Origin of the sequence: Enterococcus sp. B2E4 (assembly GCF_030499455.1) — a bacterium.
GTDB lineage: Bacteria > Bacillota > Bacilli > Lactobacillales > Enterococcaceae > Enterococcus_D > Enterococcus_D casseliflavus.
Genome location: NZ_JAUKPK010000001.1, coordinates 115,343 through 173,013, shown reverse-complemented (window position 1 = coordinate 173,013; position 57,671 = coordinate 115,343). Strand labels below are relative to the sequence as shown.

At 42.3% G+C, this 57,671-nt stretch carries 53 protein-coding genes (2 of these 53 running past the window's edge); 47 read left to right on the top strand and 6 right to left on the bottom strand.

The annotated features are described in order from the left end of the window. From Q1X33_RS00845 to Q1X33_RS00750, 20 genes are all read left to right on the top strand, one after another. Positions 1-423, top strand: the 3' end of a protein-coding gene (locus Q1X33_RS00845; protein ID WP_005225769.1) for a Xaa-Pro peptidase family protein. Its footprint begins 642 nt before the window's first position; the window shows 423 of its 1,065 coding nt (coding positions 643-1,065); its start codon lies beyond the left edge, outside the window; it ends in the stop codon at positions 421-423. A gap of 209 nt (positions 424-632) precedes the next feature. After that, positions 633-1,058 carry an Asp23/Gls24 family envelope stress response protein gene (locus Q1X33_RS00840; protein WP_005225770.1) on the top strand — a complete coding sequence of 142 codons (426 nt, stop codon included), beginning with the start codon at positions 633-635 and terminating at the stop codon, positions 1,056-1,058. Then, positions 1,051-1,515 (top strand): transcription antitermination factor NusB, encoded by a 465-nt coding sequence (nusB, locus tag Q1X33_RS00835; RefSeq protein ID WP_005225771.1) that lies wholly within the window; start codon positions 1,051-1,053, stop codon positions 1,513-1,515. Before Q1X33_RS00840 ends, nusB begins: the two co-directional genes overlap by 8 nt. A 293-nt stretch (positions 1,516-1,808) precedes the next feature. Continuing rightward, the gene (locus tag Q1X33_RS00830) at positions 1,809-2,660 is read left to right on the top strand and encodes a bifunctional methylenetetrahydrofolate dehydrogenase/methenyltetrahydrofolate cyclohydrolase (RefSeq protein ID WP_005225772.1); all 852 of its coding nucleotides are present in this window, start codon (positions 1,809-1,811) and stop codon (positions 2,658-2,660) included. After that, positions 2,661-4,013 (top strand): exodeoxyribonuclease VII large subunit, encoded by a 1,353-nt coding sequence (gene xseA, locus Q1X33_RS00825; protein WP_005225773.1) that lies wholly within the window; start codon positions 2,661-2,663, stop codon positions 4,011-4,013. Beyond that, on the top strand, positions 3,994-4,215 hold the full coding sequence (locus tag Q1X33_RS00820) for an exodeoxyribonuclease VII small subunit (RefSeq protein ID WP_005225774.1): 222 nt from the start codon (positions 3,994-3,996) through the stop codon (positions 4,213-4,215). The genes xseA and Q1X33_RS00820 overlap by 20 nt, the downstream gene beginning before the upstream one ends. Further along, positions 4,212-5,108, top strand: a complete 897-nt coding sequence (locus tag Q1X33_RS00815; protein ID WP_301969456.1) for a polyprenyl synthetase family protein — start codon at positions 4,212-4,214, stop codon at positions 5,106-5,108. The genes Q1X33_RS00820 and Q1X33_RS00815 overlap by 4 nt, the downstream gene beginning before the upstream one ends. After that, complete coding sequence (locus Q1X33_RS00810) at positions 5,105-5,926, top strand: TlyA family RNA methyltransferase (RefSeq protein ID WP_005225776.1); 822 nt, start codon at positions 5,105-5,107, stop codon at positions 5,924-5,926. The genes Q1X33_RS00815 and Q1X33_RS00810 overlap by 4 nt, the downstream gene beginning before the upstream one ends. A 97-nt stretch (positions 5,927-6,023) precedes the next feature. Continuing rightward, positions 6,024-6,473: an arginine repressor gene (argR, locus tag Q1X33_RS00805; RefSeq protein WP_005225777.1), complete on the top strand. Its 450-nt coding sequence runs from the start codon at positions 6,024-6,026 to the stop codon at positions 6,471-6,473. A 15-nt stretch (positions 6,474-6,488) separates the two neighbouring features. Then, on the top strand, positions 6,489-8,162 hold the full coding sequence (recN, locus tag Q1X33_RS00800; protein ID WP_005225778.1) for a DNA repair protein RecN: 1,674 nt from the start codon (positions 6,489-6,491) through the stop codon (positions 8,160-8,162). A gap of 95 nt (positions 8,163-8,257) precedes the next feature. After that, on the top strand, positions 8,258-8,989 hold the full coding sequence (locus tag Q1X33_RS00795; protein ID WP_171805158.1) for an alpha/beta hydrolase: 732 nt from the start codon (positions 8,258-8,260) through the stop codon (positions 8,987-8,989). 400 nt (positions 8,990-9,389) lie between these two features. Continuing rightward, positions 9,390-10,244: a phosphate ABC transporter substrate-binding protein PstS gene (locus Q1X33_RS00790; RefSeq protein WP_034868500.1), complete on the top strand. Its 855-nt coding sequence runs from the start codon at positions 9,390-9,392 to the stop codon at positions 10,242-10,244. A 97-nt stretch (positions 10,245-10,341) separates the two neighbouring features. Beyond that, positions 10,342-11,262, top strand: a complete 921-nt coding sequence (gene pstC / locus Q1X33_RS00785; protein ID WP_005225781.1) for a phosphate ABC transporter permease subunit PstC — start codon at positions 10,342-10,344, stop codon at positions 11,260-11,262. Then, positions 11,262-12,146, top strand: a complete 885-nt coding sequence (pstA, locus tag Q1X33_RS00780) for a phosphate ABC transporter permease PstA (RefSeq protein ID WP_005225782.1) — start codon at positions 11,262-11,264, stop codon at positions 12,144-12,146. Before pstC ends, pstA begins: the two co-directional genes overlap by 1 nt. Before the next feature lie 13 nt (positions 12,147-12,159). Further along, positions 12,160-12,966 (top strand): phosphate ABC transporter ATP-binding protein PstB, encoded by an 807-nt coding sequence (pstB, locus tag Q1X33_RS00775; RefSeq protein ID WP_005225783.1) that lies wholly within the window; start codon positions 12,160-12,162, stop codon positions 12,964-12,966. A 31-nt stretch (positions 12,967-12,997) separates the two neighbouring features. After that, positions 12,998-13,756, top strand: coding sequence for a phosphate ABC transporter ATP-binding protein PstB (gene pstB / locus Q1X33_RS00770; RefSeq protein WP_005225784.1), 759 nt, complete (start codon positions 12,998-13,000; stop codon positions 13,754-13,756). An 11-nt stretch (positions 13,757-13,767) separates the two neighbouring features. Further along, a complete protein-coding gene (gene phoU / locus Q1X33_RS00765) occupies positions 13,768-14,445 on the top strand; it encodes a phosphate signaling complex protein PhoU (RefSeq protein WP_005225785.1) in 678 nt (225 codons plus the stop codon). 528 nt (positions 14,446-14,973) lie between these two features. After that, the gene (gene liaX, locus Q1X33_RS00760; RefSeq protein WP_034868502.1) at positions 14,974-16,536 is read left to right on the top strand and encodes a daptomycin-sensing surface protein LiaX; all 1,563 of its coding nucleotides are present in this window, start codon (positions 14,974-14,976) and stop codon (positions 16,534-16,536) included. Between the two features lie 49 nt (positions 16,537-16,585). Further along, positions 16,586-16,894, top strand: coding sequence for a PspC domain-containing protein (locus Q1X33_RS00755; protein WP_005225787.1), 309 nt, complete (start codon positions 16,586-16,588; stop codon positions 16,892-16,894). Beyond that, on the top strand, positions 16,894-17,253 hold the full coding sequence (locus Q1X33_RS00750) for a phage holin family protein (RefSeq protein ID WP_005225788.1): 360 nt from the start codon (positions 16,894-16,896) through the stop codon (positions 17,251-17,253). Before Q1X33_RS00755 ends, Q1X33_RS00750 begins: the two co-directional genes overlap by 1 nt. Before the next feature lie 63 nt (positions 17,254-17,316). Here the strand turns inward: Q1X33_RS00750 and Q1X33_RS00745 are convergent, their stop codons facing one another. Further along, a complete protein-coding gene (locus Q1X33_RS00745) occupies positions 17,317-19,017 on the bottom strand; it encodes a M3 family oligoendopeptidase (RefSeq protein ID WP_005225789.1) in 1,701 nt (566 codons plus the stop codon). A 157-nt stretch (positions 19,018-19,174) separates the two neighbouring features. On the opposite strand from Q1X33_RS00745, the gene hprK reads away from it, so the two are divergent. The 6 genes from hprK (at position 19,175) to Q1X33_RS00715 (ending at position 24,275) form a co-directional block, all read left to right on the top strand. Then, entirely contained in the window at positions 19,175-20,110 is a 936-nt protein-coding gene (gene hprK, locus Q1X33_RS00740) for an HPr(Ser) kinase/phosphatase (protein ID WP_005225790.1), read from the top strand. 14 nt (positions 20,111-20,124) lie between these two features. Further along, complete coding sequence (gene lgt, locus Q1X33_RS00735; protein WP_005225791.1) at positions 20,125-20,955, top strand: prolipoprotein diacylglyceryl transferase; 831 nt, start codon at positions 20,125-20,127, stop codon at positions 20,953-20,955. A 75-nt stretch (positions 20,956-21,030) separates the two neighbouring features. Then, a complete protein-coding gene (locus tag Q1X33_RS00730; protein WP_301969455.1) occupies positions 21,031-22,059 on the top strand; it encodes an NAD(P)H-dependent glycerol-3-phosphate dehydrogenase in 1,029 nt (342 codons plus the stop codon). A gap of 17 nt (positions 22,060-22,076) precedes the next feature. Then, positions 22,077-22,994, top strand: a complete 918-nt coding sequence (galU, locus tag Q1X33_RS00725) for a UTP--glucose-1-phosphate uridylyltransferase GalU (RefSeq protein WP_005225793.1) — start codon at positions 22,077-22,079, stop codon at positions 22,992-22,994. A 160-nt stretch (positions 22,995-23,154) separates the two neighbouring features. Beyond that, entirely contained in the window at positions 23,155-23,580 is a 426-nt protein-coding gene (locus Q1X33_RS00720) for a DUF948 domain-containing protein (RefSeq protein WP_005225794.1), read from the top strand. 14 nt (positions 23,581-23,594) lie between these two features. Beyond that, the gene (locus Q1X33_RS00715) at positions 23,595-24,275 is read left to right on the top strand and encodes a YtxH domain-containing protein (RefSeq protein WP_016610287.1); all 681 of its coding nucleotides are present in this window, start codon (positions 23,595-23,597) and stop codon (positions 24,273-24,275) included. 80 nt (positions 24,276-24,355) lie between these two features. On the opposite strand, the gene Q1X33_RS00710 is transcribed toward Q1X33_RS00715, so the two are convergent. Together Q1X33_RS00710 and Q1X33_RS00705 are read right to left on the bottom strand one after the other, a co-directional pair. Continuing rightward, a complete protein-coding gene (locus tag Q1X33_RS00710) occupies positions 24,356-25,234 on the bottom strand; it encodes an NAD-dependent epimerase/dehydratase family protein (protein ID WP_005225796.1) in 879 nt (292 codons plus the stop codon). Positions 25,235-25,288: 54 nt separating this feature from the next. Continuing rightward, positions 25,289-26,389, bottom strand: a complete 1,101-nt coding sequence (locus Q1X33_RS00705) for a Xaa-Pro peptidase family protein (RefSeq protein WP_005225797.1) — start codon at positions 26,387-26,389, stop codon at positions 25,289-25,291. A gap of 194 nt (positions 26,390-26,583) precedes the next feature. Here Q1X33_RS00705 and ccpA point away from each other — a divergent pair, with 194 nt between their 5' ends. Next, positions 26,584-27,582, top strand: coding sequence for a catabolite control protein A (gene ccpA / locus Q1X33_RS00700; protein WP_005225798.1), 999 nt, complete (start codon positions 26,584-26,586; stop codon positions 27,580-27,582). 142 nt (positions 27,583-27,724) lie between these two features. On the opposite strand, the gene Q1X33_RS00695 is transcribed toward ccpA, so the two are convergent. Beyond that, positions 27,725-30,169, bottom strand: coding sequence for a transglycosylase domain-containing protein (locus tag Q1X33_RS00695; RefSeq protein WP_301969454.1), 2,445 nt, complete (start codon positions 30,167-30,169; stop codon positions 27,725-27,727). A gap of 262 nt (positions 30,170-30,431) precedes the next feature. Here Q1X33_RS00695 and tyrS point away from each other — a divergent pair, with 262 nt between their 5' ends. The 4 genes from tyrS to Q1X33_RS00675 all read left to right on the top strand — a co-directional run bounded on the left by tyrS (position 30,432) and on the right by Q1X33_RS00675 (position 34,089). Continuing rightward, a complete protein-coding gene (tyrS, locus tag Q1X33_RS00690; RefSeq protein ID WP_005225800.1) occupies positions 30,432-31,694 on the top strand; it encodes a tyrosine--tRNA ligase in 1,263 nt (420 codons plus the stop codon). A 69-nt stretch (positions 31,695-31,763) separates the two neighbouring features. Continuing rightward, positions 31,764-32,675, top strand: coding sequence for an AEC family transporter (locus Q1X33_RS00685; RefSeq protein WP_301969453.1), 912 nt, complete (start codon positions 31,764-31,766; stop codon positions 32,673-32,675). 88 nt (positions 32,676-32,763) lie between these two features. After that, on the top strand, positions 32,764-33,657 hold the full coding sequence (locus Q1X33_RS00680; RefSeq protein ID WP_005225802.1) for a deoxyribonuclease IV: 894 nt from the start codon (positions 32,764-32,766) through the stop codon (positions 33,655-33,657). Between the two features lie 45 nt (positions 33,658-33,702). Then, on the top strand, positions 33,703-34,089 hold the full coding sequence (locus tag Q1X33_RS00675; protein ID WP_005225803.1) for a cytidine deaminase: 387 nt from the start codon (positions 33,703-33,705) through the stop codon (positions 34,087-34,089). Positions 34,090-34,223: 134 nt separating this feature from the next. Here the strand turns inward: Q1X33_RS00675 and Q1X33_RS00670 are convergent, their stop codons facing one another. Further along, positions 34,224-34,841, bottom strand: a complete 618-nt coding sequence (locus Q1X33_RS00670) for an FMN-dependent NADH-azoreductase (protein ID WP_005225804.1) — start codon at positions 34,839-34,841, stop codon at positions 34,224-34,226. Between the two features lie 162 nt (positions 34,842-35,003). Here Q1X33_RS00670 and Q1X33_RS00665 point away from each other — a divergent pair, with 162 nt between their 5' ends. From Q1X33_RS00665 to Q1X33_RS00600, 14 genes are all read left to right on the top strand, one after another. Continuing rightward, positions 35,004-35,699, top strand: a complete 696-nt coding sequence (locus tag Q1X33_RS00665) for a response regulator transcription factor (protein ID WP_005225805.1) — start codon at positions 35,004-35,006, stop codon at positions 35,697-35,699. Further along, positions 35,696-36,643: a HAMP domain-containing sensor histidine kinase gene (locus Q1X33_RS00660; RefSeq protein WP_005225806.1), complete on the top strand. Its 948-nt coding sequence runs from the start codon at positions 35,696-35,698 to the stop codon at positions 36,641-36,643. The genes Q1X33_RS00665 and Q1X33_RS00660 overlap by 4 nt, the downstream gene beginning before the upstream one ends. 89 nt (positions 36,644-36,732) lie before the next feature. After that, entirely contained in the window at positions 36,733-37,509 is a 777-nt protein-coding gene (locus Q1X33_RS00655) for an ABC transporter ATP-binding protein (RefSeq protein ID WP_015509524.1), read from the top strand. Then, complete coding sequence (locus Q1X33_RS00650; RefSeq protein WP_301969452.1) at positions 37,481-39,571, top strand: ABC transporter permease; 2,091 nt, start codon at positions 37,481-37,483, stop codon at positions 39,569-39,571. The genes Q1X33_RS00655 and Q1X33_RS00650 overlap by 29 nt, the downstream gene beginning before the upstream one ends. Before the next feature lie 305 nt (positions 39,572-39,876). Beyond that, positions 39,877-41,283 carry an Ig-like domain-containing protein gene (locus Q1X33_RS00645; RefSeq protein ID WP_005225811.1) on the top strand — a complete coding sequence of 469 codons (1,407 nt, stop codon included), beginning with the start codon at positions 39,877-39,879 and terminating at the stop codon, positions 41,281-41,283. Between the two features lie 182 nt (positions 41,284-41,465). Further along, complete coding sequence (locus Q1X33_RS00640) at positions 41,466-42,518, top strand: LPXTG cell wall anchor domain-containing protein (protein WP_034868507.1); 1,053 nt, start codon at positions 41,466-41,468, stop codon at positions 42,516-42,518. Between the two features lie 297 nt (positions 42,519-42,815). Beyond that, positions 42,816-44,339 carry a helix-turn-helix domain-containing protein gene (locus tag Q1X33_RS00635; protein WP_005225813.1) on the top strand — a complete coding sequence of 508 codons (1,524 nt, stop codon included), beginning with the start codon at positions 42,816-42,818 and terminating at the stop codon, positions 44,337-44,339. Between the two features lie 240 nt (positions 44,340-44,579). Then, positions 44,580-45,488, top strand: coding sequence for an ABC transporter ATP-binding protein (locus tag Q1X33_RS00630; RefSeq protein WP_034868509.1), 909 nt, complete (start codon positions 44,580-44,582; stop codon positions 45,486-45,488). 2 nt (positions 45,489-45,490) lie between these two features. Continuing rightward, on the top strand, positions 45,491-46,294 hold the full coding sequence (locus tag Q1X33_RS00625) for an ABC transporter permease (protein ID WP_005225815.1): 804 nt from the start codon (positions 45,491-45,493) through the stop codon (positions 46,292-46,294). A gap of 107 nt (positions 46,295-46,401) precedes the next feature. Beyond that, positions 46,402-46,623 (top strand): YneF family protein, encoded by a 222-nt coding sequence (locus Q1X33_RS00620; protein ID WP_005225816.1) that lies wholly within the window; start codon positions 46,402-46,404, stop codon positions 46,621-46,623. Positions 46,624-46,823: 200 nt separating this feature from the next. Continuing rightward, positions 46,824-48,572, top strand: a complete 1,749-nt coding sequence (locus Q1X33_RS00615; protein ID WP_194185277.1) for an ABC transporter ATP-binding protein — start codon at positions 46,824-46,826, stop codon at positions 48,570-48,572. Then, positions 48,572-50,347, top strand: a complete 1,776-nt coding sequence (locus tag Q1X33_RS00610) for an ABC transporter ATP-binding protein (RefSeq protein WP_005225818.1) — start codon at positions 48,572-48,574, stop codon at positions 50,345-50,347. Before Q1X33_RS00615 ends, Q1X33_RS00610 begins: the two co-directional genes overlap by 1 nt. A gap of 305 nt (positions 50,348-50,652) precedes the next feature. Then, a complete protein-coding gene (licT, locus tag Q1X33_RS00605) occupies positions 50,653-51,495 on the top strand; it encodes a BglG family transcription antiterminator LicT (RefSeq protein ID WP_005225819.1) in 843 nt (280 codons plus the stop codon). 201 nt (positions 51,496-51,696) lie between these two features. Continuing rightward, entirely contained in the window at positions 51,697-53,616 is a 1,920-nt protein-coding gene (locus Q1X33_RS00600; RefSeq protein WP_081116556.1) for a beta-glucoside-specific PTS transporter subunit IIABC, read from the top strand. Positions 53,617-53,694: 78 nt separating this feature from the next. Here the strand turns inward: Q1X33_RS00600 and Q1X33_RS00595 are convergent, their stop codons facing one another. Continuing rightward, entirely contained in the window at positions 53,695-54,615 is a 921-nt protein-coding gene (locus Q1X33_RS00595) for a MurR/RpiR family transcriptional regulator (RefSeq protein WP_010748037.1), read from the bottom strand. A gap of 260 nt (positions 54,616-54,875) precedes the next feature. Here Q1X33_RS00595 and Q1X33_RS00590 point away from each other — a divergent pair, with 260 nt between their 5' ends. Together Q1X33_RS00590 and Q1X33_RS00585 are read left to right on the top strand one after the other, a co-directional pair. After that, positions 54,876-56,267: a 6-phospho-beta-glucosidase gene (locus Q1X33_RS00590; protein ID WP_005225822.1), complete on the top strand. Its 1,392-nt coding sequence runs from the start codon at positions 54,876-54,878 to the stop codon at positions 56,265-56,267. 20 nt (positions 56,268-56,287) lie between these two features. Continuing rightward, positions 56,288-57,671 carry the 5' portion of a 6-phospho-beta-glucosidase gene (locus Q1X33_RS00585; RefSeq protein WP_005225823.1) on the top strand. Its footprint extends 50 nt past the window's final position, so the window shows 1,384 of its 1,434 coding nt (coding positions 1-1,384); its start codon is at positions 56,288-56,290; its stop codon lies beyond the right edge, outside the window.

Sequence of the window (57,671 nt, the reverse complement as noted above, 5' to 3'; positions counted from 1 at the left end):
GGCTGTTACTATCAAGGCTATGTGTCTGATATGACTAGAACCTTTGCAGTAGGAGATCCTGGCGATAAATTGAAGGAAATCTATCAAATCGTACTTGAAGCGCAAGAAAAAGTCTTGGCCGCAGCAAAACCTGGAATGACCGGAATTGAACTAGATGCGATCGCTCGGGATCACATTGCTTCCTTTGGCTACGGAGATGCCTTTGGTCATTCAACAGGTCATGGGATTGGTTTAGAGATCCACGAAGGACCAAATGTATCCTTCCGCGCTGATAAAGCATTTGTTGTCGGAAACGTCATTACAGATGAACCAGGGATCTATCTTCCAGGAATTGGCGGCGTTCGTATCGAAGATGATCTTTTGATCACCGAAACTGGTAATAAAGTGTTGACACATTCACCGAAAGAATTGATCATTCTCTGATTCATCGACCTTGTTTTTCAGAAAATTCATTGAGAATAGTGGGTTATTATAGATTCTCAGTGCAGAAAATGATAAACTTAGAGCGAGAAGAAACACTGTGCCATGGATGTTATTGATTGAATCAAGCGTTGGTTTGCTTCAAACGGAAAAAACGAGCGGTTTTTTTACAAACAATACGGTACAGCTGTTTAGAATGGAGGCAAAAACGTATGAATGAAGATAAAAACCTTGTATTAAATGCAAGTCCTGAATTAGGCGAGATCGTCATCGCACCAGAAGTGATCGAGATCATTATTGGGATCGCTGCTTCTAAAGTGGAAGGTGTCTATGGGATGCGAGGAACACTGGCAAACAGTGTCACTGAATTATTAGGTCGCGCAGCTCATGGCAAAGGGGTCTACTTAACGATCGATGAAACAGGGATCAAAGTGGACATCTATTGCTATATCACTTATGGGATGTCAGTGCCTAAAGTGGCAATGGAGATCCAAGAACGGGTCAAACAGCAAGTCTTATTTATGACAGATGTGCAACTGGCTGAAGTAAATGTTCATGTTGTGGCAGTCGTGCCAGAAAAAGTAGATTTACCAGACATCGAAGAATTATTTGGAAACGACGAGGAAGAAAATGAGTAAAGAATTATCACGGCATGAAATACGGAAAATGGCGTTACAAGCTTTATTTCCACTAGACTTTAATAAAGATTTAACGAAACAAGATGCCATCATGCATGCCATCGAGTTGGAACACCATGAATTGATCGATGAAGAACAAGAGCATTTTGTGCCTGTTTATTTAGATCAGTTAGTGGCAGGTGTCTGTCATTACAAAGAAGCCCTGGATGAAGTCATTCAAAGTCATTTAAAATCTGGTTGGAAAATCCAGCGTTTATCAAAAATGGACGTGACGATTTTACGAATTGCTTTGTATGAAATGATCTATGTGGATAATGTGCCGAATCGTGTGGCTTTGAATGAAGCGATCGAATTAGCGAAAACCTTTAGTGACGATCAGTCCAGAAAGTTTGTCAACGGTATTTTATCAACAGTCAATCAAGAGCTAGAAACAAAAACCAACCAAGTAAGTGAGTAATTTTCAGCCCTAACACGATCGATCAAAAGAGATCAGCTTTTTTTCGATCGAGTCAGAAACCGAACGATTTATGAGCAACCGCCTTGTTTTGACGGTCCTGCTTGATCGTTCGGTTTTTTTGCACGCACTTTGTCGGTTTACCCTCGTTTTTTCCGAAAAAAGGGAGCCTTAGACGGTGTTTTTCTTTTCAGAAAATGCTATGATAGAAAACATGAAGAAGCATATCGACAAACGATTGGTGCGTTTCTTTTTACAAAATAAGTCCGTATAATCAGGTTGGAGGAGTTGTCAGAATGGGTACATTAATCAATGGAAAAGAATTGGCTGAAAAAATGCAAGCAGCGTTTCTTTCAGAGGCAGCAACACTAAAAGAGCAGGGTGTGACACCGGGATTAGTTGTTTTGCTTGTTGGAGAAGACAAAGCGAGTCAGACTTATGTGAAAAATAAAGAACTAGCTGCGGCGAAAATCGGTATCAATTCCCGTGTTGCCCGCTACCCTGAATCCATTACTGAGGCAGAATTATTAGCAGAAATCGAACAGTTCAATAACGATGATGCCTTTCATGGAATTTTGGTTCAACTTCCTTTGCCAAAACATATCAATGAAGAAAAAGTACTGTTAGCCATCAAACCAGAAAAAGATGTCGACGGCTTTCATCCAATCAATTTAGGAAAATTATTCGCAGGTGTACCTGACCGAATTCCTTGTACCCCTTATGGCATTATGAAAATGTTTGCTGCGTATGGGATCGAATTGGAAGGGAAAAATGCCTTAGTGATCGGTCGCAGCAACATTGTCGGAAAACCAATGGCGCACTTGCTCTTGGGGGCAAATGCCACCGTGACTATTGCTCATTCAAAAACCAAAAATCTGCCCGAGTTGGCAAAACAAGCGGACATTTTAGTCGTGGCGATCGGCCGCGGTCATTTTGTCACAAAAGACTTCGTAAAAGAAGGGGCTGTGGTGATTGATGTTGGGATGAATCGTGATGCCAACGGCAAGTTGATCGGCGATGTGAAATTTGATGAAGTCGAACCGATCGCTAGCTATATCACACCGGTACCTAGAGGTGTAGGTCCAATGACGATCACGATGTTGATGGCCCAAACGATCGAGGCAGCAAAGGAGACAATGAAAAACTAAATGGCGCAAGAATATTTAACGGTAACCGCATTAACAAAATATATCAAGCGTAAGTTTGACGTCGATCCGTATCTAGAGCGGGTTTATTTGACGGGGGAGATCTCCAATTTTCGTCGTCGCCCCAATCACCAATACTTTAGTTTGAAGGATGATGGTGCAAAAATTTCGACCGTCATGTTCAAAGGCGCTTTTGACAAGTTGCGCTTTCAACCAGAAGAGGGCATGAAAGTCATGGCGGTTGGGCGTATCACTCTGTATGAGGCAAGCGGAAATTACCAGATGGTGATCGATCATATGGAACCAGACGGTGTCGGCGCTCTTTATCAAGCCTATGAACAATTAAAGCAGAAATTGGCAGCAGAAGGTTTATTTTCTGCACCGAAGCAGTCCTTGCCGAAATACCCGAAACGCATCGCAGTTTTGACCAGTCCTAGTGGGGCGGTGATCAGAGATATCATCACGACGACACAGCGGCGTTACCCCATTGCTCAGATCGTTTTGTATCCAACCGTGGTACAAGGCAATAAAGCTGCGGATGATGTGGTGAAAAATATCCAACGAGTCGAAGCCGATGGGACCTTTGATACTATGATCATCGGACGTGGGGGTGGATCGATCGAGGACCTCTGGCCTTTCAATGAAGAACGAGTGGCAAGAGCCATTTTTGATGCAAAAACCCCCATTATTTCTTCAGTGGGGCATGAAACCGATACGACGATTGCCGATTTAGTGGCGGATGTGCGTGCGGCAACTCCGACCGCCGCTGCCGAATTAGCGGTGCCAGTGCTGTCGGAGGAGATTTTGCGGATCGAAGAAAGACAAGCCCGATTAGAGCAAGCATTTATGCACCAGATCCAGTACAAACAAGAACGCTATCAGCGAGTGATTGGATCGTATGTTTTTCGACAACCAGAGCGCTTGTATGAGGCACAGTCGATCAAACTCGATCAGTTGCAGCAGCGGATGCAGCAAGGCTTGCAAACCTTGCTTTATGACAAGGATCGCCAGGCACAGCAATTGATTTCACGGTTGGCCCAACAACAACCAAAAGCGCGATTACAAGCCAGCAATCAAGAGGTCAGCTATCTTTCTCAACGCTTAACGAAAGCCATGAAAGATATTTATGCGGCAAAAGAAAATCAATTTGCAAATGCAGTCCAATCCCTTGATTTGCTAAGCCCACTAAAAATCATGGGACGCGGCTACAGCTATACCACGAAAAATGAGCAGGTGATCAAATCGATTGATGCGATCGAGCCAGAAGACCAGCTGATGATCCATTACCAAGATGGCCAAGCACTGGTCGAAGTTATTAGTACAGAAGGAGTTAATCATGGCAAATCCAACATTTGAAGAATCATTACAAGAATTAGAACAAATCGTAACCCGTTTGGAACAAGGCGATGTTCCATTGGAAGAAGCGTTAGATGCTTTTCAAAAAGGCATGGTTTTGAGCAAGCAATGCAAGGACACCTTGAGTAAAGCGGAAAAATCCTTAACAAAAATGATGACTGAATCCAATGAAGAAGTCCCCTTTGAAGAGGAAAGCCAATGAGTGCTTTGAAGGAATTTACGAAAGAACACGCCCCATTGATCGAAGAAGTTATGGAACGTTTTGTCAAAGAACACACCTCTGATCGACGACTATTTGAAAGCATGCAGTATTCGATCCAAGCTGGCGGCAAACGCATTCGCCCGCTTTTATTGGCAGCAACAGTCGCCGCTTTTCACAAACCCATCAATACCGCGGTGTACCAGTGTGCAGCAGCCCTAGAAATGGTGCATACGTATTCGCTGATCCATGATGATCTGCCAGCAATGGACAACGATGATCTGCGTCGAGGCAAACCCACCAACCATAAGGTTTTTGGTGAAGCTTTAGCGATTTTAGCTGGAGATGGTCTTTTGACGGCTGCGTTTCAATTAGTCGCTATGGCGGAAATCGAAGCCAATCAAAAAGTCTTGCTGCTGCAGCAGTTGAGTAAAGCAGCGGGCACACAAGGGATGGTCGCCGGCCAAGCAGCTGATATTCAAGGGGAGAACCAAGCCCTTCGTCTTGAGGAGCTCATGTCGATCCATGAACGAAAGACTGGAGAATTGATCCGCTTTGCGGTGATTGCTGGTGGTGTCTTAGCCGACCAGACGGAAGAGGTTCTGCATGAATTGGATCGCTTTGCCCAGCATATTGGGTTAGCCTTTCAAATTCGCGACGATCTGTTAGATGCCACTAGTACGACCGAAGAGCTAGGCAAAGTTGTTCGCCGAGATGACGAGTTGGCGAAAATTACCTATCCTGCTTTACTTGGCTTAGCAGGCGCGCAGCAAGCTTTGACTGAAGAATTGGGCAAAGCCAAAGAAATTCTGGCACAATTAAGCCAATACGGTCAATTTACGCAGGATGTTTTATTGGCATTTGTGGAACGATTTGAGATTCGAGGGAACGCATGAAGAAAGAACGAGTAGATGTTTTAGCTGTCCAGCAAGGCCTCTTTGAGACCCGCGAGCAAGCCAAACGAGGAGTGATGGCTGGATTGGTGTACAAAGAAAAAAACAATGAGCGCCTAGATAAGCCTGGAGAAAAAATTGCCGCAGATACACTGCTGCAGATCAAAGGGAAGAAGCTGCCTTATGTTTCTCGTGGTGGTCTCAAGTTAGAAAAAGCACTCAAAGTTTTTGATTTTGACGTAACCGATAAAATCATGTTAGATATCGGCGCTTCCACCGGTGGCTTTACTGATGCGGCGCTGCAAAATGGCGCCAAAAAAAGCTATGCACTGGATGTCGGTTACAATCAGTTAGCATGGAAGCTGCGGCAAGATGAGCGAGTGATCGTAATGGAACGGGTCAACTTCCGTTATGCAAAACCAACAGACTTTCTGGATGGTCTTCCTGAAGCCGCTACGATCGATGTTTCTTTTATTTCACTTAAACTGATCTTACCTCCCCTTTACGATATTTTGGTAGCGGATGGCGAAGTGATGGCGCTGATCAAACCACAATTTGAAGCGGGCAAAGAAGCGGTCGGAAAAAATGGGATCGTTCGTGACCCCAAAACCCATGAACGAGTGTTGGAGGAAGTACTGGCATTCGCTAAGAAAACAAAATTCGATGTATTAAACCTAAGTTTTTCACCAATCACTGGTGGCGAAGGGAATATCGAGTTTATCGTACATTTAAAGAAAAGCCTGCAAGAAGGCACCGCAGCAGGGATCGATATCCCGAAAGTTGTTGCATCAGCACATGAGACCTTTCATCAACCAAAATAAAGAATGGAAGAGAGTGGACATTTTACTTGTCGGCTCTCTTTCTTTCTTGCGCAAAATAGGATAAAATTAGTAGGAATTCATTCAGGAGGAACAAGAGATGAGAAAAAAAGAACGGCATCGCTTGATTACACGATTGTTAAGTGAACAAGATATTCAGAAACAAGAAGATTTTGTCGAGTTGTTAAAAGATCGCGGCGTCTCAGTCACACAAGCAACCATATCAAGGGATATCAAGGAATTGAAGTTAGTGAAAGTTCCTTCCCAAAAAGGCGGCTATCGCTATAGTATTCCACAAGAGACAACGGAAGACGTGAGTGGTAAACTAGATAAAATCCTAAAAACGGCGTTTGTTTCTGTCGATCGAATGGACAAATTTGTGATCCTGCGCACACTGCCTGGCAATGCTTCGGCTTTGGCGAATTTGATCGATAAGCGTTATGCCAAAGAGTTATTTGGCACGCTAAACGATGATGACAACGTCTTGATGATCACTAGAACAGAAGCAGATACCGAGAACCTATTCAAGGATTTCCAACGTTACGTATAAAAGAGGAGGCAAGGGATGCTTTTAGAATTGTCGATCCAAAATTTTGCGATTATCTCCAACCTGCACCTGTCTTTTCATGAGGGGATGACGGCTCTAACAGGTGAAACAGGTGCTGGGAAATCAATCATTATCGATGCGATGGGCTTACTAGCAGGTGGCAGAGGATCCAGTGACTATTTGCGTCAAGGCGCAGAAAAATGCCGTTTGGAAGGGATTTTTGAATGGCCGAATCAGCAGGAGTTCAAAGAGCTGACCGCAGATCTGGGTATTGATGAAGAGGAAGTTCTGATCGTACAACGGGATATCTCTCAATCGGGTAAAACTATTTGTCGTGTTAATGGTCGAACTGTTACCTTGTCGGTTTTGCGCCAAATCGGCTTGTTTTTAGTTGATATCCAAGGACAAAATGAGCATCAAGAGCTGCTGCAGCCAGAAAAACATTTGGCGTTGATGGATGGTTTTGGAGATGATGCCTTTAAAGCGGAACTTGCAAATTACCGTCAAGCCTATCAAGCCTATCGCTCCTTAGAAAAACATGTGCGGACCATTCAAGAAAATGAACAGCTCTATGTGCAGCGAATGGACATGCTGCGTTTTCAACAAGAAGAGATCGCCCAAGCGGAATTGATGGAAAATGAAGAAGAGCAGCTGATCGATGAACGAGAAAAACTGACCAATTATCAAAAAATCGTGGATGCTCTAGGGCAAAGCTATGGCGCTCTATCCGCCGAAGAAGTAAATAGCCTAGATGGAGTCAGTGTGGCATTATCAGAGATCCAGTCGATCGCCCATCTTGATCCTGCGTACGAAAAAATCAGTGAAGCGATCCAAAGTGCGTACTACCTGCTACAAGATGCAGCCACTGATATTTCGCGGCAAGTCGACAACCTTGAATTAGATGAAGGCCGACTGGAAGAAGTCATTTCACGGCTGGAAACGATTCGTCAATTGAAGCGCAAATACGGGGAGTCAATTCCTGTGATTCTTGCTTATTATGATGAGATCAGTAAAGAAATCAGCGAATCAGCCTATACGGAAGGTCAGTTGGAGCAATTAGAAGAAGAGCTTGCCCAAAAAGCTGAAGCAGTTTGGCAGCTGGCGGAAGCCTTGCACGTCAAACGACGTGAATTGGCTCATCGTTTAGAAAAAGAAATCGTTCAAGAGTTAAAAGAGCTGTATATGGAGCACGCGCAATTTGAAGTACGGTTTGCATCTGGCTCAAAACAATTAAGCAGCAGCGGCTTTGATACCGTGGAGTTTTATTTGACCACCAACCCCGGTGAAGGCATGAAACCGTTAGTGCGAGTTGCTTCTGGAGGAGAGCTTTCTCGGATCTTATTAGCGCTTAAATCGATTTTCTCCCGCAAGCAAGGAATCACTAGTATTGTCTTTGATGAGGTGGATACTGGGGTCAGTGGCCGAGTAGCTCAGGCGATCGCCGAAAAAATCGCCAAGATCGCTGCGAATTCGCAAGTCTTGTGTATCACCCACTTGCCGCAAGTAGCGGCTGTGGCGGACAATCAATATTTTATCGAAAAAGCAATTCAAGAAGGTCGGACAGAAACCCATGTCCGTAAATTATCAGAAGAAGAACGAGTGGCTGAGATCGCCCGTATGCTCTCAGGTGCAGAAATCACCGATTTAACAATTGAACATGCACGAGAACTATTGGCGCTGGCTCACCGATAAAAATTGGAAACACTTATAAAAAGATTCAGGAGATGATGGACCCGCAAGTTTCGTCTGCCATCCTTTCCTGATCTTCTTTTTTGCAGGAGGACATGATGAGAAAAAGAACAAAAGTCTTGATCGGTGTATTGATCACCGTTGTTATTTTAATTATTGCCGGTTGGGTCGGTTGGCAACAACTGCATTACCCAGCAGTGGATGCTGCAGTTACAGCTGCGAAAGAGGCAGATGATGAGGGAAATGTCCTCTATTTTGCTGGAGATGAAGAAAAGCCTTTGGTTATTTTCTATCCTGGTGCGCTTGTCGATGCCGAAAGCTATAGTGTATGGGCAGCAGGTTTAGCGGAAAAAGGCTATCCTGTCGCGATCGTTAAAATGCCCTTTAACATGGCTGTTTTAGCAGGCAATCGTGCAGAAGAGGTCTTGGAAGAAATTCCCCATAGCTCCTATGTCATTGGCGGTCATTCATTAGGTGGCGTCATGGCAAGCCGTTTTGCAGCGAATCAGTTGGCTGAAAACGACAACGAGTTAAAAGGCGTCTTTTTCTTTGCTAGTTACCCAGATGAAAAAGGATCCTTAGCTGATCAATCGATTGCTGTGTTGTCACTCTCAGGCAGTCAAGACCAAGTAGTGAATCAAGAAAATTGGCAAGCTGCCCGCAGCCTCCTTCCAGAAACTACGACGTTTGAAACGATCGAAGGCGGCAATCATGCTGGCTTTGGTACCTATGGGTTACAAAAAGGAGAAGCAGCAGCGGATCTACCAAATGAAGCACAGCAAGAAGCCATCATTGAGCAGATGGCGGCATGGTTAAGTGAATTAGAATAAAAAAAGACGGCAGAAGATGCATAGGAATGCTTCTTTCTGCCGTTTCGATTCAACAGACATTTTGGGGAAATGTTGATGAAATCGTGAAAACGCTGAACATAACAACATATTGTACTTGATTGGGGAAGCAAGATTAATAATTATGTTCTTTTTAAAATACGTTTCCTCTCACAGTATAGCACAGCATACCTTCTGGATGCACGTAATTTAATTAAGAAATCTTGTCATTTTATTTACAAAATAGTTATTTTGTAAAAGAAAAAAAGCGTTTTAAATAAAGGGGCAGACTCAGCTTAAGAAAAAAAAGCAAATAATAATTTTCATTGATTTCAACTAATGGTAAAATGAAAATAATTGATTTTTACAATCAATGACTTTCGAAAGTACAAGGAGCGTTATGATGAAAAAATTAAAACTTCTAAGTCCTATCATCGGATTGGTTATTTTACTCTCAGGATGTGCAAGCTGGGCAGATCGAGGAGAATCGATCACAGCAGTCGGGTCTTCTGCCTTGCAGCCACTCGTAGAAACCGTTGCGGAAGAATTTCAAAACTCAAATCCTGGGCGATTTATCAATGTCCAAGGAGGCGGGAGCGGCACTGGGTTAAGTCAAGTCCAAGCAGGCGCAGTCGATATTGGGAATTCTGATTTGTTTGCAGAAGAAAAGCCAGGGATCGATGCGGATGCACTCGTTGACCACCGAGTGGCAACGGTGGGTATCACACCGATCGTCAACAAAGGCGTTGGGATCACGGATATTTCAACAGAGGACTTAAAAAATATCTTCTTAGGAAATATTACAAATTGGCGTGACGTTGGCGGAAATGATCTGCCCATCGTTTTGTTGAATCGGGCGACTGGAAGCGGCACGAGAAGTACGTTTGAAAAATGGATCATGGATGGCGAAACAGCGATTCCTTCCCAAGAGCAAGATTCTAGTGGGATGGTCCGTTCGATCGTTTCAGATACACCAGGGGCCATCAGTTATGTTGCATTTTCTTATGTGACAGATGAAGTCAACGTCCTTTCGATCGATGGGGTTCAACCAACAATTGAAAATGTAACGACCAATGATTGGAAAGTTTGGGCTTACGAGCATATGTATACAAAAGGAGAACCAACGGGATTGACCGCTGAATTTCTCGAATATATGCTTTCTGATGAAGTACAAGAGCATATCGTTGGGGATCTGGGTTATATTCCAATTTCCATCATGCAGGTGGAAAGAGATTGGGAAGGCAACATCGTCGAGTAATCTTTACACAAAATTTACACAAGCTTTAACAGAAATTGATGTTGAACCGATAAACTAATGGTTATGAGTTTAGTTTGATTTTTGAGGAGGAACCCTCGTGGAAAATGTAAAAGAAGTGTTAACAAAAAAATCCAAGCGCGCAAGAATGGAACAAAGAGGAAAGCTGGTTAGCTTTCTATGTATTGCGTTGATTGTATTGGTTGTGATCTCCATTTTTTATTTCGTTGCTAGCCGTGGATTAGCGACATTCTTTGTAGACAAAGTCAATGTTTTCGACTTTTTGTTTGGTACGCAATGGAATCCAAGTGCTGTTGGTCCTGATGGCCAACCATTAGTAGGTGCTTTACCGATGATCCTTGGTTCGTTCTTCGTAACCTTCCTATCAGCGATCGTCGCAACACCATTTGCGATCGGTGCAGCAGTCTTTATGGTGGAGATCTCCCCTCGTAACGGAGAGAAGATTTTGCAGCCCGTCATCGAACTATTAGTCGGTATTCCTTCTGTAGTTTATGGTTTTATCGGTTTGTCTGTCATTGTACCAGCAGTCCGTTCTGTTTTTGGCGGTACAGGGTTTGGGATCTTGGCGGGGACCTTTGTCCTATTTATCATGATTTTGCCGACAGTGACTACGATGACTGTCGATGCGTTACGGGCAGTCCCTCGGCACTACCGTGAGGCATCCTTAGCTTTAGGTGCAACACGCTGGCAAACGATCTATAAAGTTGTTTTACGAGCAGCTGTCCCTGGGATTTTAACGGCAGTTGTTTTCGGAATGGCTCGCGCATTTGGGGAAGCATTGGCGATCCAAATGGTTATCGGTAATGCGGCATTGATGCCGACGAGCTTAGTGACACCTGCATCAACATTGACATCGATCTTAACCATGGGTATTGGGAATACGATCATGGGAACAGTCCAAAACAACGTTCTATGGTCATTAGCCTTGATTCTCTTATTGATGTCCTTACTATTTAACATTGTCATTCGCTTTATTGGGAAGAAAGGAGCATTGAAATAATGAATGCAAAACGTTCAGATAAAATTGCTACCGGCGTCTTGTATGCTGTTGCTGGAGTCATTGTTTTGATTTTGGCTTCCTTACTATTGTACATTTTGGTACGTGGTATTCCCCATATCAATTGGGAGTTTCTGACTTCTTCTTCAAAAGCGTATCAAGAAGGTGGCGGGATCGGCATCCAATTGTTCAATTCCCTATACTTGCTTTTAGTGACAATGATCATTAGTTTTCCGATTTCTTTAGGAGCGGGGATCTACTTATCAGAATATGCGAAGAAAAACTGGTTGACGGATATCATTCGGACATCGATCGAAATCTTGAGTTCACTGCCTTCTGTGGTTGTCGGTCTTTTTGGTTTCTTGGTCTTTGTTATCCAGTTTGGTTATGGCTTTTCGATCATTTCAGGTGCCTTGGCATTGACTTTCTTCAATTTGCCACTATTGACTAGAAATGTGGAAGAATCTCTACAAGCGATTCATTATACGCAGCGTGAAGCGGGCTTGTCTTTAGGCTTATCCCGTTGGGAAACTGTCACACGCATTATTGTTCCAGAAGCAACACCAGGGATTTTGACTGGGGTCATTCTAAGTTCTGGTCGGATTTTTGGTGAAGCGGCAGCGCTGATCTACACTGCAGGACAAAGTGCACCGGCCCTTGATTTTACAAACTGGAATCCATTGAGTGTTTCCAGCCCGATCGGTCTTTTCCGACAAGCGGAGACGCTGGCAGTCCATATTTGGAAAATCAATACAGAAGGTACGATGCCTGATGGCGCTCAAGTTTCAGCCGGGGCTTCGGCGGTATTGATCATTGCCGTCTTGCTATTTAACTTTGGCGCCCGTGCAGCTGGCAAACGGTTGTACAAGAAAATGACGTCAGCATAAGGAGAATGACAGTATGAACGATTACAATTGGGACGATCGAAATATCATTACCTTCGATAAACCAGAAGATGTGGCGCTTTATACCACTGACTTGCATGTATGGTATGGATCAAATGAAGCCATCAAAGGCATTGATCTACAATTTGAAAAAAATAAAATCACCGCATTGATCGGACCTTCCGGTTGCGGTAAATCAACGTATCTGCGTTCTTTGAATCGAATGAATGACGGGATCGCAAACACGAGAGTCACAGGAAACATCATGTATAAAGGAGTCGACGTCAATACAAAAGAAGTCGATGTCTTCGAAATGCGCAAGCGTATCGGCATGGTTTTCCAACGACCAAACCCTTTCAGTAAATCGATCTATGACAACATCGCCTTTGCTTTGCGACGTCATGGAGAAAGAAACAAAAAGAAATTGGATGAAGCAGTCGAAACCAGCTTGAAACAAGCCGCACTTTGGGATCAAGTAAAGGACAGCTTAGACAAAAGTGCTTTGGCATTGTCCGGTGGACAGCAGCAACGTCTGTGTATCGCTCGAGCAATTGCGATGAAACCAGATATTTTGCTTCTAGATGAACCAGCTAGTGCCCTTGATCCAATCTCAACAGGGACAGTGGAAGAAACTCTTATCAACTTGAAAAACGACTATTCAATCATCATCGTGACCCATAATATGCAGCAAGCTGCTCGGATCAGCGATTATACTGCCTTTTTCTACTTAGGAAATGCGATCGAGTACGATGAGACCCGTAAGATATTTACTCGTCCAAAAATTAAAGCAACAGAAGATTACGTATCCGGTCATTTTGGCTGAGCCGATTCGATCAGTAAACGGAGGCAAAACAATGGCAGAAGAAATTATTACATCGAAAGATCTGCATTTATACTACGGAAAAAAAGAAGCATTAAAAGGAATCGACCTTTCCATCAAAAAAGGCGAGATCACTGCAATGATCGGACCTTCAGGATGTGGGAAATCGACCTACTTGCGTTCTCTTAATCGAATGAATGATTTGATCCCTGGTGTGACAATTACAGGAAGTGTTGTCTATAAAGGGAAAGACATTTATAGTCCAAAGCAAGACATCGTTGATTTGCGCAAAGAAATCGGGATGGTTTTTCAACAACCGAATCCTTTTCCCTTTTCAATTTACGAAAATGTGATTTATGGGTTAAAATTAAAAGGAGTCACGGACAAGGAGATTCTTGATAAGACGGTAGAAGAAAGCCTGAAAGCAGCTTCTGTCTGGGAAGATGTCAAAGACAAACTTCACCAAAGTGCGCTTTCTTTATCAGGTGGACAACAGCAGCGGGTTTGTATCGCTCGGGTATTGGCTGTCGATCCAGAAATCATTTTGCTGGATGAACCAACCAGTGCGTTAGACCCCATTTCATCAGGGAAAATCGAGAATACCCTTCTAGCACTGAAAGAACGCTACACCATGATCATCGTGACTCACAACATGTCACAAGCTTCAAGAATCTCAGATAAAACCGCGTTCTTTTTGGACGGCAACTTGATCGAGTTCAATGACACGAAAAAAGTGTTCCTAAGTCCAAGCAAAAAAGAAACAGAAGATTATATCTCAGGAAGATTTGGTTAGGAGGAAAAGGGATGTTGCGTACACAATTTGAAGAAGAATTATTAAATTTACACAATCAATTTTATGAAATGGGGATGCTAGTCAGCAGTGCCATTCATAAATCTGTGCGAGCATATGTCAGACATGACAAAGAAATTGCGCAGGAAGTAATTGAAAATGATTTGGCGATCAACAATATGGAAGTTCGTTTAGAAAAAAAGAGCTTTGAGATGATTGCTTTGCAACAACCAGTAACGACCGATCTACGAATGATCATTACTGTAATGAAAGCCAGCTCTGACTTGGAGCGGATGGGGGACCATGCGGTATCCATTGCGAAGTCAACGATTCGGGTCAAAGGCGAAACGCGGATCGCCGAAATCGAAAAAGAAATCTCAGATATGTCGGATTACGTCAAAAAAATGGTTGATAATGTCTTAGTGGCGTATGTAAAAACCGATCAAGATGATGCCCGCATGATCGCTCAAATGGACGATCGGGTCAATGAATATTACAAAGACATTTATTACAAAACGATCGAGAGTATGAAAGAAAATCCAGAAACAGTTGTCAGTGGGACCGATTATTTATCCGTTGCTCAATACTTGGAACGAATCGGTGACTACGTAACGAATATTTGTGAATGGATCGTGTATCTTGCTACTGGGAAAATCAGTGAATTGAATACAAACCGTACGGAAATGATTTAAGAAACCAGCTTGGGTTCTTGATCATGTATCTCTTTTAAAAGAGATGGGACGGACCGTCGAAAGCAGTTGTCCTTTAAGGAGTAACTTCTCTCGGCGGTCTTTTTGATTTGGAAGAATCGCTTCAATCGATGACGTGAACAGGATAGGCAGAATAGAAAATGGCTCCTCCATAAAGATGGCCAATGGAAATCGATTCTATCGTCCCTGAAATTTACTAGTTGAGCCGTCTATTCTTTTCGTCGCCGACCTGCAGTGAAAGGAGCAATCGCTCATTTACTCTAGCAGACCTATTCCTCAAGAGTTCTACTAGCTGAAACTTTTGTTTCTATTGGTTTTTCGTGGTACTGTTAATAATAGGAAGATCGTTTTGAGCCTAGTGTAATGAAGAAAAAGTGTCGGTTTTGCTTGCCAATCTGCAGATTGAGAAAAACTTGGTACTTAAGACCTATGACACTTTTGCAAAAACAAGGCATAATAGGTTCGTAAGCTAAACTTGCAATCACACATTTGCTGAAGGAGGCAATTTCCATGAACGAAAGAGAACGTATATTGGATCTAGTAAAAAAAGGTGTGCTTTCTACAGAAGAAGCCTTGGATTTACTAGAAGGTATGGCAAAAGCCAAAGACGAAAAACAAATTAACAAAGCTGCTGCTGAGGTAACCGCGGATAAGAATGCGACAAGCCCATTTGATGATACTGAAAACGACGATGAGATGTTCACGTTTGACGGCGAAGAAAAACTTCGTCAAAACGAAGCGCAAGACAAAGAAAATCTTGAAAAGATTCTCGATGGTTTAGCAACGGAAGCCAACCAAGCATCTGCTGAGTTGGACGAAATCAATGCTGAAATTCTTGGCGTCAAAGAAGAATTAAAAGAAGCACAAGAAACACTGATGCAATTGAACACCAAAGAAGAGTTGGATCATTTGTCAGAAGATGAATTGGCTACGCGTCATGAAACAGAAGCGACCATTACTGCATTGGAAGAAACCTTAGATGGGTTATCTGAAGAAAAAGCAGAATTGGAAGCAAAATTAAAAAATATTCGCAAAGACCAATGGTCTCAAACAAAAGAAAAAATTTCTCAAAAATTAGATATTCCAGAGGATTGGAAAGAGCAAGCGACTGACACCTTTAACCAAGTAAGTGAAAAAATGGTCGATGCCAGCACACACTTCGGACACTTCTTGAAGAAAACAGTTCGGGCAGTGACAGAGTCAGTCAATGACAACATGGAATGGAAAGACATCAACTTGAAAGTTCCTGGTGTTGCAGCGACAAAATTTGAGCACACATTCAGCTATGATGAAACGGCAGCGACATTGATCGATGTGAAATTGGCAAACGGCAATGTTTCCTTCCAATTATGGGATGAACCAGGGGTCAAAGTAGATGCCAAAATCAAACTATATGGTAAAATGGATGCGGCGGAGCCTTTCGATGCTTTTGAAGCAAGAAGCCAAATCAATGTCGATGATGAACGCATCTCTTTCCAAATTCCCAACAAACGCATTCGTGCCGATCTCGTTTTCTACTTGCCAAAACGTACCTATGATCATGTGGCAGTGAAATTGCTGAACGGCAATGTTACATTCAATGAATTGGATGCGAAAGATGTCTATACAAAATCAACAAACGGCAATATCGATTTCCGCAAAGTAAACGCATCGATGTTAGAGATTGAAGGCGTGAATGGAACGATCACTGTTCAAGAGGGTGAGATTTTAGATGCCATTATTGAAACGGTGAACGGCGACGTTACGTTGACAGCAACGCCACAAAATACCGGTATTTCTTTAGTTAACGGCAACATCCGTGTGACCTACAAAGAAGAAACGGTCCAAAAATTAAACGCCAGCTCTGTAAATGGGAATGTCAAAGTAGCATTACCGACAGGAATCGGTTTTGAAGGGATCGCAAAAACAAGTTTAGGTAGCATCAACAATCGTTTAAGCGAGATGGAAGTTGTGCGTGAGAAAAAAGAACGCCTAAACCAACTATTGCAATTCCGTCGGGTTGCCGATAAAGTCGCTCAAATCGATCTATCCACAACAACAGGAAATGTCTTTATCAAAGATACAGACAAATAAGAATCGCTGGGTTTACACTCATTAAAGAAAAGAAGGAAGGTGTAGATAAATGAACAAAAAATTAACAAAATCAGCCAATAACGTTGTCATTACAGGTACTCTAGGGGGTCTGGCAGAATACTTGCGAATTGATCCAACCATCGTTCGCGTGATCTATGTCTTTCTATCTTTAGTGACTGCTGGGTTCCCTGGAATCACTTTATATATCATCATGGCGGTCTTGATCCCTTCTGGTCGCAAGAGCACCTCAGGATATGGCCACGACAATCACTACTACAAACAAAACAAATACAATGAAGCAAATCGTCCCCGTAAAGAAGCGGAAAAGGTGGAGGATGAGGACTGGAGTGACTTCTAGTGTCTTATTTTCAACGGCTTATCATGAATACACTGACGTTTGTCACATTGGCGGTTTTATTACCAAATATGATCCATGTTCAAAGCATTATGACTGCAGTGATCGCCAGTTTCGTACTGTCGATCCTGAATGCTTTGATTAAACCAATTCTGATCGTCATTTCATTTCCATTGACTTTACTGACGCTTGGTTTCTTCACTTTTGTGATCAATGCGCTCATGCTGAATTTGACTTCATATTTTGTGGGGTCAGCCAACTTTGGCTTCTCCTCGTTTGGGGCAGCGCTATTAGTGGCACTGATCATGTCAGTGATCAATATGATCGTGACCGAACACCATATCGAAAAATATTCACGTTAAAAAGACGTTTCACGTTTTCTCCCACTAGCTATGAAGCTAGTGGAGAAACGGAAACGTCTTTTTTTAGTTTAACTGTTCTTCTTTGATAGCAGCAAGGTACGTATCTACTGCCTGTAACGTCTCATCAAGCGCCCCTTTTTCAAAAGGTGAACGCAAATGAGCAAGAGACAGGATCTCAAGGAATGTTTTCGTGCCGCCGACTTCGCAGATGGCCAAATAATCTTGCCAAGCGGTTTCGTCTTTAGCCACGATGAATCGATACCAAAATTGGAACGCACACACTTGCGCCAATGTATAATCGATATAATAGAAAGGTGATTCAAAAATATGCCCTTGTCTAAACCAATACAAGCCACGATCAAGGTCTGGATATTCTGAATAATCCCGTTCTGGGCAATACTGGCGCTCTAATTCCCGCCAACGGGCTTTGCGCTGTGCTGGTGACCACTCAGGATGCTCATAAACATCTTGTTGGAAGTGATCCACTAAAACGCCATAAGGCAAAAATTGCAGGCTGCTAGCAAGATGCGCAAATTTGTATTTTTCTGTTTCTTCTTCAAAAAAGGCATCCATCCATGGCCAGGCGATAAACTCCATCGACATTGAATGGATCTCGCAAGACTCATAATTGGGAAAGAGAATTTCCGGTTCTTTGATCCAACGAGAGCGAAAGGCTTGAAACGCGTGGCCAGCTTCGTGGGTCAAAACATCGACATCGCCAGAAGTGCCATTAAAGTTGGCAAAGATAAATGGCGATTGATAGTCTTGGATAAACGTACAATAGCCGCCAGATTGTTTGCCTTTTTTGCTTAGTAGATCAAGTAGGTCATGCTCGACCATAAAATCAAAAAATTCGCCAGTTTCAGGGGATAGTTCCTGATACATCACACGGGCTTTTTCTACTAGTTCTTCAGGAGTTCCTTTAGGCTCTGCGTTACCACTAGGATAAACAAGCGGCAGGTCGGTAAAGGTTGCCTGAGTCAATTGATTACGCTGCGCCTGTCTTTGGTACAGTTTTTGGGTAATTGGGACGACTTTTTCTAAAATTTCCCGACGATAGGTTTCGATCATTGAACGATCATAGTCCCAACGATTCATTTGGGTATCCGCAAAGGCAACATAATTTTCAAAGCCGAGCTTGTGAGCGATCTCGGTACGAACCTTGACCATCTCGTCATAAATTTGATCAAAACGGTCTTCATTTTCCGTGAAGAAAGCCGTTTGTTTTTCAAACGCTTCTTTTCGAACACCGCGATCTTTGTTTTCGGTAAATGGTCGCAGTTGTGCGAGGGTATAGGTTTCTCCTTGGAAGTCGATTTGGGCAGAAGCGACCAATTTGCTGTAATCAGAAGCCAATTGGTTTTCTTTTTGAAATAATTCGATCAAGGCCTCATCAAAAAGCTTCACACGGCTTTCGGCAAATAAAAAAAGTGTTTCTGGATATTCGGCTTTTAATTCATCTAAGACAGGTGAAGCCAGGAGTGCTTGATAGAATTGAAAATCCAGAGCTTCAAAATGAGGCTGGTATTCATTCCAAAAGGTGTCTTCTGCTTCATAAAAGGCATCGTTGGTATCGATCGAATAGCGGATCGAAGCCAAGTTCATTGCGGTATCGATCGTTCCTCTTAGTTCGTTCAAAGCATCAAGAGCTTGCTTCGCCTCCGTGAAGGTATCGGCTGACTGAAGGTTTGCTAATGCTTTTTTGAATGTTTCTTGATAAACTGGAAAATCAGGGCGTTGATACTTGTATGCTGAAAATTTCATTAAAAATCCCTCCTTAGTAAAATAATAACACAAACGAAAAAGAATGAGGACTTCTATTGGCGAAGGTAGTAACTTTACTGATAGAATGATAAAATAGAACCAGAGTGTCGTTTACAAGAAACAGCGGCAAGAATCATTGAGAAAAGAGGGAAAACCTATGGCAGAAACCGTCAAAGTCAGCGAGCTGGCGGAGGCTTTAAATTTAGAGATAGTTGAAGGAACTGAAAACAGTTTAGAAAGAGAAATCATTACCGGCGATATTTCCCGACCTGGTTTGGAATTGACGGGTTATTTTAATTACTATTCCCATGATCGTCTGCAATTATTCGGCAGCAAAGAGATCACCTTTGCGGAACGAATGATGCCAGAAGAACGCTTGATGGTGATGCGCAAAATGTGTGCCGAGGATACCCCAGGGTTTATCGTTTCTCGCGGCTTGGAAGTACCAGCAGAAATGATTCAAGCCTGCAAAGAACATGAGATCACAATTTTGCGTTCGCCCATCTCAACCTCACGTCTGCAAGGAGAGCTTTCTAGTTTCCTCGATGGGCGCTTAGCCACAAGAACCAGTGTCCATGGGGTATTAGTGGATGTCTATGGACTAGGCGTTTTGATTCAAGGCGATAGCGGAATTGGGAAAAGCGAAACAGCCTTAGAGTTGATCAAACGTGGGCATCGGTTGATCGCTGACGATCGGGTGGATGTGTATAAGCAAGATGAATTGACTTTGGTAGGGGAACCGCCGAAAATCTTGCAGCACTTGATCGAGATCCGCGGAATCGGGATCATCGATGTCATGAATCTTTTTGGTGCCAGTGCCGTACGAGGGTATATGCAGGTTCAAGTAGCGGTGTATTTAGAAGCTTGGGCGAAAGACAAAAAGTATGATCGACTAGGAACCGATGATACGACGGTTGAAATTGGTGGCGTCGATGTACCACAAATCAAGATCCCGGTAAAAACTGGTCGAAATGTTGCGATCATTATCGAAGTCGCTGCCATGAATTTCCGAGCGAAAACGATGGGCTACGATGCAACGAAGACCTTTGAAAATCGATTGACGCAATTGATCGAAGAAAATTCTGGAAACTAGAGAGGATAAGATAGATGTTAGGTTTAGTAAATCGAGTCGCATTTGAACTATTTGGTTTGCCGATTTATTGGTATGCGATCATTATCGTATCAGGCGTGATCATTGCTATGTGGTTAAGCACGAGAGAGGCGGTTCGTGTCGGGCTCAAGCCAGATGATGTGACTGATTTTATGTTGATTGGATTGCCAGTAGCGATCATTGGTGCGCGGCTTTATTATATTCTATTTGACTTGCAATACTACATTGATGACCCAAGTCAAATTTTCAATATTCGCTCTGGTGGGATCGCCATCTACGGCGCACTGATCGCCGGGGGGATCTGGCTATACTTTTTCTGCCAACGAAATTTTATTTCTCCCTGGACCTTCTTAGACATCGCCGCACCAAGTGTCTTATTGGCACAAGGCATCGGGCGTTGGGGCAACTTTATGAACCATGAAGCATTTGGCGCTGAAGTCAGCCGCTCCTTCTTAGAAAGTTTGTATATACCGAAATTTATTATCGATAATATGTATATTGATGAAGCATATCGGCAGCCGACCTTTCTTTATGAATCGGTTTGGAACGTGATTGGATTTATCGTTTTGATCTTCTTGCGTAAGAAAACTGGGTTATTAAAAGAAGGCGAAGTCTTCTTGAGCTACTTGATTTGGTATGGATTCGGGCGCTTCTTTATTGAAGGAATGCGTACCGATAGTTTATACTTATTTGGTGGAATCCGTGTGTCACAGGCACTTTCCGCTTTATTATTCTTCGGAGCGATCGCTTTACTGATCTGGCGCAGGAAAAAACAAGCGTTAAAGGATTACAACCGCAGCTTTGGTAAGAACCAAACGATTATCTAAACAGTTATTTTATCGAAATTATGGTAAAATGATGAAGTGCATGAATTTGCGAAAAGGATAGAGGAGGTTTCCATAGTGAAACAGAAAATCGCCGTCTTAGGTCCCGGATCATGGGGGACTGCTTTGGCACAAGTCTTGTCTGAAAATGGACATGAAGTGACTATTTGGGGGAACAATCCCGCCCAAATCGATGAAATCAATACGTATCATACGAATCGGCATTATTTGCCAGATCTGAAGCTTCCTGAAAATATTCTAGGCTGTAAAGATTTAGAAGAGGCGATCCAAGGGGCAGATGCCGTCTTGTTTGTCGTACCAACTAAAGCGATTCGTGCCGTGGCACAAGAATTCACTAAGAAAACAACTGGCAAGCCAGTCATTATCCATGCCTCAAAAGGGTTAGAACAAGGCAGTCATAAACGAATCTCAGAAGTACTTGCCGAAGAGATCCCAGCTGATAAACGGCAAGAAATCGTTGTCTTGTCAGGACCATCTCATGCGGAAGAAGTCGCTGTCCATGATATCACCACGATCACGGCAGCTTCAGAAAATGAAGCGGCTGCTAAGTATGTACAAGAGCTATTTATGAATGATTACTTTAGAATCTACACGAATAACGATGTGATCGGTGTCGAAACTGGCGCCGCTTTGAAAAACATCATCGCCATTGGTGCCGGTGCTATCGCAGGACTTGGCTTTGGGGATGATGCGAAGGCAGCGATCATGACCCGTGGGTTAGCAGAAATCAGTCGTCTTGGTGTGGCAATGGGTGCCAATCCTTTAACCTTTATCGGATTGAGTGGGGTTGGCGATTTGATCGTCACTTGTACCAGTGTCCATTCACGAAATTGGCGTGCAGGAAACCTATTAGGAAAAGGCCATAGCTTAGATGAAGTATTAGACAATATGGGGATGATCGTTGAAGGAGTTTCAACCACAAAAGCTGCCCGCGAATTAGCAGAAGCTTTGTTGGTGGAAATGCCAATCACAGAAACGATTTATTCGGTCTTGTATGAAGGCAAAGACATCAAGCAAGCAGCGAAAGATATTATGCTGCGAGACGGCAAAGAAGAAAACGAATTTTCGGTAGATCAATCATTATGATTAAAGGAGCGAGTCACATGAATGTCAAAAAAGCAGTTATCCCAGCAGCCGGTCTGGGTACCCGATTTTTACCAGCTACAAAGGCAATGGCAAAGGAAATGTTGCCGATCGTTGACAAACCAACGATTCAGTTTATCGTGGAAGAAGCTTTACAATCGGGGATCGAAGATATTTTGATCGTCACAGGGAAAGCAAAGCGTCCAATCGAAGACCATTTCGATGCCAATTTAGAATTAGAGATGAATCTAAAAGAAAAAGGCAAGACGGAGCTTTTGAAATTAGTGGAAGAAACAACTGACGTAAATCTTCATTTCATTCGCCAATCTCATCCGAAAGGATTAGGCCATGCCGTATTACAGGCTCGGGCATTTGTCGGAAATGAACCGTTTGTAGTTATGCTAGGTGATGACTTGATGGAAGATCAAGTACCGTTGACGAAACAGTTGATCGATAATTATGAAAAAACGCATGCATCAACGATCGCTGTCATGGATGTTCCTCATGAAGATACATCAAAATACGGGATCATTGATCCTGGTATGGAAGTTGAAAAAGGCTTGTTCAATGTCAAAAACTTTGTGGAAAAACCAGCGCCAGAAAATGCGCCAAGTGATTTAGCAATTATTGGCCGCTACTTGTTGACCCCTGAAATTTTTGATATTTTAGCCAATCAAGAACCAGGTGCTGGTGGCGAGATCCAATTGACGGATGCCATCGACACATTAAATAAAACCCAACGCGTGTTTGCTCATCAATTTACCGGCAAGCGTTACGATGTTGGAGACAAATTCGGTTTCTTAAAAACAAGTATCGAGTATGGTCTAGTGCACCCTGAAGTCAAAGACAGCTTGAAAGAGTATTTGATCGAGTTAGGAAAAGAACTAGCTCCGGCTCAAAAAGAAGTCAAAGAAGCACCGAAAGCGTCAAAAAAATAACAAAAACTCCTAAACAAGGCGATTTCTGATGAAATTGCTTTGTTTTTTTATTATTTCCTGTTGAAAGCGGATAATTTTCTTAAAAATGCAGTCTTTTATTTGTAGAAAGTGCAGTGAAATGCTATTCTTAATATAAGTAAATGGGGAAAGGAGCCATTCTATGTCAGGAGGAGAACTAGCTGCATTGATTGCTGCGATTGCATTTGTCGTATTGGTCATTTTCGTCGTTCGTTTGTTGATGCAAGTCAGCAAGACAATGACCAAAGTAGACAAAACGGTCGAAGAGGCAAACACAACCATCCGTGTCATTACTAAAGACGTTGATATTCTTTCAAAAGAGGTTGAAGGTCTTTTGGTAAAAACGAATGAGCTTTTACAAGATGTGAACGGAAAAGTCGCAACCATCGATCCTTTGTTCACAGCAGTTGCAGATCTAAGTACCAGTGTTTCAGAACTAAATGTTTCTGGAAAAAATTTAATTACGCGCGTGGGTAGTCTTGGCCGGACCACTGCCAAAGCAACGGTAGCTGGAAAAGTCGGTCAAACAGCCATGAAAATTTTCAAAGACAAAAATAACCAAAAATAAAAGGAGGACTTTCAATGAGTAAAAAAGGCGGATTTTTATTAGGAGCAATCATCGGAGGAACAGCGGCAGCAGCAGCAGCACTTTTGTTGGCGCCAGAATCTGGTAAAACATTAAGAAATAAATTAGCAAAACAAGCAGACGATTTATTAGATAAAGCATCTGATTATGGTGATTTAGCCAAAGAAAGAAGTACGGATCTTGTCGATATCGCTAAAGACAAAGCGGCAAAACTAAGCGAGCAAGCATCTGACTTCACCGGTTCTTTAACAGCGAAAGTCGATGACTTAAAAGAAACAGCAGCTGGTTCATCAGAAGAAACCGTTGAAGAGTTAAAGAAACAAGCAGGTGATCTTTCAGAACGCTTCAAAAAATCAGCGAACGAGGTCAAAGAATCAGCGAAAGATGCCAAAGTAGACGCTGATGACACGGTGCAAGATATCATCATTGATGCAAAATCTTCTGCAGCGGATATGAAACAAACCGTCAAAGAAGGGGCACAAGAAGCAAAACCTGTCGTTGAAGAAGCCAAAAAAGACGGTCAAGCAGCCGCAGCTGATTTGAAAAAAGAAGCTGGAAAAGCAGCAGATGATGCCAAAAAAACAGCGAAAGCAGAAACAAAAGATGCCAAAGCTGACTTAGAAGATGCGAAAGAAGAATTAAAAGATACATTAGAAAAAAACAATCCTGAAGCATAAGTAAGGATAAAACTTGATTGCTTTAAAAGATAAAAACGTTCGCCAGTTAAATCGGCGAACGTTTTTTGTGATTTTGGTAGTTATTCGTTTGATGCTTGGGTGATTTCCCAATCGCAAAGTTGATAGAGCCAATCCTGCAGGTGACTGAATGGAAAGCCAATTTCCTCAGCGAGACCAACATTGATCGAATAAGCAGGTGTACCATTATAAGGGCCTTGATCGCCTGTTTCTGAAAAGAGCGGGGAAAGACCAGTTTTTTTCGTTACGTATTGCAGCACTTCTTCTAAGGAAACTGTACCTTTTGACGCACCATTGATGGGTCCTGTGAACGAGCTAGTACCTAGAAACGCTAAAAATTTACCAGCCTCTTGGGCATCCACAAAGCCCATTTGATGCGTTAGATTATCGACAGCCATTGGCTTTTGCTTTATCAGATGGTCAATGTAAAAGGTAAAACGTTTTGTGTAATCATCTGCACCGATCACATAAGGAAAGCGGACAAAAACGGACGGGATTTGACTGTATTTTTGGGTCAGGATCTCTTCCACGGTTCGCTTGCCTTGTGCATAATCGACCTCCTCAGAGCCAACCAGTCTGAAGGGTTCTTTAGCAGGGTCAAAATCCGCTTCAATCAAATCGAAGTGTAATTCATGGTACGCAGACATTGAGCTAGTAACGATGTAGCGCTTCGGTGTGACATGACGCAGGAGAATCTCAATGTCGTTGGAAGTATAAGCAATATTGTCGTAAATGACCTCATAGGTTTCTTTTGTTAATGCCGTTTTGATACTTTCTTCGTCGGTGCGATCGAAGATGATTCTGTTGACTTGATCGCCAAAGGAATCTTTCGTGTTCCCTCGGGTAGCGATCGTCACGTCCAATCCTTGATCAATTAGTGATTGGACCAAATATTTACCGAAAAAACGCGTGCCGCCTAAAACCAACACTTTTTTACTCATAAGAACACTCCTTTTCATGTAATGCTAACATGTTGCGCCGTTTCATTAGGAAAATCAAGATAAGATCAATAATTCTTTTGCTGTCTTGGTAAAAGGTACACAGCCATCTGCAGTGACATACACACAGTCTTCAATGCGGACACCGACCTGATCTGGTAAATAAATGCCCGGTTCGATAGAGAAGCACATACCTTCTTCGATCACTAAATCATTGCCAGTGATCAAAGAGGGGAACTCATGAACCGTGGTCCCGATGCCGTGACCTAGACGATGGTTGAAGTAGTCGCCGTAGCCATAGCCAGTAATCACATCACGAGCAATCTTGTCTAATTCTCCAGCGGTAATCCCAGGTTTGACCGCTGCTTGCGCTGCTAGTTCAGCTTCAAGAACGATGTCATAAATTTTTCTTTGTAATGCAGTCGGTTCTTTATAGGCAACCGTTCTGGTTGCATCACTGCAATATCCTTTCCAAACGACCCCTAGGTCAAACAAGACGAGTTCATTGGCTGTCACTTTGCGGTCACCAGGTACGCCATGAGGACTTGCTGCATTGGCACCAGCTAACACCGTCGTATCGAAGGACATATGGGAAACCCCACGCTTTTTCAACTCGTACTCAATTTCTGCCACGATTGCCATTTCGCTGACGCCTTCTTTGATGGCAGCAAATCCAATCTCAAAAGCAACGTCTGCCCAGTTGCCAGCTTCTAGCAAGGTGTCAATTTCAGCAGCCGTTTTGGTTAACTGCATTTTTTGAATGACCGGAGTCACATCTAAAGAAAAATCGGTCTGTGGCAAAAACCGTTTCAATGCTTCATAGCGCTCGACGGAAAGGTCATTTTTTTCTAGTGCCAAGGAAGAAACTTGGTAACGAGAGGTCAATTCCTGACAGATTTTCGCCCAAGGGTCTTCGCTATCGAGATAACCGATAATGTCAAAGGGCCAGCCACTATTTTTTGCTTCTTCTACTTCCAGAGCTGGTGTGAAAAGAAAGGGATCTTTTCCAGGTGCGACAAACAAAGCAAGGACCCGTTCATGAGGTTCACTTTTAAAACCTGAAAAATAAGCGATCGTTGCTGGATTAGAAATATAGGCAACATCTGCGCCATTGGTTTTCAACCAGCCATTTAACTCATTGATTTTTTTATCATTCATTTGAAAAAACCTTCTTTCAAGTATTCTTTTTCTATTTTATCATGCTTTAGAAGAGAATAGGGGCGGGGAAAGTAGGAAATTGCTAAGTTTTCATGAAAACAAAATTAAAACGGTTGCAAATACGGAAAAAATTTGCTATCCTAACAAAGAAATGTAAATAAGATTTTCTGAAAATAGAATAAGGGAGATATATCATGGAAAAACAAACAATTACGATTTATGATGTTGCACGGGAAGCGAATGTATCGATGGCAACTGTTTCACGGGTAGTCAACGGAAATCCAAATGTAAAACCAGCAACTCGTAAGAAAGTGCTGGAAGTGATCGACCGCTTGGATTATCGTCCAAACGCAGTTGCTCGAGGGTTAGCAAGTAAAAAGACCACGACTGTTGGTGTCATCATTCCTGATGTCAGCAATATGTTCTTCTCATCACTTGCTCGTGGGATCGATGATGTAGCGACCATGTATAAATACAATATCATCTTAGCCAACTCTGATGGCGATACAATGAAAGAAGTCAACGTTTTGAACAACTTGTTAGCAAAACAAGTGGACGGCGTTATCTTCATGGGTCATCGCATCACGGATGAAATTCGCGGAGAATTCTCTCGCTCAAAAACACCAGTCGTTTTAGCTGGTTCGATCGATCCTGATGAACAAGTAGGAAGTGTCAATATCGATTACACAGCAGCTGCCAAAGATGCTGTTTCATTATTGGCGAAAAACAATCAAAAAATCGCTTTTGTCAGCGGTGCTTTGATCGATCCAATCAATGGCCAAAACCGCTTGAAAGGCTATAAAGAAGCCTTGAAAGAAAACAACCTTGAATATTCTGAAGGGTTGATCTTTGAATCACCATACAGCTTTAAAGAAGGCTTAGCCTTAGTTGATCGCATCATCAACAGTGGTGCAACAGCAGCTTATGTCACAGACGATGAGTTAGCCATCGGTGTCTTAGATGGTTTGTTAGACAAAGGTGTTAAAGTTCCTGAAGATTTCGAGATCATCACCAGCAACAATTCATTATTGGCTGAAGCAGCTCGTCCACGCTTATCAAGTGTGACGCAACCATTGTATGATATGGGTGCCGTTGCGATGCGTCTATTGACAAAAATGATGAACAAAGAAGATGTAGAACAAAAAACGATCGTCTTGCCTTACGGTATTTCAGAAAAAAGCTCTACGAAATAAGCAGCGATTTGATCAAACGATCAGTGGAACAACGCCTTGTTGTTCCACTTTTTGCTTCAGCGATCGTTCGTGTGGGGAGAAAATCTATGGATTTTCTCCTCACACTTTTTTTGCATAAAAAAACTGATCAGCACAAGGCTGATCAGTCATCATTATTGTTGGTATTTTGTTGATTATTGTCTTGCTGTTCCTCATCGTCATCCTCATCATTTGCCGTAGGTGTAACATTGTTGGATGCGTTATTCGATGATGTATTCGACGAACGATTTGTTGAACGGCTAGAAGATGCTTTTCTCCAATAGTCAGCGTAGTTTGCATCTGAACCACCGAGTCCAAATTTGAAATCGACCGTATCTGGTCCGCCAGTGGCCCAATACGAAGTAACGGTACTGCTTGGATTGGTATAGGTCCGATTATCGACTCGCACGGTTCCTCCTGGTTGGGTACCAGTAAACTTGGAAACTTGAGCTTTTTTGACATCACTAGAAAGTTCAAACTTCTGATTCACACCAAAGACTTCTTGGTTTGTTTGATAAATACGATTGATCAAGTAAGCCATATAGTTGGCTGTCCGAGTTCCTGCAGCGCTATCGGTCCCCTTATTGTCATCTCGACCTGACCAGCTGCTGATGGTGATCGATGGGGTGGAGACGACTAGCCAAGAGTCCGACCAGTTGTTGGTGGAACCAGTTTTTCCGACCCAATCGGCATTTCCGAGGTTCCAATCCAATCCGCTGATAACCGATTTAAAGGAACTGGTTTTTTGCTCATCGATGACACTACGCATCATGTCGGTCATGATGGAAGCCGTCGCTTCTGAAAAGACTTGGACAGGTTTGGCTTCATGCTGGTAAAGCACTTCGCCTTCATTGTCTTTGATTGATTCGATGATATAGCCTTGCTGATAAACACCATTATTGGCAAATGTTTGGAAGCCATTCGTTTGATTCAAGACTGTGACATCTGTAACCCCTAATGGCGCTGATTCATACGCCCAGCTATTATCTTCGGGATAGCCCATTTTGCTTAAATAATTTGTGTAGGCATAAAAATGATCGCCTTCTTTTTCCCAAAGATCTTGGAAAATATTTGTCGCTGCGATATTACTGGAAACCTCCAATGATTCACGAATCGACATAAAAGTATTGGTTCCACGGTTTGTGGCATTGACGATCGGCTCACCGGCGTTTTCTCCTGTCCGCCATTTTGCGGCATAGTCAGAAACCATCGATTCAGAGCCCATTAAGCCACTTTCGATCGCCGGTCCGTAAACCAGCATGGGTTTGATACTTGAACCTGCTTGGCGTTTGGCATCAAAGGCATGGTTGAATTGATTGTCAGCATAGTTACGACCGCCAATAAAGCCTAGTACTTTCCCAGTGGCGTTGTCCATCATGACATTGCCGACTTCGATGGTGGAGTCACCCCAGTTGTCTAGCATATAGCCGTATTTGTCGACGGCATCTTGCATCGCATTATAAATATCTTTATCGATCGTTGATGTGACGGTATAGCCGCCATTAACAAGTTTTTGCTGCGCCAATTCGAAGTATTTTTGATAGGTTTCCTCTTTGGCGTATTCTTCGTCACTGACATCATCTTCATCTGCCAGCTGTTTGGCAATAATGTCTTTTGCTTCATTTAACACAGTGTAATAAAGGAAGCTTTGATCCGTTTGTTCAATGGCTTCTTGTTTTTTGAAGTCTTGCTTCAAGTCATAATTAAGCGCCTCTTCGTATTCTTCTTTCGTGATATCGTGGTTACGATACATACTGAAGAGCACGAAGTCTTTTCGTTCTAAGCCAGCGGTCAAGTTTTCCTTGATCTCACCCGTATTTGTATAAGGGCTGTAGACGATCGGGCTTTGTGGCAGACCCGCAATAAAGGCTGCTTGCGGTAAAGACAGGTCAGCTGCGTTGACGCCAAAAATTCCTTGCGCCGCTTCTTGCACACCTGCGATATTTTGCCCTTTATTGTTTCGACCAAAAGGGGAGATGTTTAAATACATAGTGACGATCTCATCTTTATCGAAAAATTTCTCCACTTCCATGGCTAATAAAATCTCATTGGCTTTGCGTTTAAAGGTCGTTTCACTGGAAAGGATTTGTTGTTTTACCAGCTGCTGGGTCAAAGTGGAACCCCCGCTGCCGCCAAAGCCTGTCGCTTCTGACAATAATGCCCGCACGACTGCTTTTAGTACGACCCCATTATGAATATTAAAATATTCATCCTCTGTTGCGATGATCGCTTTTTTCAAATAATCTGAAATTTGATCGGAATTAACCGACGTTCGCATTAGATCCGAGCGAATCGTTGCGATTTTGCTGCCATCAGCGTATGCGAGTTGAGAAGTCTCTGTGATGTCGGTCAATTCTTTTTGTAACTCATCTTTAGAAGGAGCTGCGGTATCTTCCACAAGAAAAGCAAAGTAGCCGGCACCGATCCCTAAGGCTAAAGAACCGCCTAGAACCAGCAAAGAAATAGCAACTAAGAACAGGGCATGTAAAACCCTAAGACTGATGTTGAAATAGAACCAGCCTCTATTTTTGTTTTCTGTATTCTTTTGATTTTTCGTTTTCTGGGACAAAAAGAGTCACCTCAATAAATTAGAATAGATTCCGTGTAATTATAGCAAAAAACAAGGCGCTTGGGTAGCACCCTATCTGTTATCGAAAGAAGTGTGGGAGAAAATGCCAGTTGGTGTTTGTATTGAACCAGCGATAATAAAGGAAAATGAACGGATTTGCCTAAAAGTTTCTTTTTTGGTAAAGGACTTTGAGAGAAAGACTTTTCATTGAACTCTTTTTCAGTTAAGATGAACAATGAAGCAATTATTAGGAGGAGAAAGAATGAGTACAGACTTTTTTGAAGAGCTAAAGCAACGCGGATTAGTTCATCAGACCACAGACGAAGCAGCCTTGACCAAACAATTAAATGAAGAGTCTGTGAAACTATATATCGGCTTTGATCCTACCGCAGATAGCCTGCATATTGGTCATTTATTGCCTATTTTGATGTTGCGCCGTTTCCAACAAAACGGACATGTGCCGATCGCATTAGTAGGCGGTGGTACAGGAATGATCGGTGACCCATCCTTTAAAGATCAAGAACGTCAATTAAACACACTAGATACCGTTTTAGAATGGTCACAAAGTATCAAGAGCCAATTATCTCGCTTCATTGATTTTGATGACCAAGAAAATCCTGCCATCATTGCCAATAACTATGAGTGGTTAGGGGAATTGAAACTGATTGATTTCTTGCGCGACACTGGGAAAAACTTTACCATCAATTACATGATGAGCAAAGAAAGTGTCAAACGTCGGATCGAAACTGGGATCTCCTACACGGAATTTGCATACCAGCTATTACAAGCCTATGACTTTTTGAATCTTTACGACAACCACGGTTGCTTGTTGCAATTAGGCGGTAGCGATCAATGGGGGAATATCACCTCTGGGATCGAATTATTACGTCGTGAGCGGGAAGTCCAAGGGTTCGGTTTGACTATGCCATTGATCACAAAAGCAGATGGAACGAAATTTGGGAAAACAGAAGGCAATGCGGTTTGGCTAGATGCCAAGAAAACGACGCCTTACGAGTTCTACCAATTCTGGATCAATACGGATGATCGTGATGCAGTCAAATTCTTGAAATATTTCACCTTCTTATCATTAGAAGAAATCGCTGCGATCGAAGCAGAGTTTAACGCTGCACCAGAATCTCGAGCAGCACAAAAAGCTTTGGCAAAAGAAGTCACTACTTTGGTTCATGGGGCAGAGGCTTATGAACAAGCCTTACGCATCTCAGCAAGTTTATTCAGTGGCAATATCAAAGAATTGAACGCTGAAGAGATCGAACAAGGCTTCAAAGGGGTGCCAAGCCATCAGGTAACAGCAGATGATTCTTTGAACATCGTTGAAGTGTTGACGACTGCTAAAATCGAACCATCAAAACGTCAAGCAAGAGAAGACGTTCAAAATGGTGCCATCTACATCAATGGGGAACGCGTCCAAGACCTAACGTACGAGCTCCAAGCAAGTGATCGGATCGGTGGAAAATACGTCGTGATTCGTCGTGGCAAGAAAAAATATTTCTTATTAACATTTTAATCGCAAAAAGCGAACCGCCTTGTTGGTTCGCTTTTTTCAAATTTTTGTAGAGGAAGGGTTTTTGTTGGAATGGGAAATATAGTGTTGAATGCCGCCGGTTTATTTGCCATGATCTTCTTAGGGTATTTTCTTAAGCGGCTAAATGTCCTTTCAAAAGCGGATGGCTCGATCTTATCCAAAATTATTTTGAATGTGACGTTACCGGCAGCAATCATTTTGAATTTAGCTTCAATGCAAGTACAAGTCAGTGCGTTTAGTTTGATTGTGATCGCGTTGATCATTACGATCGTTCAGATCCTCTTCGCATTTTTCTTGACCAAAAAAGAATCGAACACGCTGCAGCAGTTTGCGATGTACTGCGGTTCAGGCTTTAATATCGGCAATTTTGCGATTCCTTTTGCCCAAAGCTTTTATCCTTTAGGGATTCCGCTGATTTCGCTGTTTGATATGGGGAACAGTATCATGTTGGCAGGGGGAACGACGATTTTCATCGAATTCTTGATTGGAAAGCGGACGACGTTTGAACCAGGGAAAATCTTTTTGAATCTCCTGCGTTCGCCAACGTTTACTATTTATCTAGTGATGCTGATTATCCGCAGTGCGGATTGGAGGATTCCCGAAGCGGCATTGGCGCTTGTTCAACCAATCGGGATCGCAAATACGTTTTTGTCCATGTTTATGATTGGCTTATTTTTGGATTTCCGCTTACCGAAGCACACCACCCAAACAGTGATCAAAATTTTAAGCTTGCGGTACGGACTGGCATTCGTGCTGTTCGCAGCTTTCTATGTTTTACCAATCCCAGTTTTATTAAAGCCAGTTCTTTGTTTGTTAGTGTTTGCTCCAATTCCTTTATTCGGTGTCATTAATTCCGTGATTGCTGGAATGGAGGAAGAAGCGGTGGGTTTCGTTTCTTCCATTAGCTTTTTGATAAGTATGCCGCTAATGACGGGTGTTCTGATGTTATTTGGACTCGCTTGATAAAAAAATACGGCAATGAGCAAAATAATCGCTTTACAAGGCGCTTTTATCGATAATAGAGAAGACTAGATTTAGGAGGAAAAGAAAAATGTTGATTGGTTCACACGTTTCAATGAGCGGCAAAAAAATGCTTTTAGGAGCAGCAGAAGAGGCAGCTAGCTATCAAGCTACTACGTTTATGATCTATACCGGAGCTCCGCAAAACACGCGGCGCAAACCGATCGAAGAAATGCAGATCGCAGCTGGACAAGATTTTATGACGGAAAAAGGAATTTCGAATATCGTCGTCCATGCCCCGTACATCATTAATTTAGGCAATACCATCAAACCAGAAAACTTTGGCTTTGCTGTTTCGTTCTTACAAGAAGAAATCCAACGAGCCCAAGCTTTAGGTGCAACTCAAATCACATTGCACCCCGGTGCCCATGTCGGTGCAGGACCAGAAGCTGGGATCAAGCAGATCATTAAAGGCTTAAACGAGGTACTTGAAAAAAATCAAACTGCCCAGATCGCATTAGAAACAATGGCAGGTAAAGGCACCGAGATTGGTCGCAGCTTTGAAGAATTGGCAGCAATTATCGATGGTGTCACCTTAAATGAAAAATTATCCGTTACCCTAGATACTTGTCACACGAATGATGCTGGCTACAATGTCAAAGAAGACTTTGACGGCGTGTTAAACGAGTTTGACAAAATCATCGGGTTGGATCGCTTGAAGGTCATCCATGTCAATGATTCAAAAAATCCACAGGGCAGCCACAAAGACCGACATGCGAATATTGGTTTTGGCACGATCGGCTTTGAAGCCTTGAATAAGATCGTTCATCATGAGCAATTATCAGCGTTACCGAAAATTTTGGAAACACCCTATGTTGGCGAAGACAAAAAGAATAAAAAAGCCCCTTATGGCTATGAAATCGCGATGCTGCGGGAAAAGACCTTTGATCCTGAGCTATTGACGAAAATCATGGCGGGTGCTTAAACGGTTCATTTAACCATGAGCCAGCTTATTATTGGAGGAAGAAAAATGGACTTTCAGTTGCTGATCGATGCCGCGAAACAAAAACTGGGATTCAGACAGCTCTCTCAATTTGCAGAAGCAGGGAGTGTCGCGGCAGCTCTGGCTACTGCAGATGGACAGATTTTTACAGGGATCTGTATCGATACCAGCTGTTCTATGGGTTTTTGCGCCGAACAGGCTGCGGCTGCGCAAATGATCACCGATGGTCAGCAGCGGGTGTTACTGATGGTTGCAATCAATTCGGCAGGTGAGCCGATCCCACCTTGTGGTCGTTGCCGTGAATTCATCAGCCAGCTGGATCCTGCCAACCATAACACGCAGGTCATGATCGCAGCAGGAAAAATCATGACGCTAGAAGAGCTGTTGCCTGTTGATTGGAAAGCATCAAAATAAAAAGAGTCCCCTTAGACCGCTGTGTTCTAAGGGGACTCTTTGTTTTATCGATCCATAGACGAGCTACGTTTTTGGATAAAAAAACTCCTCAACAAGCAATAGCGCTTTGTTGAGGAGTTGATCAATAGCAATGATTAGAATTTTTTCGCAGCAGCTGCTACGCGTTCTAAACCTTCAGCAATGATTTCTGCTGTTTTAGAAGGATCTGCATTGTGGCCTTCAATGATTACTTCTTCTGTGATGTTCATGCCGAACATACCACCGAAAACTTTTTCCATAAAGGTTACAGCGTTTTCCATTGCGCTCATTTCGCCTGAGTAAACACCACCACGGGCATTCAATAGAACGATTTCTTTGTCTTTCAATAATTGGTTCATTGAACCATCTTCGTTATAAGAAAAAGTAAAGCCAGCTTGGAAGATATAGTCGATGAATGTGTGCAAGGCAGCAGGAATCGTTAAGTTCCACATTGGGAAAGCGAAAACGATGGTATCCGCTGCTGCGAATTTGTTCATCACGTCTTGACGGACAGTCATCAATTCTTGTTCTTCTTGGTTTAATTCTTGTTCTTGTGAAAGTTTGCCAAATGCTTCAAATAACGTTTGACCGATATAAGGCATTGGTTGTGCGTACACGTCAAAGGTTACAACGTCCACATTGTTGGTATCAAGATTTTCAACGAACGTATCAAACATTTTTGCAGATACTCCATCAGGACGATTATTGGCTTTAACAACTAAAATATTTTTCATTTTTTTCCACCTTTACTTTAAGTAAGTTTTAATCACAAAACGTAGTATACTATAAAATAATTTTGCTTACAATAAATAAGTACACTTTTTTTAAAAAAGCTGGAATTTTGCAGTTTTTTTCACACAGATTTGGTAAACTTTAGAGAAAACAGGAGGATTTCTATGAAAATATTCGTGGTCGAAGATGACAAATCGTTAGTCAAAATGATGGAAAATCAATTATCCCGCTATGCGTATCAAACCTTTGTTCCAGAAAATTTCGCTGCGGTTTTAGATGAATTCTTGATGATCCAACCTGATTTGGTTTTGTTGGATGTCAATCTACCTTATTATGATGGGTTTTATTGGTGCCAAAAAATCAGGGAACGTTCGTTGGTTCCAATTCTCTTCATCTCCGCCCGTGACGGCAATATGGATCAAGTGATGGCTCTAGAATATGGTGCGGATGATTATCTAGTCAAACCTTTTTCTTATGACTTGCTGCTGGCAAAAGTAAAAAGCCACATTCGCAGAGTCTACGGGGATTATGCACAGTCTGATCGGGCGAGAAGTTTGAAAGCCGGCGAATTGATCTACTATCCCGAAGCATTGAAGATGGTCTATCGTGAAGCCAGTGAATGGCTGACTGTTCGAGAAGGAGAATTATTGACCCTGTTAATGTCGGCACACCCAGAGATGGTCAAACGGGAACGGATCTTAAATCTATTATGGGATGATGAGCGCTTCGTTGATGACAATACGCTTTCTGTCAATGTCGGCCGTTTGCGAAAAAAACTGGCGGCAATGGGCATCAATGATCCGATCCAAACAATTCGCGGAAAGGGTTACGCCTTGTCAGTGATAGGTACGGAAGAATGAAAGCATATGCAAGTGTTCATTTACCTAAACTACTCGTTACGTTCCTAGCCATTTCATTGTTCGTTTTAGTGATTTGGTTGGATGGCTATCGAAATTACCTCGTAATTGGTTATGGTCTGCTTCTATTCGGGCTGTTCATTGTTCTTGTTTATTTGGTAGATTACCTTTCCAATACTGCGTTTTATCAGTATATCAAGCATGGAAGAGCGACACACCGAAGCAATGGCTACCTTTCCAAGCAATGGTGCAAGCAGTTCGATGCCCATGAACAGAAAGAGCAAGAGCGGCTGACAGAATTAGATCAGCACCATCAAAATCATATTCGTTTCATGAATATCTGGGTTCATCAAATGAAAACACCTGTCTCAGTTTTGGCGCTAATGGCTGAAAGTGAAGAAGTCGATAGCTATGATCTTTTGGCTGAAACAGATCGCTTAAAAAGTGGCTTGGCGACTGCGCTGAATTTTGTACGCTTGGAAGATTTCACGGAGGACTTCGTTATCGAATCAGCCTCATTGTTGGAATTGTTAAAACACAGTATCGGTGACCAGAAGCGAAATTTTATTCGCAGTGAAGTCTATCCGAAGCTGATGAGTGAAGCAGATATCACGGTGACAACAGACAAAAAATGGCTAGGTATTTTGCTCTTTCAACTCATCAGCAACGCCATCAAGTACTCAAAGCCAGACAGTAAAGTCTATTTTGAGATCGATCCTTTTTCTAGAAGCTTAACGATCGCAGATGAAGGCTGCGGGATTGCAGCAGCGGATCTCCCGCGGGTTTTCCGCCCCTTTTATACAGGTCAGAATGGGCGGCAAACAGGAGAGGCAACTGGGATCGGTCTTTATTTAGTTGAAACGATCAGTAAACAATTAGATATCGATGTGTCGCTTGTCTCTAAGGAGAATCAAGGCACGACAGTTACCTTAACATTTCGGAGGTGAAGGCTTTCTTACAATTTTGTAAGCTTTCTATCATGAAATCGATAACTGATTGCGGTGCCGCCTGCTAAACTGGTAGCAAAGGAGTGAAGATGATGGCTTTACTAGAATTGAAAAATGTATCGAAAACCTATACAGGGGAAGTGTCTGTTGAGGTTTTACAACAAATCGATCTCAAAGTGCCAGAAGGAGAATTTATCAGCATTATGGGGCCATCTGGCAGTGGCAAGACCACCATGCTGAATTTGGTGGCAACATTGGATAAACCGACTTCAGGTTCGGTGATTCTCAAGGGAGAGCAGCCACTAGAATTATCTAAGCAAAAACTCGCGGAGTTTCGTCGTCGGCAACTAGGCTTTGTTTTTCAAAACTACAATTTACTTTCGCCATTGAGCGTGCTTGAGAATGTGATTTTACCATTGACATTGGATCGGGTGCCAGTTCCTGAGATGAAAGAACGTTCGGAACAGCTATTACGTGAACTTGGGATCTATGAGAAAAAAGACAAACGCATCTATCAGCTTTCCGGTGGAGAGCAGCAGCGAGTTGCGATTGCCAGAGCTTTGATCCATCAACCAGAATTGCTTTTAGCAGACGAACCGACGGGTAATCTTGATTCCAAGGCAGCACGAGATGTCATGGAAATACTAAGTCAGATGAACAAACAGCGCAAAGTCACTACCATGATGGTCACCCATGATCCGTATTCCGCCAGCTTTTCTGATCGGGTCGTTTTCATCAAAGACGGAAAGCTGTATAACGAAGTCTATCGTGGTGCTGATCAACAGCAATTTTATCAAAAAATTCTTGAAGTCCTAGCACATTTAGGAGGTCGCCGTCATGAATTTCAGACAGTTGATCATTCGTAATCTGCGGGGAAATTTTCGAACCTATGCAGCATACTTCGTCAGCAGCGCTTTTGCAGCGATGGTGTTTTATATCTTTAGTCTTTTGCTCTTTCATCCGCAATTGGAAGAAAACTTATCTAATAGCGATACACTTTCAAGCTTAGCTAAGGTCGGTCTATCCGTCGCACTCGTGGTGATCGCCTTACTGTCGCTGTTGTTTTTATGGTATACATTTGTGGTCTTTTTGAAACGACGCAAACGTGATCTGGCGATCTACTTGATTTTGGGGATCGAAGAAAAAGATCTGCGAAAGATTTTGTTTGTCGAAAATGCCCTTTTAGGAACCTGTGCCACAGTATCTGGTATTGGGTTGGGGATTTTAGTGACGAAATTGTTGCTGCTGATTGCGCAAAATGTCATGTATCTAACAGAAGGACTGAAATTTATGGTTCCTATGGAAGGTTTAGGATTGACCTTTGGGATCTATGTCTTTATTTTCCTCTTGATCTCCTTTTTCAGTACTCGGACCTTGCAAGGAGAACAGATCATCTCATTGATCAAGGAAAATGAAAAACCACGTCCTGAGCCAAAAAGTCATTGGGCATTGGCATTTTCAGGAATTATATTATTGGTGGCGGGCTATGGATCGGTCTTTTATTTTAGCTACCAAACCTACTCAATGCTGCCACTTATGCTAGGAGTCTTATTGACTGTTGCAGGCACGATCTTGTCGTTCCATCAGTTCAGCGTATTTCTGTTGAAACGATTAAAAAAACGCCCGACCTTCTTACGAGGGACTCGGATGCTGACTATCAGCGAATGGATCTTTCGCATGCGAGACAATGCGGCGATGTATAGTCTGATCGCTATTAGTACCTCCGTGGCATTCGTTGGGATTTCCGTGATGCTGGCGATTGGCAGTTCTTCTTTTTCTTCGATCCAAGGAATCAGTGTAGCCTATGTGTTTCCGTGGTCTGGGCCAGAAGACCTCGATCATTCTGAGGGGAAAATGAATGAAATTAAAACTGCCATAGAAGAAAAAGGGTACTCACATGTAACGGATAGTGTTTCCTTACTATGGGCCTATGCGAATCTTGATGAATCTGCAGTTATGAATGATTCATTTTATACGACGAATGGCTTTTCAATTATGCGAGAAAGCGACTATCAGAAAATGATGAAACAAATCGGTGAGGAAGCTGATTCCGTTGCAGATAATCAAATAATGACACTTAGTGCTAATTATTCACGTCGAAAACAGCTTCTAGAAGTCCCTGAGAACGAACGCACAAGTATCTATCCAATTGAATTGGGTTCAGAAACTGGTATAAAAAAGGATATTACGATTGTCCACAGCCCCTCAATGCTTTCTCTGGATCACTTTGGTTTGTCAGTTGTGACAGATAAGACCTTTGAGGAATGGCAAGCTCTCTTACAAGAATCTAACGATGATATGGAATCTGGTTTTATTTGGTTAGACTATCCAGAATGGGCTGAAACACCTGAATTGGTATCTGATTTCAATGGAAAGTTAGATAAAGAAAACGCCTTGATCGATCAGCAATACGAAGAACTCAGTCGGGAGTTTGAAGCCAAAGGTGACTATACAGATGAAGAGTGGTCAGAAGCGGCAAAAGACATTCCGATGCGTACGTCTTATACCTCGAAATACCAAGTTTTCCAAGAGAATCGTCAAGGAAATGGCATCATTTTAATAATCACGGTATTACTAGGTTCGGTTTTCTTTATTTTCTCCGCTTCGATTATCTATTTCCGTTTATTTGCAGATTTAGATAAAGATGGGGCGTACCATCGTTCCTTGCATATTTTAGGTGTGTCGCCCAAGGAGCGTCACAACGTTCTGAGACGCCAGCTGCAAGTGATGTACTTCTTGCCAACAGTCGTGGCAATGATCCATTTTGCGGTGGCAATGACCGCTTTGCGTATTTTAGTAGAATTGCCTGTTTGGCAATACTATGGTGTGATCGTTAGTCTCTTTTTGATTTTCCAAATCGTTTTTTACTTTGTTTGTCAGTACCGGTACTTCCAGCAAATTGATCGAATCGCCGATCCGACAGAGTGATTTATTTTTTAGCCAAATCCCTTTCAATCAACACAGATTGGGATTTGGTTTTTTGCTTGCTGCATTGTTATTTTTCTTTCACCAATGAAGCGTTTTAATTGTGTAAATCACCGAAAAGCCGATAAAATTAGGTAACACTGATTCTATTAGGCAGTCGCGGATACGCGGCAAGAATGTGGCAACTGGAAGTCTATTTTTCTCACCGTGAAACGAAAAGACAACTGTTAATGAAAATATTCATGTCGAGTACAGTAATTGCTGTGACCGATGGGTTTAGCTAAGCGATCACTTAAGGGAGGAAACCAATGATCAAACGTTTAGGAAAAGCATTTGCTGTCTTGCTGCTGTTGATTCCTGTTTTTGCTGGTATGCGGGTTGTTTATGGGGAAACCGATGTGGGTGCCAAGCTGATCACAAATGTATCGATCGTAAATAGCCACAACGAGGTCATCACAAGTATTGAAAAGGATGATTCCTTTAAAATAGATATGACCTGGAGTTTGGAGGACTTAGGTGATTTAAAAGCAGGTGACAAAGCGACCGTCACCTTGCCAGCTGAGATTGAAGGCGTTAATAATACGTATGCTTTATACGATGAAAATAACAACTTAGTGGTCAATGTTACCCAAGTTGGCAATCAGCTGACCTTTGTTTTCACGGAATTTGTCGAACAAAATACCAATGTACATGGGGACTTTTATTTTTGGACAAAGTTCAGTGATGACGTGATAGAAAATCAGATCAACAACATCAACTTTGAAACGGCAAATGGGACGCAATCGGTGCCTATTTTTATTCAAGCAGTGGATGATTCAGGGGAGGGTGCCTTACTCACCAAACAAGGACTGTATTTAGGTACGCAACAACCCAAACGGATCATTGATTGGCGAGTGTATATCAACTCGTTTGACACGGACCAAGTGACGATCAAAGATGGAACGTTTATTGACTTTTTAGGTCCTCATCAGACACTAGTCAGTACGAGTGCTCGAGTGGTCTATGGACCTAGCGTTTCCAACCCAACGTATGTCGAGCAAGTACCGATTGTTTTAAATAGTGACGGCTCCTTTGAAATTCCTTTGCGGGATACAGAGGAACGGATCTACATTACCTACAAAACAGAAACGGATGGTTCATTGGAACAATATACCAATCGGGGCATCCTTGATGCTTTGGTCAATGATGTGCCAAGAACAAGCAGTATTACTGGCTATACGCCACGCTATGGTGGCGGTGGTGGCGGAACCGGTGAACCAGGGGAGTCCAGCAGCACGGAACCAAGTAGCGAAAGTAGTACAAGTAGCAGCACGGAACCAAGTAGTGAAAGTAGCACCAGTAGTAGCACGGAACCAAGTAGTGAAAGCAGCACCAGCAGTAGTACGGAACCAAGTAGTGAGAGCAGCACCAGCAGTAGTACGGAACCAAGTAGTGAAAGTAGCACCAGCAGTAGCACGGAACCAAGTAGCGAAAGCAGTATGATTAGTAGTTCAGAATCAAATAACGGGAGTAGTTCTAGTAATAATGGAGCGATTACACATCAAAGTTCAACCCCTGGGAACATGCAGGTATCCCAATCAAATAATTTGCATAATCAATCAGAAAAACAGCAGTTTCCTCAAACGAATGAATCGTCTAATCATTTATGGATTGCAATAGGAATGGTTTTAGCAGGCTGCGCATTGAAGTTAAGTTGGAGTAAATTTATCAGGTAGATAGAAACTGACATTTTGGAGGCAGTTTTTTTACTTGGAAGAATAATTAATAAAGACTTATTTAAAGGGAAGATGCCATTTTATTGGGTCTTTCCTTTTTTTTTCGGCGCATGTTTTCTCTGAGAGTTTATTATAATTTCCTTATCAAGTTATCTTGAAATATTCATTTAGGAAGTGAGGAAATGAGAAAACTGGTTGGAATTGTGTTGATTTTGCTGTTAGCGGGATTATTGCTGCTGGTGTTTGGTTTCGATCATACTTCAGCAAAAGAACGAGCCGGAGGGAATTTATCGTTTTCTGTTCAAACGAATCGAGTGATCTATGATGAAGCCTTGAAAGTCATTACGATCCCGGTACGGCCGAACAAAACGCTGACTTCACAAAACGTTTGTATCCGTTTAACTTATGGTTGGGATGGCAATGGACACAGTGAAAAGGTGATTGGTGAAACGTATCTAACAAATGTCGATTGGTTTTCAGGTGTTGAAAACTACTTAAGGATCTATGCTGAGATGGCCATCGATGAGATCAAAAGTGTGGATAAAGTAGATTTAGTTGTGATTTATGACGGTGAAACAACGATTACTGAAAACTTGAAGCCTAGTCAATGGCAGGTAATAACACCCCCGAGCTCTAGTGAGACCACGAACTCTGAGATAAGCGCAAGCTCTAAGGTGTCTGAAGAAACAAGCTCTTCCTTTAGTAGTATCGAACCGAAATTTAGCGACTCTCAATCGACGGATCCAAGGACTTCTACTACGGAAAACACAAGTCAGGATTCTCAAAGTATCGAAAGTAGTCACAATGCAAGTGAGTCAGAAAACTTCAACACCCAACCAGCCAGTGAGAGTGAATCGAGTCAGACAATTAGTAGTCAAGAAACCACCGCAACAACAGGAACAACGACTGTTAGTGAAGCGGCATCTGAGGATCTTTCAGATTCAGAAACGAAACCAAACAAATTAGCGCCGAACCAAAGTCAGTCAAGCAAGCGAAGTGTTTCCTCCGATGATCCCGCAGGCAAACAACTCGCTAAAGCATCGTCTTCAGTGAAAATGGAACAGGAACAACGTACGGAGACAAGCAGTGCTAAGGAGGTCAATGGAGCCGTACTACCGAAAACCGGCAGCAAAAATACAAGTATTCGCTATTTACTCTTTGGTCTAGGCGTGGTTATCCTTACTGTCTTCCTTTACTGGCTGAATCGAAAGTTATTTTCTGATGAGAGGCAGTAAAGAAAAAAGCCGAGGATAATGAGAGAATTGATAACCCACGATTGGAATTTTCTTCCCCAGAAAGCACAATCACATTTTGTTTTACCGTTTTTAACAAAATGTCTGACGATCGTTTTGAGGCGTCAGACTTTTTTTATGAAAATATACAGATAACGAAAGGAAAATTTGTTAAAAGTGATTTGACAGAAAAGAGCGCACGGTGGTACCATCACCAAACACTGACAGCTTACAATTTTGTAAGATGACAAATTTAGGATAAAAACAGCGTTTGCTGATTATACAAGCGAGGGAAATTTCATGTTACAGGCACTTTTGGATACGACAGAAAAACAAATTTATGCGTTTCTAAGTTATTGTTACGAAACGAACAAGAAAGACTATACAATTAAAGAGCTCTCAGGTGTTTTCGATAGGAAAACCAACAAAATGCAGTCGATCGTTCAGCAAGTAGAGGTGTTTCGTGCACGCTATCCTCAGTTTACTTTGACCTATGATCGGCTGGAAAAAGAAGTGTCGATTGCTTTTTCTCCACGATTTCTATTGAGCCAAGCCTATAGTGTATTGTTGCAGGGAACCATTGGGTTTATCTTGCTGGATGCACTCTTTCAGGGGGATTATCATTCCCTTGAACAACTCAGCCACAAAACCTTTAGCAGTCCCCGCACGATTCAACGAAAATTGCAGGAGTTAAATCATGTTTTGGCGAACTATCATTTGTCCTATAGTTTAAAAAAAGGTGATCCTTTAGCAGGTGATGAATATGCGATCCGCTATTTTTATCATCTTACCTATTGGCAAATTTTTGATGAGAAGGACTCACAAGTCTTGGCATCGATCAAGGAGAAAGAGCAGGCTGAAGCGTTGTTTGAAACCCATGCTTCTTATATGAGAAAAATCGATATCGATAAATTTCTTCATCTATTCGCTATCTCCGTGCAAAGAATCCATCAAAAGCATCCGCTTTCGTTTTTACCCAACGAAGTACTGACGTTTGAGCACCCATTAATTGAAAAAAATCAGTTTGATCAGGTCTTTTTGAACCCATTGTTTCACAAGAATCATCTGCCGTTTTCTGAAATTTCGGAGGTTGAACGCAGCTTCTTGTATTATATGTTTGGGGTAATGAACACCTATCTTGAGGAGGATCTCGATGCTGCTAACATCTCGTGGCTGACTCAGCCAAAGTACCAGCAAGAAGCGCAGCTCGTTGAAAAACTAGCCGTGTATTTTCGGTTGACATTTACAGAAGCCGAAAAAAACTATTTACTGGTTAATCTGGTCATGATCCATTCCGCCTCTGGCTGTTTTGGTACGCGACAAAAAAGCGATAGTTTTGGCAAAACAACCGACGAGCAAGAGCTGCAAGCCGCTTTTCCAGTGCTTTATCCAACCATGAAACGGTTTTTTTTGGAAGCGACTGTTTCTTTACCAGCGTTGCGTAGATTACTGCAAATGAATGATCGCTTGATTTTCCAATACTGTATGTTACTGAGAGTTATTTTTATCAAATATGAACAGCCGGTCACGTTCTCGATCCATTCGAAATACGGAAAAACGCAAGAGCTTTGGATCAAGAACCGCTTGATGAATGCCACGCATCGAGCGATGGCCCATTATTCGCTGTCTCAAAAACCAGATTTGGTGATCAGCGATTATCCGATCCATCAGGAATTTTCTGAGGAAGAACAGCCTTACCTCTTTTATTGGAATGGTCACCCAAGCGCAAAGGAGTGGAAACAGCTCAAGCAAGTGATCAAACAGATCAGAAGTGCCAAGAACAAGGCAGCGTTCGCCCAACTGGCATTCACCCAAACGGAGTGACCCCGCTATAAGATCGAGCAAATAGAACTTATAATTTTGCCAAGCTTTTGACCAGCAGCAATAGGGCAAACTTGAAAAGCATCAGTGATAAACGAAGTTGTCAAGAAGCAAAAACAGGAGCATCGATGTTCCTTTTTCGCTTCTTGACTTTTTTTTACAGAGATGGCATGGTATACATATTATCATAACGTTTTTTATTTAAAATCGTTGCAGAAATGGTGTTAGGAAGAAGGGGTAACTTTGACAGAAGTATTAGCACTGCAAAATGTTTCCAAATTGATTGGGACCAAACGAATCATTGATGATGTTTCCTTTGTGGTGGACCAAGGACAAGTCGTTGGTTTATTAGGGCCCAATGGGGCTGGGAAGACGACGATCATCCGAATGATCGTTGGCTTGATGAAGCATAACACAGGATCGATTGCCATTATGGGAAATTTATTGGATTCTTCTTTTAAAACAGCGATTGCCTCAGTCGGAGCGATCGTTGAGAATCCTGAGTTTTATAATTATATGACCGGTTATGAGAATTTGATGCAGTATCAGCGTATGGCGAAGAAAAAAGGCACAGCCTCTGAGCTAGAAGCCCTGATCCGTCAGGTGCATTTAGAAGGACATATCCATCAAAAAGTCAAAACCTATTCATTAGGGATGCGTCAGCGTTTAGGTGTTGCCCAGGCATTGGTCCATCAACCAGACTTATTAGTTTTAGATGAACCGATGAATGGCCTGGATCCTAAAGGCATGCGGGAGTTTCGGGAAATGATTCTTTCTTTAAGAGAAAAAGGAGTTTCTGTCTTAGTTTCCAGTCATCAATTAAGCGATATCGAACAAATTGCCGATCATTTGATCGTGGTGCAAAAAGGAAAAGTCACTCATCAAGTAGCAATGGCAGAGTTGAAAGCAGAGAAAAATGTGTTGATCATCAAAACCGATGATCACTTGCAAACAGAAGCACTGTTAAAAGCTTCCTTTGACGTCGAGGTCTTGCACGTAGAAGACGAATTGCAAGTCACGTTGCAAACAGATCAGCGTTCTGAAATCGCTGCAGCGATCGTGACGGCGGGTATCGGCTTAAAAGAACTACGGACAAAGCAATCTTCTTTAGAAGATACATTCTTGGCTTGGACCGAAGAAGGAGGTTTGTAAGCATGCTGACATTGATTAAAAATGAATGGATCAAATTAACCAAAAAGCGTTCTACTTGGATCATGTTGCTTTTATTGGTTTTAATGACGTTTGGCTTGACCTATGTTGTACGCTTAGGTAGTCCAGAAATTGGTGCCAATGATTTATTTGCTTCTTTAAGCGATATGACGTCGTTCTTAAACTTATTTGTAGTGATTGTGGCAGCTTCTTCAGTGGCGGAAGAGTTTAGTCGAGGAACGATCAAGTTCTTATTGATTCGGCCTTTTTCCAGAAGCCAAATCTTAGCAGCAAAAGCGATCAACACGTTTTTATTTGCGCTGTTAGGGACCGCTGTTTTACTAATCAGTAGTTTAGCAGCCGCCAATTTATTTTTAGCAGCTGAATCACCTTTTGCTGCTACTGGCTACAACGGGCTAGCGGCGATTCTCGTTGCCCTTGTTTTTGCGGGAACCAACTTACTATTGATTGTCTTTTATATTGCATTGACCATCTTTATCTCAGCCGTCATTCGCTCCCAAAGCTTGGCGGTAGGCTTAGGCTTGGGTATGTTGTTTGGAAGCAGCATCATCAACTCGATCATGCTTTTTGCGCAAGAAAAATACCCATGGCTGAAGTGGAATCCATTTAATTTTATGAATATTAAAGAGCAAATACCGAGTGTATTAAATAGTCCTGACATGCAGATGACTGCCTTTGATCCGGGATTGGGCTATTGGGAAATGGCGATCGGGATCCTTGTTTACAGTGTTTTAATCTACCTTTTAACAAATTGGTTATTCAACAAAAGAGATGTCGCATTAAGTTGAGGAAACGAGTGAAAGTTTTTGGATAAATCCAGCTTTCACTCTTTCTTTTTGTGTTTTTTTCTAGTAAAATGATTCATTGAGAGTACAAGAGAAAGGAGAGTTTTCAAATGACTATTAATATAGGAATCGTAATCGTGATCGCTGTTGTTGCAGCATTACTAGGCGCTGTCGGCGGCTTCTTTTTGGCGCGTAAATATATGCAAGATTATCTAAAGAAAAATCCTCCCGTTAATGAGGATATGCTTCGCTCGATGATGATGTCAATGGGTCAAAAACCTTCTGAGAAAAAAATTCGTCAGATGATGCAGCAAATGAAAAACCAAAAGTAGGGTTTTTTCTAAAAAGCGGGCTGATTTTATCAGCTCGCTTTTTATTGCGGCAAAACGCAGCAACGAATCAAAAATGTCCCCAGGGTACTTTTTCTATTTATGTTCTGTAAATAGCGGGGAAGCAATCGAATCTGAATCCAATGAATATTCGGAAAAATCGCAAAATTTAGGCAACAGGTCATAAAGAAATGGAGAGTGTTATGTCAATATTTAGGAAGTTAGGTTGGTTTTTTAAACAAGAAAAGAAACATTATTTGTTAGGCGTAGGCTCTTTAGTCTTGGTCGCCTTGGTACAGTTGGCCCCTCCCAAAGTTATCGGGATCATCATCGATGAGATTGCGGAAAAAGAGATCTCGATGCAGACGATCTTTTTTTGGGTCATGATCTTGATTGCTTCAGCCATCGCTCAATACGTGTTTCGTTTTGTCTGGCGAACGCATATCTGGGGCAGTGCCGCTCGGCTAGAAAAAACGTTACGCAGACAGCTATTTGCACATTTTACAAGGATGGATCAGTTGTTTTATCAAAAGCATCGGACAGGTGATTTGATGGCCCATGCCACCAATGACTTGAATGCCATCCAAAATGTGGCAGGGGCAGGGATCTTGACCTTTGCCGATTCCTTCATCTCGGGAGGGGCAACCATCATTGCGATGGTTCTCTTTATCGACTGGCGGTTAACGATCATTGCTCTATTGCCGCTGCCTTTCTTAGCAGTCATGGCACGGGTTCTTGGTAGCAAACTGCATGATGCGTTTCGTGACTCGCAAGAAGCATTTTCTTCCATCAACGACAAAGCCCAAGAAAGTATTACTGGGATGAAAGTCATCAAAACTTTTGGACAGGAAAAAGAGGACATCGCTGATTTTCAAACCAAAATCGACCATGCCATCATCAAAAACCGCAAAGTCAATTTTCTGGATGCCTTGTTTGATCCGTTTATTACGATCATCATCGGAATCTCCTATGTGCTGACGATCATCGTTGGCGGCAATTATGTCATGAACGGTACCATCTCGATCGGTCAATTGGTATCCTTCATCAGTTATATCGGTATGTTAGTTTGGCCGATGTTTGCCATCGGACGTCTGTTTAATGTGCTGGAACGAGGCAATGCAAGTTATGATCGGGTTGCCGAATTGTTGGCGGCAAAGACCCATATTATTGAAGCCAAAGATGCGGTCGATGCCCCAGCCCAAGGAACGGTGAACGTTCAAATCAATGATTTTCACTATCAAGGAGATGATTTTGCCCTGCAAGACATCCACTTTACTTTGCCAGCGGGTCAGACACTAGGTGTCGTCGGGAAAACCGGTGCTGGAAAAACCTCTTTGATGAAGCTCTTGTTGCGAGAGTATGATTCATTTGACGGGGCGATCACCTTCGGGGGCATCGATAGCAAGCAATACTCCTTGAATGCTCTTTTGGGGTCGATCGGTTATGTTCCGCAAGATCATTTCTTATTTTCCATGACGATTCGAGACAATATCCGCTTTGCGCAACCACGGGCTTCTCAAGCAGAAGTGGAAGCAGCTGCTGGATTGGCAGTGATCCACGAGGATATCAGTCAGTTTCCTGAAGGGTACGAAACGATGGTGGGGGAACGTGGTGTTTCTCTTTCTGGTGGACAAAAACAGCGTTTATCCATTGCCCGTGCTTTGATCACTGATCCAGAATTATTGATTTTAGATGACGCTCTTTCAGCAGTAGATGCCAAAACGGAAGAAGCTATTTTACAACAGTTGCGGACGTTCCGTCAGAATAAAACAACGATCATTGCTGCCCACCGTCTAAGCAGTGTCAAGCACGCAGAAGAAATTCTTGTGATCGACAATGGGAAAATCAGTGAACGTGGGACCCATGAACAATTATTGGCTGCAAATGGCTGGTATAAAAAAATGTGGGACAAACAGCAACTAGAAGCCAAAATCGAAGGGAGTGAAGTCTAATGCAAGAATCAGAATGGAGTAAATCGATTCCCTTTAAAGAGCAAAAAAATATCATCAAACGAATGTTTCTTTTTGCCAAGCCATTTCGAAAAACCTTCTATGCAGCGATCTTTTTTGCTTTTGTGCTATCGATCGTCAATATCCTGTTGCCTTTGATCATTCAAACCTTTATGGATAATTATTTGACCAATCAAACGGCGACCCAGCAAGTCATTTATTTCTTTGCTGCATTGTATTTCTTTGGGGTGTTGGTAAAAGCTGTGATTTGGTTTTTCCAATGGTTCCTTTATTCGATGGGTTCTTTAAAAACCTATCAGTATATTCGAGCAAAATTATTTGAAAAATTGCATAGTCTTGGGATGCGCTATTTCGATCAGACACCAGCGGGTTCAATCGTTTCACGGGTCAGCAACGACACAGAAACGTTGTATGAATTTTGGTATGTCTTCTTGATGGTATTGACAGGAATTTTTGCGGTGGTTTCTTCTTTTGCCGCCATGTTCCGCATCAACGTCAAAATTGCCTTACTGAACTTGATTTTTCTGCCGATCCTAATGGTAGTCATCTGGTATTATCAAAAATTCAGCTCTCGTATCTATCGTCAAATGCGGGAAAAACTGAGTCAGCTGAATACGAAATTGAATGAATCGATTTCTGGTATGCAAATCATTCAGCAATTCCGTCAAGAGGCGCGGCTGAATGAAGAATTCGAAGCGACCAACGATGATTATTTGAAAACTAGATACGCTATGATCCGCACGAATGCGCTGCTATTATCACCAATCATTAGTTTGTTGTATGCCTTAGCGATCGCCTTGTCGTTGACGATCTTTGGGTTTGATGCCTTAGAATCGCCCATTGAAGTCGGGTTGATTTTCGCCTTTACGACCTATATTCAAGGATTCTTTAATCCCATGACACAGATGATGGATTTTCTCAGCGTCTTTACTGATGGGATGGTCGCCGGCAGCCGTATTCTAAAGATTATGGATAACGAAGAATACACGCCCCAGCAAAACCCCGATGCTAATCAAACCATCACCAAAGGAAAAATCGAATTTCGCGATGTCAGTTTTTCCTATGATGGTAAAAACAACGTATTGAATCATATTTCTTTTATCGCCTATCCAGGTGAGACCGTGGCTTTAGTCGGTCACACAGGAAGTGGCAAGAGCTCGATCATCAATGTGTTGATGCGTTTTTACGAATTCGGGGAAGGGCAAATTTTGATCGATGATCAAGATATCCGCGACTTCACGATGGAAGAGCTTCGGAAAAAAGTCGGACTCGTATTGCAAGACGCCTTCATGTTTTATGGGGACATCGCTGACAATATCCGCTTATTGAATCAGGACATTCGTGAGGAACAGATCGAAGCAGCAGCAAAATTTGTTCAAGCAGATGCCTTTATTCAAAAATTACCTGGTAAATACCACGCCAAAGTGATTGAACGGGGCGCCAGCTATTCAAGTGGGCAGCGACAATTGATTTCCTTTGCCCGCACCATGGTGACCGATCCGAAAGTGCTGGTCTTGGATGAGGCGACTGCCAATATCGATACTGAAACAGAAGGGCTGATCCAAGAAGGGTTGGCAAATATGCGTCAAGGGCGAACCACAATCGCGATCGCCCATCGATTGTCTACCATCCGCGATGCCGAGTTGATTTTGGTGCTTGATAAAGGCTCGATCGTCGAACGAGGCACCCATGATGAACTTTTGGCTCAAAAAGGGTTGTATGCCGATATGTACCGTTTGCAGGCAAGTGAAGTTTAATAGTTTTAATAGTAACGCTAACCTTAAAGACTTTCGTTTTTAAGGTTTTTTTGCACGAAAAAAGAAAGAAGGGATGAATATAAAAATAACGAACAACGATTGACAGCGCTTTCCACCTTTGCTATGATAAAGATAATAAAACTGGTTCTAATGGATAGTGATTGTTGATTTTTAACAAGCTAAACCTGATGAAGCTGCGGTATTTGCGCTGCTTTCATGAGGTTTTTTCTGTGTTGACTGTTGGCTCAGCAATAAAGACAAGCAATGAACCATATCCGCAATGATAAAGTAAGTGGGGGTAGGACATGAAAATCAGTAAAGTGTTAAACAATAATGTTGTGATCACTACCGATCAAAGTCAAAACGAGATTATTGTTATGGGGCGGGGGATTGCATTTAAGAAAAAAGTGGGAGATGAAATTTCTTCAGAAACGGTCGATAAAGTGTATCGCTTAGAAAATCAGACGATCTTATCTCAATTTCAAGAGCTGCTTGCTGACTTACCACTGGAATATCTTGAATTATCCAATGAGATCATTGAGTATGCTCGGCGAGAATTGTCATCCCCAATCAATGATTCCATTTACATCTCGTTGACGGATCACATGCACTGTGCCATTGAACGATCGAAAAAAGGAATGACGGTCAAAAATGTCTTATTGTGGGATATCAAGCGTTTTTTCCCCGATGAGTACCAAATAGGCTGCAAAACAGTAGAGAAAATCAAAGAACATTACGGGATTCAGCTGCCAGATGACGAAGCCGGCTTTATTGCTCTGCATCTCGTCAATGCGCAAACTGAGAATGGTGACCAAGGCAATATTGCTGAACTAACCCAAACGATGCAAGACATTATTAACATTGTTAAATATTTTTTCAAAACAACCTTTGATGAAGAGTCCGTTTATTTTTATCGCTTCACTACGCATTTGAAATTTTTTGTCTCAAGAATGCAAAACCATACTACTCATGTGGATGAAACCGATGAAGATCTTTTGGCTATGGTCAAAGTGAAGTACCGAAATGCGTATCAATGCGTACAAAAAATCGCTGAGCTATTAGAAAATCAGTATCAGTATCAAATGTCCAGTGACGAAAGTTTGTATTTAACGATTCATATTGCCAGACTTGTGCAAAAAAATCGTTGATTGAAAAAAAACAAGAAAGGAGAAGGATTTTTTGATTCATGAGAAGGTGTCGAAAAAGAAAAATTTCTTCGCAATGATTCTTATCAAACATCAGCTTCAAGGCATCTGACCATGTAGCAAGAAATCAAAAAAAGAAAACATTTTGGATAGTGACATTCAGTTGGCTAAACCTTCAATACAAAAAAATTGGAGGAATCAAAAATGGGAAAATATCGTGAATTAGCAGAAAAAATCGTAGCAAATGTTGGTGGGAAAGAGAACATCAATAGCTTGACGCATTGTATCACACGCCTGCGTTTTAAATTAAAGGATGAAGGAGTCGCAAATGATGAAGTCTTAAAGAACATGGATGGGGTCGTGACGGTCATGAAGAGTGGCGGTCAATACCAGGTGGTTATCGGAAACCATGTGCCAGATGTCTATGCAGAAGTGATCGATGTAGCAGGAATCAGTGGTGATGCTGAAGAAACAGCTTCAGGTGGCAACTTGTTTGATCGTTTGATCGATATTTTGAGCGGCTGCTTCCAACCCTTCTTAGGTGCTTTGTGTGCGGCGGGGATGATCAAAGGACTAAACGCACTGTTGCTTTTTATTGGTACAACAGGCTTGATCGATTTTACAACGACGACAGGTACCTACGTTATGTTCAATGCGATCGGCGATTCGATCTTCATGTTTATGCCAGTGATTTTAGGGTATACGTCAGCGAAAAAGTTTCGCTTAAATCCAATGGTGGGAATCGTGATCGGATCAGCGCTTTGTTACCCAACGATTCAAGGATCTGCTTTGCAAGCCGCATTTCTTGCAGGGGCTGGCGAGGGAGCTGCTGCACCGTATAGCTTGTTAGGCTTGCCAGCGTACGAAACGTTCTTAGGGATTCCGTGGGTTGGCGCAACGTATACTAGCAGTGTGGTGCCGGTCATCTTTATCATTGCCTTTGCTGCACAAGTTCAAAAATTTGCAAAAAAAATCATTCCTTCTGTTGTCCAAACGTTCTTAGTACCGTTCTTAGTTCTCTTGATTGCATTGCCAATTGGTTTTTTGGTGATTGGACCTGTGATCAGTATGTTGACGGATCTTTTGAGCTCAGGATTTGAAGCGCTGATGGACTTCTCACCAGCTGCCTATGGCTTGTTGCTAGGTTTCTTCTGGCAAGTATTGGTTATTTTCGGTCTTCACTGGTCAGTTGTTCCGCTACACATTATGCAAGTGACACAACTAGGCTACAGTCAGATTTTGGTAGCTACGTTTGGTGCCAGCTTTGCTCAAACAGCCGTAGTGATGGCGATGTACTTTAAACTGAAAGATAAAAAACTGAAAGCACTATGTCCACCAGCTATTATCTCAGGGCTTTTCGGTGTAACGGAGCCAGCGATTTATGGAATCACGTTACCGAAAAAAATGCCGTTCTTCTACTCAATGATTGGTGGTGCGGTCGCAGGTGCCTTCTTGATGATCAATGGAACAACGAGCTACACCTCTGGTGGGTTAGGGGTCTTTGGCATTTTCAACTACATCACTCCAGAAGGCGACGCTAGTGGCATGTGGTTCTCTGTCTTTGGAATCTTGATCGCTGCAGCGATTGGCTTTGGTTTGACCATGGCTTTCTGGAAAGATGATGCAGTGGAAGAAGAAATCGCAGAAGGACAACCAGCGATGACTGTTCGAAAAGAAGTGATCACTTCTCCAGTGGAAGGAACGATCGCGCCACTAAGCAGTGCCAAAGATGAAGCCTTTGCTCAAGGAGTGCTAGGAAAAGGTATCCTGATCCATCCTTCAAAAGGCGAAGTCGTGGCTCCTTTTGATGGTACTGTGATGACATTGTTCCCAACCAAACATGCCATCGGGTTGATTTCTGAGAATGGTTTAGAACTTTTGATCCATATTGGTTTGGATACTGTTCAATTGAATGGTGAGTTCTTTGAAGCGCATGTGAAGCAAGGCGATAAAGTCACTCGTGGGCAAAAATTGATCAGCTTTGATAAAGATGCATTGATCAAAGCAGGATTCAATATTGAGACCCCAGTGCTAGTGACCAACTCAGCGGATTATTTGGATATCATCGAGTCTGACAAACGAGAAGTTGGTTGTTCCGATGATTTGATCACGGCTTTAGTTTAGGAAACATTTTCCTGCAAAACAGCTATATAAGGATAAAAGCGATCGGTCGTGAAGGCTCGATCGCTTTTTGACAGTCATTTAATTGGGAAATAGTGAGTCTTTATAATGAAGGTTTTTATCATAGGTTGGTTCAGCGATTATCGTTGATGAAGTGGGGCGCTTATCATACGCCATCCCAATATCGATCAAATGCTGCAGATTTTTCTCATAATGTTCCGAAAAGACGACTGCATACAACAAATCTAGTAAGTAGCAAACCGAGGTATTGATCGTAAAATTCGCGATCTTTGAATAAAGCCGTTCTCTTGTTGTGATATTTAAGACACAATCGCTTAATTTCGCTAACGCATTCTCGCCAATACTAGTCATCCCAATGATGGAGACCTGCCGTTCGGCGAGGATCTTACCGATTTCTTTAACCATTTTGTTTTCACCTGTGTAAGAAATCAAAATCGCGGTCGTATCGGAGGTACAGTTGGATGCCTCATAGGCACTTTCGCCGAAGGTATCGCAGACGTGGATACTTTTTCCTAAACGCCGCATCTTCAAAACAAAGTCTTGAGAAATCAAGGTGTTGGCATTGCTGGCGAAAATCCTGATATGGTTGGCATTGAGCAACGATTGTTTCGCTTTTTGTAATTCATCATGATGGATCAAGGAAAGCGTATCTTCGATCGTTGTTTGTTCAAGCTTTGCCAATTTTTTGGCGATGGTCATAATACCGTCATGGGAAGAGAAGGGAAAGTTCGCATCCACATCGGTAAAATGGCTGCTCATATATGTTTGCTCTTCCACAAAGGCCGTTTTTAAGTCGAGCCAACCATTGAAGCCTAATTTTTTGGCGATCCGAATAAAAGTAGAAGGATGAACATAGGTTTTTTCAGATAATTCCTTGATGGTTTGATCCGCCATCGCGGTCGGATTGGCTAATAAATAATCAATCAACGATCGTTCGGCGGGGGCTAGTTTGATTTGGCGCATTTTTTCTTGTAACAACATGGTGTATATGCTCCTTTTTACATTTTTTTATGATTATTTGTAAATGGTTTTTACAGAAATTCGTTTTTATTCAGTAACTAGCGAATCGTTTACATCCTAATTATTCCTTATTTGATGCTCTTTGTAAATCTTTTTTACAAAACATCTGCAAGAAGAAGCGAGATTTGCAAACGCTTTTTCTAAATATGCTATTTACATTGAATCAAATGTTTTTATGAATGATAATAAGAATGTAAATAAAATAGCAAAGGAGCAATACAATGACAAAAGGAATTAAAATTGCAACCATTGGTGGCGGCAGCAGCTATACCCCGGAGTTAATGGAAGGCTTTATCAAACGCTATGAAGAATTGCCGATTCGTGAGATTTGGCTAGTAGATATCGAAGCAGGAAAAGAAAAATTAGCAATCGTTGGTGCGATGGCACAACGGATGTGGGATGCGTCACCCTACGATGTAAAAATCCACATGACATTGGATCGAGAAGAAGCGTTAAAAGATGCTGATTTCGTTACGACTCAATTCCGAGTAGGATTGCTGAATGCCCGTATCAAAGATGAACGAATTCCTGCCTATTACGGCATGATTGGTCAAGAAACCAACGGCCCTGGTGGTATGTTCAAAGCGTTTCGTACGGTTCCAATCATTCTTGAAATCGTTGAAGACATGAAACGCTTGTGTCCCGATGCCTGGTTGATCAACTTTGCGAATCCAAGCGGTATGGTGACTGAAGCAATCGTGCGTTACGGAAAATGGGACAAAGTCATCGGGTTGTGTAACGTGCCTGTCATGGCAACGATGGTTGAACCTGCGTTGCTTGGCAAAGAACCTGACGAATTGATTTACAAATTTGCAGGATTGAACCACTTCCACTGGCACAAAGTTACCGACTCACACGGCAATGACGTTACGATGGACATTATTGATAAAATGTATGAAGAAGACAATGGCTTACCGAAGAATATCTTTGATGTACCATTTTACAAAGAACAGCTGGAACAAATGAAGATGATTCCTTGCGGGTATCACCGTTATTACTATCGTCAAGAAGAAATGTTGAATCATGCGATCGAAGAGTACAAGACTGTCGGTACACGCGCACAGCAAGTGAAACAAACCGAAGCCGAATTGTTTGAGTTGTACAAAGATCCTGAATTGGATCATAAACCAGAACAGCTGCAAAAACGTGGTGGTGCTTACTACTCAGATGCAGCGTGTGAAACGATTGCTTCCATTTATGCTAATAAAAATACCCAAATCGTCGTTTCAACCAAAAATGAAGGCGCCGTTCCAGATCTTCCTGCCGATTGCGTAGTCGAAGTAACAGCTTACGTTGGCGGACAAGGGGCTAGAAATGTTGCCTTTGGTGAGTTACCGACAGCTGAAAAAGGTTGGTTACAGGTAATGAAAGCAATGGAATTATTAACGATCGAAGCAGCTGTGACGGGGGATTACAATATCGCATTACAAGCCTTCACCATCAACCCATTGGTTCCATCAGGTGATACGGCAAAACGTGTCATGGACGAACTGTTTATTGCCCACAAAGATCACTTGCCTAAATTTAAGGAAACGATCGCACGTCTTGAAAAAGAAGGCGTAGAAGTACAAGATGAAGTAGCCCGCGAACTTGATCGCGAACTAGTTAAATAAAGAGAAAGTAGGAAAGAAACATGGTATTTAGAAAAGACTTTTTATGGGGCGGCGCAACAGCTGCCAATCAATGTGAAGGAGGCTACCAAGAAGGCGGACGCGGCTTGGCAAACGTTGACGTGGTACCGATCGGCAAAGATCGTTTTCCAGTCATTACTGGTCAAATGAAAATGTTCGATTTTGATGACGAACATTTCTACCCAGCAAAAGAAGCGATCGATATGTATCATCGCTACAAAGAAGACATCGCGCTATTTGGCGAAATGGGCTTTAAAACCTACCGTTTGTCGATCGCTTGGAGTCGGATTTTCCCTAAAGGGGATGAAACAGAACCAAATGAAGACGGCTTGAAGTTCTATGAAGATCTTTTCAAAGAATGCCACAAATATGGGATCGAACCATTAGTAACGATCACTCACTTTGATTGCCCAATGCATTTAGTTGAAAAATACGGGGCATGGCGTTCTCGTGAATTGGTCGGATTCTATGAAAACTTGTGTAACGTGATTTTCAACCGTTACAAAGGATTAGTAAAATATTGGTTGACCTTCAACGAAATCAACATGATTCTCCATGCGCCATTTATGGGAGCAGGTCTTTACTTTGAAGAAGGCGATAACGTTGAGCAAGTGAAATATCAAGCGGCTCACCATGAGCTATTGGCCTCTGCGATCGCAACGAAAATCGCTCATGAAGTCGATCCTGAGAACAAAGTAGGCTGTATGTTAGCTGCTGGCGCATACTATCCATATACAAGCAAACCAGAAGATGTCTGGGAATCACGCAAAGCAGATCGCGAAAACTATTTCTTTATTGATGTTCAATCACGTGGGGAATATCCACAATATGCGCTGAAAGAAATGGAACGCAATGGGATCGAAATCAAAATGGAAGAAGGCGACCTTGAGCTGTTGAAAGCTCACACCGTAGACTTTATTTCCTTCTCTTACTATTCTTCCCGCGTATCAACCACGGACGCTGAATTATTAGAACAAACGGCTGGCAATATTTTTGCCTCTGTGAAAAACCCATACTTGGAAGCAAGTGAGTGGGGGTGGCAGATTGATCCACTTGGTTTGCGCATCACAATGAATGACATTTATGATCGCTACCAAAAACCATTGTTTATCGTTGAAAACGGCTTAGGAGCTGTGGATACACCAGATGCAGATGGCTATGTGGAAGATGACTACCGGATCCAATACTTGGCAGAGCATATTCAAGCAATGAAAGATGCGGTTGAACAAGATGGTGTCGACTTATTGGGTTACACGACTTGGGGTTGTATCGATTTAGTTTCAGCTGGAACAGGTGAAATGAAAAAACGCTATGGTTTCATTTATGTGGACCGTGACAATGAAGGAAACGGCACCTTGAAACGAACAAAGAAAAAATCATTTGATT

Bases quoted from the DNA above. Each gene is read 5' to 3' on its own strand.
- Q1X33_RS00840 (WP_005225770.1), top strand. From the start codon at position 633: ATGAATGAAGATAAAAACCTTGTATTAAATGCAAGTCCTGAATTAGGC.
- nusB (WP_005225771.1), top strand. From the start codon at position 1,051: ATGAGTAAAGAATTATCACGGCATGAAATACGGAAAATGGCGTTACAA.
- Q1X33_RS00830 (WP_005225772.1), top strand. From the start codon at position 1,809: ATGGGTACATTAATCAATGGAAAAGAATTGGCTGAAAAAATGCAAGCA.
- xseA (WP_005225773.1), top strand. From the start codon at position 2,661: ATGGCGCAAGAATATTTAACGGTAACCGCATTAACAAAATATATCAAG.
- Q1X33_RS00820 (WP_005225774.1), top strand. From the start codon at position 3,994: ATGGCAAATCCAACATTTGAAGAATCATTACAAGAATTAGAACAAATC.
- Q1X33_RS00815 (WP_301969456.1), top strand. From the start codon at position 4,212: ATGAGTGCTTTGAAGGAATTTACGAAAGAACACGCCCCATTGATCGAA.
- Q1X33_RS00810 (WP_005225776.1), top strand. From the start codon at position 5,105: ATGAAGAAAGAACGAGTAGATGTTTTAGCTGTCCAGCAAGGCCTCTTT.
- argR (WP_005225777.1), top strand. From the start codon at position 6,024: ATGAGAAAAAAAGAACGGCATCGCTTGATTACACGATTGTTAAGTGAA.
- recN (WP_005225778.1), top strand. From the start codon at position 6,489: ATGCTTTTAGAATTGTCGATCCAAAATTTTGCGATTATCTCCAACCTG.
- Q1X33_RS00795 (WP_171805158.1), top strand. From the start codon at position 8,258: ATGAGAAAAAGAACAAAAGTCTTGATCGGTGTATTGATCACCGTTGTT.
- Q1X33_RS00790 (WP_034868500.1), top strand. From the start codon at position 9,390: ATGAAAAAATTAAAACTTCTAAGTCCTATCATCGGATTGGTTATTTTA.
- pstA (WP_005225782.1), top strand. From the start codon at position 11,262: ATGAATGCAAAACGTTCAGATAAAATTGCTACCGGCGTCTTGTATGCT.
- pstB (WP_005225783.1), top strand. From the start codon at position 12,160: ATGAACGATTACAATTGGGACGATCGAAATATCATTACCTTCGATAAA.
- pstB (WP_005225784.1), top strand. From the start codon at position 12,998: ATGGCAGAAGAAATTATTACATCGAAAGATCTGCATTTATACTACGGA.
- phoU (WP_005225785.1), top strand. From the start codon at position 13,768: ATGTTGCGTACACAATTTGAAGAAGAATTATTAAATTTACACAATCAA.
- liaX (WP_034868502.1), top strand. From the start codon at position 14,974: ATGAACGAAAGAGAACGTATATTGGATCTAGTAAAAAAAGGTGTGCTT.
- Q1X33_RS00755 (WP_005225787.1), top strand. From the start codon at position 16,586: ATGAACAAAAAATTAACAAAATCAGCCAATAACGTTGTCATTACAGGT.
- Q1X33_RS00745 (WP_005225789.1), bottom strand. From the start codon at position 19,017: ATGAAATTTTCAGCATACAAGTATCAACGCCCTGATTTTCCAGTTTAT.
- hprK (WP_005225790.1), top strand. From the start codon at position 19,175: ATGGCAGAAACCGTCAAAGTCAGCGAGCTGGCGGAGGCTTTAAATTTA.
- lgt (WP_005225791.1), top strand. From the start codon at position 20,125: ATGTTAGGTTTAGTAAATCGAGTCGCATTTGAACTATTTGGTTTGCCG.
- galU (WP_005225793.1), top strand. From the start codon at position 22,077: ATGAATGTCAAAAAAGCAGTTATCCCAGCAGCCGGTCTGGGTACCCGA.
- Q1X33_RS00720 (WP_005225794.1), top strand. From the start codon at position 23,155: ATGTCAGGAGGAGAACTAGCTGCATTGATTGCTGCGATTGCATTTGTC.
- Q1X33_RS00715 (WP_016610287.1), top strand. From the start codon at position 23,595: ATGAGTAAAAAAGGCGGATTTTTATTAGGAGCAATCATCGGAGGAACA.
- Q1X33_RS00710 (WP_005225796.1), bottom strand. From the start codon at position 25,234: ATGAGTAAAAAAGTGTTGGTTTTAGGCGGCACGCGTTTTTTCGGTAAA.
- Q1X33_RS00705 (WP_005225797.1), bottom strand. From the start codon at position 26,389: ATGAATGATAAAAAAATCAATGAGTTAAATGGCTGGTTGAAAACCAAT.
- ccpA (WP_005225798.1), top strand. From the start codon at position 26,584: ATGGAAAAACAAACAATTACGATTTATGATGTTGCACGGGAAGCGAAT.
- tyrS (WP_005225800.1), top strand. From the start codon at position 30,432: ATGAGTACAGACTTTTTTGAAGAGCTAAAGCAACGCGGATTAGTTCAT.
- Q1X33_RS00685 (WP_301969453.1), top strand. From the start codon at position 31,764: ATGGGAAATATAGTGTTGAATGCCGCCGGTTTATTTGCCATGATCTTC.
- Q1X33_RS00680 (WP_005225802.1), top strand. From the start codon at position 32,764: ATGTTGATTGGTTCACACGTTTCAATGAGCGGCAAAAAAATGCTTTTA.
- Q1X33_RS00675 (WP_005225803.1), top strand. From the start codon at position 33,703: ATGGACTTTCAGTTGCTGATCGATGCCGCGAAACAAAAACTGGGATTC.
- Q1X33_RS00670 (WP_005225804.1), bottom strand. From the start codon at position 34,841: ATGAAAAATATTTTAGTTGTTAAAGCCAATAATCGTCCTGATGGAGTA.
- Q1X33_RS00665 (WP_005225805.1), top strand. From the start codon at position 35,004: ATGAAAATATTCGTGGTCGAAGATGACAAATCGTTAGTCAAAATGATG.
- Q1X33_RS00660 (WP_005225806.1), top strand. From the start codon at position 35,696: ATGAAAGCATATGCAAGTGTTCATTTACCTAAACTACTCGTTACGTTC.
- Q1X33_RS00655 (WP_015509524.1), top strand. From the start codon at position 36,733: ATGATGGCTTTACTAGAATTGAAAAATGTATCGAAAACCTATACAGGG.
- Q1X33_RS00650 (WP_301969452.1), top strand. From the start codon at position 37,481: ATGAATTTCAGACAGTTGATCATTCGTAATCTGCGGGGAAATTTTCGA.
- Q1X33_RS00645 (WP_005225811.1), top strand. From the start codon at position 39,877: ATGATCAAACGTTTAGGAAAAGCATTTGCTGTCTTGCTGCTGTTGATT.
- Q1X33_RS00640 (WP_034868507.1), top strand. From the start codon at position 41,466: ATGAGAAAACTGGTTGGAATTGTGTTGATTTTGCTGTTAGCGGGATTA.
- Q1X33_RS00635 (WP_005225813.1), top strand. From the start codon at position 42,816: ATGTTACAGGCACTTTTGGATACGACAGAAAAACAAATTTATGCGTTT.
- Q1X33_RS00625 (WP_005225815.1), top strand. From the start codon at position 45,491: ATGCTGACATTGATTAAAAATGAATGGATCAAATTAACCAAAAAGCGT.
- Q1X33_RS00620 (WP_005225816.1), top strand. From the start codon at position 46,402: ATGACTATTAATATAGGAATCGTAATCGTGATCGCTGTTGTTGCAGCA.
- Q1X33_RS00615 (WP_194185277.1), top strand. From the start codon at position 46,824: ATGTCAATATTTAGGAAGTTAGGTTGGTTTTTTAAACAAGAAAAGAAA.
- Q1X33_RS00610 (WP_005225818.1), top strand. From the start codon at position 48,572: ATGCAAGAATCAGAATGGAGTAAATCGATTCCCTTTAAAGAGCAAAAA.
- licT (WP_005225819.1), top strand. From the start codon at position 50,653: ATGAAAATCAGTAAAGTGTTAAACAATAATGTTGTGATCACTACCGAT.
- Q1X33_RS00600 (WP_081116556.1), top strand. From the start codon at position 51,697: ATGGGAAAATATCGTGAATTAGCAGAAAAAATCGTAGCAAATGTTGGT.
- Q1X33_RS00595 (WP_010748037.1), bottom strand. From the start codon at position 54,615: ATGTTGTTACAAGAAAAAATGCGCCAAATCAAACTAGCCCCCGCCGAA.
- Q1X33_RS00590 (WP_005225822.1), top strand. From the start codon at position 54,876: ATGACAAAAGGAATTAAAATTGCAACCATTGGTGGCGGCAGCAGCTAT.